The sequence below is a fragment of the Pseudoalteromonas peptidolytica genome, from assembly GCF_012641745.1.
In the GTDB taxonomy this organism is placed as follows: domain Bacteria; phylum Pseudomonadota; class Gammaproteobacteria; order Enterobacterales; family Alteromonadaceae; genus Pseudoalteromonas; species Pseudoalteromonas peptidolytica.
This window is the reverse complement of sequence record NZ_WEHZ01000036.1, coordinates 1-48,719: the sequence shown is the minus strand read 5'-3', so window position 1 is coordinate 48,719 and position 48,719 is coordinate 1. Positions and strand designations below refer to the sequence as shown.

Below are 48,719 nucleotides of genomic sequence, written 5' to 3'. Positions count from 1 at the left end.
GCGTCATTATCGGTGGTAGTGAGCCATGGAGAGACGGCAGAAGCATTAGCGAGTTTTACTAAAACGCAAGTTAGGTTAGATGGATTTGCCTTAGGGGAGCCGCATCTGTGTGATGCGTATCCACGTATTCGGCCACAAGAGGTTGGTGTGAGCGCATCACATCTGGCGTATGTGATTTATACCTCAGGCTCGACAGGACAGCCAAAAGGCGTGATGATTGAGCATAAAGCTATTGTGAACTATCAAAATCATATCACACATAGTTATAATATTTCGTACACAGATTGTGTGTTACAGTTTTCAAACACCTCGTTCGATATCTTTATTGAAGAATTTTTCGGGGCGCTTTGTCATGGTGCAAGGTTAGAGATTAGAAATGAAGACTGCATGTTGGGGCTGGCGCAATTTACTCAATTTTGCGATGAAAAAGGCGTAACAATAGCTAGTTTGCCAACGGCATTTTGGGCGCAACAACTTACTGAAGAAGTAGTAATTGAAGAAACAACGCTACGAATGGTTATTGTTGGTGGCGAGGAGCTTACCCATTCGACGGTTAAGCGGCATTACATGCAAATGCCACAAAGTACGATCTTGGTAAATACTTATGGCCCTACGGAAGCGACAATTACTGCTACGACTTATGTTACTTCAGCAGCTGATCTGGTGAATGAGGTTATACCGATAGGTAAGCCTAATAAAAACAATCAATTATACATACTGAATGCGCAGCTGGAGTTGTGCTCTGAGCACCATATTGGCGAGTTGTATATCGGCGGGGATGGTTTAGCACGCGGGTATCTAAATAAACCCGAGTTGACACAAAAAGTATTTATTAATAATCCATACTATGACCCGCATAAACAAATCGGCTCCCGTGTGATCTATCGTACTGGTGATCTAGTGAAGTACTCCGAATCTGGGTGTATTGAGTTCTTAGGGAGAAAGGACTCGCAAGTTAAGATTAGGGGATATAGATTAGAGCTAGCTGAAGTTGAAAGCCATCTAATTGGACTTGAAGAGGTTGAGTCAGCTTTGGTATTAACTGAAAATCAACCTCATGGGCCACAACTCATCGCCTTTATCAAACTAGCTGATGCTAAGATTAGCGTGGATGGGATCAGAGAGAAGCTGAAAGCTGTGATGCCAAACTATATGCTGCCTCAATACCTTGAGGTTGTTACCGAATGGCCGCTAAATGCTAATGGGAAAATAGATAAAGCTGAGTTGTTAGCTGGCTATCACACACCTAGCGTGAGCGATTTTCAGCTTCCCAGTTCTAAAGCGGAGCAAGATCTAATCAACGTGTTTGCAAAAGTGCTAGACAAAGCGCCAAACCAATTAGATATGACGGCTAACTTCTTCCACCTTGGAGGGCACTCATTATTGGTGCCCATGTTGACAAGAGAAATCAACAATAAGTTTGGTAGTAATCTGAAACTAAAAGATATATTTGAAAACCCAACAGCAAAAGAGTTGGTGGATGTGTTGGCATCAGAAAATATAAAAGGACATGATGAGAGTAACGTACACTTAATTACTTTGTCTGAGGGGTCTAAAGAGGCACCAGCGCTGGTGTTAATCCACCCTGTTGGTGGGTCAGTGGCATGTTATGCACCGTTATTATCTAAGTTAAACGTAAAAGGTTCAGTGTATGGGATTAGCACCTCGGAAATAGATGAAGCAAGTTTATCTTTGGTAGCTGAAAAATATAATAAACTTCTTTATAATCATGGCATTAATTGCTTCTCCTTGGCTGGTTGGTCAATTGGTGGCATGATAGCACTTGAAATGGCTTCCCAATTAGAACAGAATGTGTCAGTGGTGTTAATCGACAGTTATACACCAGAGACAATAAAAAGCCATACAGACTTTGAGCTATCACCCCAGCATAGAGCCTTACATTCTTTAGTATTGGAGCTAAATGTTGACTTGGGGATACTGCCTACAAATGTATTAGAAACAGAGGTTGAAGTCTTATGTGAAATGGTTGTGGCTCGAGGAATAGAACAAAATATATTCTCATCGGCAGTATCTGCCACAGATTTGCATGAGCGTATAAAGGTAATATCGGCACTTGAGTCACTTACTATGGCATATCAGCTGTCTAATTATCGAGGCCACACTCTATGGGTGAAGGCTTTATCTAGCGACGTGGATCAAGTGAGTGAAGAAGCTAAGTGGTTAGCGCATTGTGAGAGTTTACAAGTTGTCCCTGTTATAGCCGATCACTTTAGTATATTGCGAGATCCGTCTGTTGACTCGTTAATCCAAGCTATAGAGTCTTTTTTACTGGAATCAAAGGAAGGTAGTTAATTCAATATCATAGCCACCGTATGAAGGATGGCTTTTTAATAACAGAGCCATGTATTACAGGTCAGCTGATAATACTGTTTTTAATGCATACACAAAATAAATCGCCAGTAGCATTTAGGGCCTACTAACTAGGGCTTTAAATTGGTCAAGTTTGACATGTATGCACCTTATTGGGAGTCAATATTTTGAGTAATGCAAAGATAACACTAAAAAAAGTTACTAAAGTCTTTGAAATGGAAGATGTAGATACACATGCGCTAAGAGGTGTAGATCTCGTTATTGAACCAGGCGAATTTGTTTCAATATCAGGGCCTTCAGGGTGTGGTAAATCAACATTATTATCAATTTTAGGACTGCTTGACACCGCAACAGATGGTGAATACCTAATTGAAGGCGAAAATATAATAGGGTTATCTGATGATGCGTTAGCGGAAATTAGAAACGAAAAAATTGGGTTTATTTTTCAATCTTTTAATCTTATTGATGAATTGACAGTCTTTGATAATGTTGCACTTCCTTTGCGCTATGGCAACGCCCAGCTAGATAGTAAAGCTGTGGAACAGCGAGTAAACGAAGTGCTTGCGCTGGTAGATATGAGCCACAGGGTAAATCATAAGCCGAATTATTTGTCAGGTGGTCAACAGCAGCGTGTGGCAATCGCTCGCGCGTTGGTAAAAAAACCTGCCATATTATTGGTGGATGAGCCTACTGGTAACCTAGATTCGAAAAGTGGTGATCTTGTGATGGGACTGTTGGCTGACCTAAATAACAAAGGGACTACAATCTGTATGGTAACTCACGATCCTCGCTATGCTGATATGGCGAAAAGAAGATTGTATCTACTTGATGGTGTGATCCAACCAGCCCCTGCAGTAGCGGAGAAAGTCGCGTGAAAAATGGTTTACTCTTGATCAAAGATGCCGTGATGAGTCTAAGACATCGACTTGGCTTTGTGTTTACGGTTATCACGACAATGGGGATCACGCTCGGTGCGTTCCTCTGTATCGCTACGCTAAATTATCTACTTCTGGTTAAGCCTCTCAGTTACCCTGAGCAACAAAATATGTTTGTTGCCGAGCACAAGCTGCTAGATCCAGATAAACGCCCAAGAGCAAACGCGTTTACGTACCCAGGCCTAGTCTACTTATACGAAAACCAAAGTTACTTTGATAATGCGACTATCATTGCTTACAAACAAAATGTTATTTCATCAATTCCATCTCAACCTACGGTAAATACGGGGGCCGTTACCCCAGAATTTACAGGTATGTTTGATATGAATATGTATATGGGGCGGAGTTTTAGCGAAACAGAGGCACTGAATAATTATAATCCAGTAACGGTGATAAGCTATCAAACTTGGCAAGGGCTATTTGGTAGTGATCCAGAGATTCTGTCTAAAACCTTAATGTTAGCAGGCATTAAATATCGAATCATTGGTGTGGCTGCAAAGGACTTTAAAGAGCCACAATTGCTAAAAACAGGCCACGAAACGCAAGTATGGCTACCTTGGGATTTCAACTCTTTTGAGGACGCGCAAAGACAGTACTGGGGCAATGTAAGTGATGCGCTATTCTTTGTGGGTGCAATAAAGCCAAATACTGATATGAAGTTGGCAGAACAACAACTTTCAGCGCTTGTTGACTCGCGTTGGCAGCAGGAGGGGATAGCCACCGGGTGGAGTATCGAAATTGCTTTAGTTGCGCTTAAAGATGTCATTATGGGTGATAGTAGTGTTATGGCGATACTGTTGCTAGGCGGTGTAACTGGTTTGGTATTAATCTCATGTGTAAACCTACTTAATTTATTTATGTCTCGTACAGTTGAACGTCAAACTGTGTTGTCTATTCATGCAGCCATCGGAGCTAAAAAGTCTGATCTATTCAAGCTAATGTTCGCAGAGTCTGGTGTTCTCTTAGGGATATCTACGGTGATAGCCTTAGTTATAGCAAGTTTCGGCTTTATGTTGTTGGGACACTATTTGAATGAAGTATTGCCAAGAGCAAATGAACTTAGCTTATCGCTATTTACTTTCGTTATTGCAGTTGTCTCTGCGTTGAGCCTTGCATTATTTTTTGCCAAAGTTGGGATTAGTATCGTTAACTATAAAAAGTTAAAAGAAGGGTTACAGTCAAGTGGTAAAGGAACTGGGGTTCAGGTATCTAAAAGAAAAAGAAAGTTGTTGATCATTAGCCAAGTTGGGTTGGTGACTAGTTTAGTTCTGGCCAATATCACTTTATTTCAGCTTGCTATCGAAACAATCTATAAAGATAAGGGATTTAATGTAGAGAACAAAGCTCAGCTATCAGTAAAGACCATGACGTCAGAGCCGCTCAGTAAAGATGCCTCAGTCGCAGTCATGAGAGCATTAAGGGATAGACTTGAAGCACAACCGCAGATTGCATCTGTGAGCCAAGCAAAGTCACCTGTTAACCCGTTTAGTACTTGGGCAATGAAAGATGTTGAAAATAATGCAAGACTAACTCCGCTAGGTAAAAAAGTTGACCAAAACTATTTTGCAATGATAGAACAAACACTTGTTGCGGGTCGCCTATTTGATAGTTCAGATATTCAGTCGGGTGCTCAGGTGATGATAGTGAATGAAGCAGTTGCTGAAATGTATGGCGGCAGCCAAGATGTGATCGGCAAGCGTTTCACTCGTGGAAGTACACCAATAGAGGTCGTTGGCGTTGTAGAGCCTATCTTTCTTCCTTCTGGTGATACGAATACCGCCAGAGTATATATGCCTGAATCTCAGTCTAGCTATTACCTGATGCTTCAGTTTAAAGCGGAACAACTGATGAGTCGTGCGCAAATTGCAAGTATTGTAAGTGCTGTAGATTCTCGGTTCACTGTATTCAACTTTGATATGTTATCAGAGTTGCATACAAAAATGCTCTTCGGAGATATTACAGCAGCGTTGACTTCAGGGCTCTTAACTATATTGATATTATTTCTAGCCGCAATAGGCTTGTATGGAACACTGAGTTATAACCTCCAACTTCGAAAGTTAGAGATTGGCACTCGCCGTGCGATTGGTGCAAAAAAGAAAGATTTGTACACCTTAATGATCGGTGACACTAGTCAACCTGTGTTTGTAGGTTTAGCTTTGGGTAGCCTGGGTCTTTTCATTCTCTGGCTTACCACTGAGGTTAACAGTATGATTTCGTTTGACTCAATGACGATAGGGATGCTTCTGATATCAGTCTTAATGATAATACTAATTTCATTATTTGCATGCTGTTACCCACTGAAACGACTCTTAGACAGCCCAATTATATATAAGCTGAAGGGAGAATAATCACAGATATAAGCTGAAATAAGAATGTCTCACACATGAGATGTTCTTTCAATTTCCTCGATAGAGCAAAGTGTGAGAGAAGAAGAGTATGATGAACATACCAAGCACAGAAGTGGTACAAAAAGCTTATGAAATGTGGTTGGGGGTAGGTGATAGTGTTTGTATCAGTCAGTCTGAGAACTTCATTTACTCCTTTACTCAGCATGATAAGGATTATGTACTTCGTCTGACGCCAAGCGAAAAGAAGCAGACATCGCTATACGATGCAGAAATGAAAGTGCTAAATTATTTAGCTTCACATAATGTCAAAACTTGTCAGCCTGCAGAGTCAAAGTTTAACCGTTTACTTGAGCAAGTTTGCGTCAAAGCGGATGAGTCATGCTATATCGCAAGTGCATTTGTAAAGTTAGTTGGAGAACAGGTTGAGATAGCAGACGTTGATAGTGAGCTTCTGTTTCAGTGGGGGGAACTGTTAGGCAGCATTCATAAGGTTGGTTGTTCAATGAGTCCTGAGCAATTCAAAAGGCCAACGGAAGCGAGCGTAGTAACCGATGTGAAAAACTTGCTCAATGATTGTGCAGTGGATATTGATGATGAACTAAGGTTATTTATTCAAAGTGAAATAGAGTGGCTGAGTAATTTGCCAATGAATAGTCAGAATTATGGACTTAATCATGGTGATTTAGCTGTAAATAACTTAATAAAAACAAATAACCAACTATATGCAATCGACTTTGATAGCTGTCATTTCTGTCACTTTATCATTGATGTCGCGTTGGCTATACGGGCGAGTGTGGGAAGCATGAGTGACTTAAATAAAGCGCAAAGGGAGCGGTGCCATCAAGCAAATGCTAAGCATTTTCTGAGCGGGTACCATACTCAGCACCCCCTAGACAATATTGAAGTTGAGTCCATTGCAAGAGTAATAAATCTGATTGACTGTTTTGAGTATCTTATTTTGAGGTATAGATACTTTAAGCGGCAATCACAACAAGAAGCTCACTTTACTATGGGATCTATCAGCAGCGAAAAGTTTGAACAGATAGCCAGTGACATTATTTCAAGTGAGCAATTACTTTGGCTTTAATACCACTACGGTGGCTAAGCGATATAGGCAGTAATTTATCAGTATCAGGATCAGAGAAACTTAAGTATGCACCCTTTTAAAAGAAATATATATTTTCTAATAGTTTTACCTACAGCATTGGTGCTGTTTTTAACCGGTAGTTACATCTTTAAGAATATTGATGTTAAAGAAGCCTACTGGTTATCTGAAGGAATAACAGAACCTGTAAAAATAATAAAAGATAAGCAAGGTTACATTACAATAAATGCTAAATCTGACTATGACGCATTTTTTGCACTCGGCTTTAGTCATGCAAGAGACCGCCTCTGGCAATTAGAGTTGCAAAGACGTCTGGCACAAGGACGGTTAAGTGAAGTTTTGGGAGCCGAAGCATTACAGCGAGATGTATGGATGCGGACCGTTGGGCTTAATAAAGCAGCAGAATTAGCTTTGCATAATTTAAGTAGTGAGGCACGCGCTGTGCTAGAGGCTTATGCCAATGGTATCAATGCCTACATTAAGACAGATATAGCATTCCCGCCAGAATTTCAATTGCTTGATATCACAATGTCCGAATGGCAGCCTCAAGATTCGTTGGTGATCATGAAGCTGTTGTCCCTTAATTTATCGGGCACGATGTGGAGTGAGGTTGTGAATATGACTGCCACTGAAACTTTGGAGCCAAAATTAGCACAAGCAATTATTGAAAATTATCCAAACGATGCACCTGTGGTTGTGTCTAATCAGGAAATACTGAATCAAGCTGATGGGCTAATACAGACCAAAGCGGCACTTGAAGAAATAGGTGTTGGGGGAAAATATTTAGGTAGCAATGCATGGGTTGTCGCCGATCGTTTTACCGAAGGAACTGGGCCGATTTTAGCAAATGATCCTCACTTAAACTTACAAATCCCAGCCCCCTTCTACTTCACACATTTGAAAGGAAGTAAGCTGGATGTGCAGGGAATGACTTTAGTTGGTTTACCTGTCGTTGTATTTGGCCACAATGATGATATCACCTGGGGGGTGACAAATATGATGGCAGATACTCAGGATCTATTTTTGGAGCAGGTTAATGGCGCAGATGCCAAAATGTACAAAGAGAATGGTGAGTGGAAAGCATTTGACGTAAGACGGGAAAAAATTTATGTGAAGCAGGCTTTTCCAGCGAGTCTAAATCCAGAATTTAAGCCAGTTGAGATTGATGTGCGCTCAACAGTAAGAGGGCCAATCATTTCAGATGCGACTAACTTCGTAGACAACGTAATTTCACTTCGGTGGACGGCGCTTGATGCAAATGATACTAGCTTCGACGGTTTTCTTAAGTTGAATTATGCCAAAAATTGGGAGCAGTTTAGAAGCTCATTAGCTATGGTTGGTAGTCCGAGTCTAAACTTTTTGTATGCCGATAAAAATAATAATATTGGTTATCAAGCGGTTGGGAAAATTCCACAACGTCAAAATGGAGAGGGACAATTTCCTTTACCAGGATGGAACTCAACCAATCAATGGCAAGGCTATATTCCTTTCCGTGAGTTACCCATGAGTTTTAACCCTGAAAAAGGGTATATTGTCTCTGCGAATAATAAAATAGTGGGTTCCGAATACCCGTACTTTATCTCCCATGATTGGGCTCCACCTTACAGGGCACAGCGGATCGAAGCACTTATTGCATCAAAGTCATCACCACTCACAATAGAAGATATGATTGATTTTCAAGGAGACACTCTAGATTTAAGTGCACAGAAGTTAGTGCAATTGCTCACTCAATATGAAGGCGATAGCGTTGTTCACAAGCAAGCTGTAAGTATACTTCGTTCTTGGGACTTAGACATGGGAGCTGATAGTGTCGGGGCAGCTATTTACTTTAGTTGGTTTCGTCATTTGAAACAAAAAGTGTTGGCTCCTCAATTAGAAGCTTCATGGCATCGCACGTCACAAGCCAATGTATTTGACCACTTTATTAACAACACCTCCGCAGATCAGCTAGCAAGCATGATAAGTTCAAAAACAGATAATTGGTGTGCTGCATCGCAGTCCTCTCGATGCCAGCAAGAGCTATCTAGTTCCTTATCTGATGCAATCGATGAATTGTCTCTGCTATTAGGTAGCGATATGGAACAGTGGCAATGGGGGAAAGTACACAAAGTAGTTTATCAACACGTCCCATTTAGTAACATGAATATGCTGGATTCTATTTTTGAGCGCCGCGTTGGTAATGGCGGATCTCCGAATACAGTAAACGTGGCAAGTGCTGATTTTGTTGAAACGGAAGGTTACATTCAGTCTTCAGGCGCATCATTTAGACAGATCACCCAAATAAATGAAAGTGAGATTAAGCACCTGCATATGAACTCTACAGGGCAGTCGGGCATTGTATTTAGTCCTGCGTATGATGATGTTGTTGAGCCTTTTTTGAATCTTGAATTCCATCGTTCTAGTCGAGACTCAACAGAAGTGTCTGAAACCATAATTAATCTAAAAAAGTGATTGAAGTATGAGTTTATTTAAAAAGTTTACCGATTTTGCACCTAACAAGTTGTTCATATCCATTGTTTTTGGAGCGCTGGCAGGCGTGGTGTATGCCATGTTGCTACCCATTTTTACTTACAGTCTTCCAGTAGAGGGTATTGGGCTTTCAATAGTTTCTGACGATGTAAAGAGAGTATGGTTTTTTGATGTTAGTAGGTATAGTTTTGCATTTCTTTTCTTCATGTCTTGCTTGTCAATTTTGGTGCTAAAGACCGTATCACAAATAATTCTGGTGCAGGTTGGTATGGACATGACAACACAGCAAAGAGTTGATATTTACAACCGAATTATCAAAGCACCAATTTCTTCACTGGATAATGTTGGCTCGGCAAAATTAATGGCCACTATTACCACCGATGTTAGCCGTGTAGTGCAAGGTGCGAAGACCTTTCCCGACCTAGTCATCTCTAGTGTGAGTCTGATTTTCATATTGGGCTATCTATTTTATTTAAACACGACGGTTTTTGTTTATGCCACATTGGCTATCATCTTTGGCTCTATTTCGTATGTACTTCCTATGTATATTGGTAGTCTTTACTTTAAGAAAGGTCGAAACAACATTGATAGGTTGCACGTGGCAATTCGCAGCCTGTTATATGGAACGAAAGAGCTTAAGATGAATCATGATAAGCAGAAGTACTTTTTTGATAAGTTTCTACTAAAACATGAATATGAGGTGCTCAATAACGATAAAAAAGGAAGTGTTATTATTACGAGTGCAATTAATTACGGTGATTTAATCAGTTTTCTTGTTATCGGCTTCGTTGCTTTCGTTTTTATTAGTTATAACCCTATCACAAATGAAAGGCTAAGTGCTGTTATTATGGCGCTGTTGTTCATTGCATCTCCAGTTAGTAAGCTCCTTAATGCATTACCGCAAATATCAATGGCAAATATATCTTTAAAAGCAATCAACGATATATTTGACAACTTACCAGAGGAGCAAGCGAGTCAAGAAATCATCTCACTGAAAAGTTGGGACACCTTGAAGTTACGAAACCTAGAATACAGTTATGGCTCAAGTGTTGATAGGTTTGCGTTAGGCCCGATTGATCTTGATATACATAAAAATGAAATTACCTTCATTGTGGGTGGTAATGGCTCAGGTAAGTCCACACTGAGCAAAGTTATTTCCCTTCATTATCCTTATGAAAAAGGGTCAATATCTTTTGGAAGCAATCAAGTCAATGATGAAAATTTAAATAGTTGCCGTCAATTCATTAGTGCCATTTTTACTGACTTTTATCTTTTTGATACCTTGTTGGGGAATTATTCTGATGATCAACTTAAAAAGTTTGAGGGCTACTTAAACCAGTTGGGATTGGGCGATAAAGTATCAATTAAGGATAAAGTCTTCTCAACAATATCGTTATCTGATGGTCAAAAAAAGCGTTTGGCATTAGCGGTGACGTTTCTTGAAAATAGAGAGTTGTATATTTTTGATGAATGGGCTGCAGACCAAGACCCTCACTTTAAAGAGCTGTTTTATACTCAAATCTTACCAGCTATCAAAAATGAAGGAAAAGCGATTATTGTGATCAGCCATGATGATCGATATTTCGATATTGCGGATCGAGTAGTGACGATGGAAGAGGGGAAGATAAAATCAATCAGTACAAAGACAAAGTCGGCGATGCAAACAGATGAAAGCTTATGTACATTAACTGTGGAGGCTTAACGTGGATATAAAAAAAGAGAAAAAGAAGTCATTCAATATCAATAATAAGCTGGTCTTTGCTGCGATTTTATTGATAGCAGTGGTGTGCTTTTTATACTCTACCGTGAATTCCGAAAGGGCTATAGAGAATCCAATTTTAAGTCAGGTTAAGCGTGGTGAGTTAATACAGGAGGTGAAAGGTTATGGAGTGTTACAATCTCGAACCTTTCAGCAAGTTAGTGCTCCTGTAGACTCAACCATTGAGCGAGTCATACTCAAGCCGGGCGCAAAAGTTGACGCTGACAGTATCATTATGGAGTTGTCGAGTCCGGAACTCTCGCGGCAAGTGGAGAAAGCCAAGTTAGATGTTTTTAAGCTAGTCTCTGAAAAGCAGAAGATGGCTAATAACCATAGAAGAGAAATGCTTGATGAAAAAGAGCGCAATCTTGAACTTGAAATGCAGTATCAACAAATAAAGCTCAAGAAGGTAGCAGAGTCCAACCTCTATAAAGACGGAATTATTTCCTCTGTGGATTATAAGCAAACAGAACTCCAAGCTGAGCAACTCAAACAGCGGCTGGTGTTTTCTGCTGAGAAAATAGAACAGTTGGCCTTGGTGCAAAAGGAAGAATTGAGCTTCATGGAAAAGAATATCTCCTTCATGGAAGCTGAATTGAAAGCACTAGAACAGAAGCAGAGACAATTGTTAGTTCGAGCAGGTCAAGATGGTGTGCTACAAGCTTTAAATGCTGAAGTTGGGCAGCGCCTTTCCATTGGAGAAAATATTGCGTTAGTGGGGAGTACTTCAGATCTAGTTGCGATGATCAAGGTGCCGCAAGGGCAAGCTGATAAAGTTGCTATTGGTCAAGGCGTCAATGTAGGAATACGAAGTAATACTGTAATAGGGAAAGTGATCAGAATTGACCCAGTTGTTACTGATAATACGGTTTTGATCGAGGTCGCGCTGGAGCTTGATGAAAAGAGTGGTGCAAGGCCACAGCTCAGCGTTGATGCTGCGATTATTATCAATAAGAAAGAGCAGGCTTACTTTATCGATAAGCCAAACTATTTAAAACATGCAAAAGCTTCACGTATGCTATATAAGCTAGATGAAGGCGGAAAGAGGGTGAGCAAAGAGCATGTTAATTTTGGCATTGAGAGCGATAATTATATTGAGCTTCTACCTCCAGTTAGTTTGGACGATCGATTCTTAATATCTGAAATTAGCTCTTTTGACTTTGAATCATTTGGGGTTAAATAACCTAAGGTTTATCTATGGCTTGTATTTTTTTAAATGGCGTTTCTAGCTCGGGTAAAAGTTCAATTGCAAGAGAGTTTCAAGCGCTTGCAAGTGAGCCTTACTTTCATTTTAGCATGGATGACTTCTTATTTAATTTTCCAGCAAAATACAGACAGGATGCGCTTTTGCTCGCGAAGATAGATGAAAATAGCTCAAATGATATATTACAGGGCTTTCATCGCAGTATTTTTGCTCTGACCGAAAGTAACATTGATATTATCGTTGATGCAGTGTTTAGTGAGGAAATTTTTTATCATGCTGCATGCCAAGACAACTTGTCTAAGTTCGATGCTTATATTGTTGGTGTGCATTGTGACCCAGCCGTATTAGCTAGCAGAGAGCAACAAAGAGCAGATAGGCCGATAGGATTATCAATTCAGCAAATCCCAACTACACATAACTTTTTGGATTATGATTTAGAAGTTGATACGACTCGTAATAGCGCCTCGTTGTGTGCTCAGGAAATATTTGAATATGTACAACAGCACAAACCTAAGAGAAGGTGTAATACGATAGAAATCTAATGAATAGCGATTAAAAGTTAATATCAGTAAGCCCCGGCAGGCTCATTTATTATAATTTTTGTAGCTTGCCAGGCTTGTTGTGGTGATATGCTTTGGCTGAGTTTTATGTACCATTATAAGGATTAATCAAGGTCTGATACAAAATCTTGAGTATCAAACTTTTCCTGCAAATCTACACCTAGTAAGTCTTGGATTGCGCTGGAACTAATAAAAATACCATCTAAGCCATTTGTATGTCCCGAAGCATAACCGTGGCTATACGCCCACTTGATTAGCGCATACTCTTTGTTTGAAAGTGTATGGTTAAGTATCTCTTCTATTTTTATCATTGTATTTTGTTTCATGAATAACCTACTTTTCTGTTGAGCTTTAACATGTTGTACAGGTCAATATTGAAGTGATGTGTCTGCACATTACCTTGTTTTTAAGGTTACAGAGGAAAAGCGCAGCTTGGTACTTATGAATTCTTATTTACCCTCGCAAACGTTCGAATTCAAATTGTTGAATTTATTGCTTTTATTTTGTTTTTTGGGATTTTGGGAAAAATGAACCTTGCTCCAAAAGTGATGGCTAATGCTAATTTTCAACCTAGTAATTATTTTATTAAAAGGTACTAAACCATTTTTAGTTGCAATATAATAATGCCTCTTAATCTTATCTTTAGATAACATGAGAGCATTAACTTTATAGGATGTATGCTTCGTCAGCATATGACCTTTTTGTTGTAGCTAAATATCTTTACGGAGTCCTCAGAAACCATGGCCGAAAACCTAGAACAGCTTTTACTTGCGACAGTGAATAACAAAGAGTTTCTGCATAGCGAACCATTTGAGTATAAATCTCTTTTTCTCAGTTCGGTTACTCCGGATATTTCCAACGCTAGATTTATGCCATGTATTTTTATTGAAGATGAGCATGCGAAACAATTTATATCTAGAGCGATATCCAAGCGTAAATTATGTGATCTATACAACGGGGAGAACTATGTTCTTGTTGGTAAGTCTTGCATTGTAAATTGTCTTAAATATGGTTCAAGCGAATGGAAAAAGGCGAATACGACAATAGAGTCAATCGTTGAACTTGGAGAAAATATTGCTGTATCTGAAATGATACAAGTGCCTACGGTATACCCTACTGATGACGGTAAGTATCAGATACTCACTGGACACAGGCGCTTTTTTGCACTGGTTTTCGCTTATGGGTTTGGCCATGTTGCTCAGTTTAAAGTCTATGCACGCAAGCCAATACTCTCAAAAGTCAAACAGTTCCAAGAAAATGCCAGTAGAGAGGATCTCCCTCAGTACGGTAAGCTACAAGCATTTTTAGCAGCGATGATGGAAGTTGACTACTTAGATCAAGCTCGCCTTAAAATTGGTGAAAAGCGAATTACTGTTAGAGAAAAGGCAAAGTATCTTGGTATTTCTTTAGGGGCTTTTGACAACTACAATGTTTTAACAAGGTACCCTGAGGTCATTCGAGCATACGAAAATGGATTAAGCTTTTCTTTTGTAAAAGTAAAAAAAGTTGTTTTGAAAATTGAAAATGATTACAAAATCCAACACGATAAAAAAGTATTGAATATTGGTGATCGAAAAGCAATTGGAGCAAAAATATCAGATGCACTAGAGGGAAAAAGTGCAACTAGTATTAAAAAGCAGAACTATAGTATTAAGAACATTGCTTCGAGTTCATTGTTGAAAAAGCTCTTGTTTACTGATGTTTCAGAATTAGACCTTGGTATTGATTGGGAAGCTGTGGATTGGGAAGACCGAGCGCAAGTGACCAGCTTAATTGCGGAAGTAATTGAGCGTTTAGATAAAGACTAAGTGCTAGTATATATTTGGTGCGCCTTTATCGAGCAGCTTTGGACGCTATCAAGGTGCTACCAAATATAGTCGTGAGGTTGCATAATTGCTCTAAGCCAGCCGTTTCTTGGTTAGGTTATCCATAAACATTCACACATCAAGCGCTAGCCAATAGCGAGAATTTGGCTAGCTAATTATCCGAAGCTCAGGTTAATTAACTAAAGCTTAGAGCTACAATTTGCTTTGCAGTGTATTGGCAGTAGTTGCCGCTATCTAGCGTGCTTTTGTTGGCCTTAATGTGAGAGACTCCAAGGGTGAATACGATTGCTGCAACGGCATTGCGCGACCGACTCTTCCTGTTATTGGCTCTCTTGCCCTCAGTACCCGCACAGTGCGCAATGAAGGAGAAAAGGGGAGCCACTGTCCATCGGCTTTTTGCGCTTCAATAACAAAGCCTGGAATGGCGGTAAACGCATCCAGCTTGCCTAAATGCAACGTGGTTGCGGCCACTGTTGGGATCCGAAAAGCGATATTAGCCTGCGCTAATTTGGGTATTTCTTGAAAGCCTAATATTGCTACAAACCGTTGCCAGTCAGCCTCTCGCTGTGCTTTTAACTTCGCAGTAAAATAACCGCTAGATTGGTTGTATATACGACCAGCTTGATAAGGTAATTCCCACTCTGCGTGGTGCCATGCCCGCTCTGCAAGCGCCAAGAGCCGTGGATAAAGCATGTATTGTGCTTGTGTATCACTGCGCAGCATTTCACTCCACAGATGCCCTTGAACTCCGAAAAATTTCACCCCTTGGTTTAGCGATGAGTCGCCGTCGTTGGCTACGTAGGTGTGGTTATTGGTATTTGTCCAGATCTCTGCATGGGCAGGAAGATTGTCTGGCATAAACTCAAATATCTTTTTGCTTTCGATAGCGCGACTCGCCCAGTGGTTGCCGCGCTCCTGTGGGTGTGACTGGTATGGAAAGTCAAAGTAGGTTACATCAGGGCTAGACAAGACAACCTGCCAGCCCTGATTGGCGAAGCGATGGGCGACCGCGTGCCCGTTTTCGCTTAATGTCGCCCAAGCATTACTCTGTACTTTAGCTGGCATATTCGCAGCCCGTACATCGCTTAAGCCATCGCTCCAACCCGCAACCTGTATTCCTTTTTTATCTAGTAACTTTGCGATCCGTTCAATGAAGTAACCGTTAAAGCTGGTAAAATCTTTCACGCTTGAGCGCAATTTTTTACATGCGGGAGACTGTAGCCAAGCCCCTGCGGTTTCATCGGCACCGATATGATAAGTTTGAAGTGGTACACCAGCGCGGTCATGTAGTGCTTTTACTTCACTCAATACTTTGTCAATAAAGGTGTAAGTATTTTTAATACAGACATTTAGCGTGTTGTCGTTGTAATGTTGGATAGAGCGGTAACGCGTCTGATCTGCAGGCTCTATTAAGCGGTATTGCTCAGCGTCGGCTTGCTTGCCTTGTGCCATTAGCTTTTTGTAGCGCGCTTCCATGGCGATGATTGCAGCGCGAGAGTGTCCCGGCATATCTAACGAGGGTAGTACCTCAATGTGGTGGGCATTGGCATAGCGTAGGATCTCGATATAGTCCGCTGCGGAGTAAAAGCCATTGATGTGTGAATTTTTATCATTGCCTGCGCCTAATTGCGGCAATAAGCAACGCGTTTCGGTTAAATCAAAACAGCGGTAAGCGCCTACAGAGGTGAGTTCATCAAGACCGTCAATGGCTAAGCGCCAGCCTTCATCATCGGCTAAATGCAGGTGCAGTTTATTTAACTTATATGCTGCCATCTGTTCAATGGTTTGCAAAATAAAGGCTTTGGAGCGAAAGTTGCGGGCAACGTCGACATGTAAACCACGAAAGTCATATCTTGGTGCATCAACAATCTCCACCATAGGAATACTCAAGTCGCTAATATCTAGTAGTCCTGCAAGGCTTTGTAGCCCATAAAATGCGGCGGCGCTGTTATTGGCTTGGATTGAGATATTATTTTCGGCGACCGTCAGGTGATAATGTGGACTTGATTGCTTATTTGGCTTTACAGCGACATTCACTTTAAGCCCGTCTTTGGTGCTTTTTACCCCGAGAGTATTGAGTCGCTGTTGTGCCATGGCAATCGCATCAGCCGAAACGCCTGAAAGTTGCAAATTAATACCAGCTGCAAGGTTCAGTCGTTTGTCAGACAGTACCGTTAGTTGCTTGGGCTTTGGGATCAGCCCTGTTGCGGCATCAAGCGTTGGCCTAACTTGATGTTGATGTAAGTATTCACTCCCCATCCATGGCGTCTTGTCTTTGCTGCTGGTTTGCAGTTGATTGAGCGTATCAAATGGCATTAGATAAGGTTGTAATTCAAGGCCGGTGTCGTTATCAAGTTGAGGTTGTGTGCTGAGGATGATTTGTGGGGTGAGCTGAAGCTGTGCGTCCGTTACAACATAGTTTGGCATAAACTCAGAGCGTGTAATTTGAGAGTCCTTAGTGTAGAAACGCACTGTAGTAGGGGTGCTGGAAAATCCAGTAAATTTTGAGGTCGGTGTGATTTTATGAATGTCACCATTGATATGGGTGATGGTAAAGGTATCGCCCTCAACATGGTAAATCGGCATCAGTTGGCTAAAAAAGATAGCAAAGTCTTGGTTTGCTTTGGTATTTTCTGTGGCTACGCTAAAGCTCAACTCTGAGTAATAACACTTTTGTTGTGCTTTTGGGCAGGTACTGGGCTTACTATCTAATAAGGTATAGTTAACATCCAGATTCTGGCTCAGCCAGTTTAATGTGGTTTGGTCGAGCGCATAAAGGGGTGACGACACCCCAAAAAGTAGCGCAATAAGCCGGTTAAACTTCATTGGCTAGTTCCTTGTTATTATGGTGAGTTTTATAGTGATGAAATAGTCCATATGCCCCTAGAAGTGGGGCATGGCTGAGGCTGCTTGGAATGACGCGAACGGATTGCGCCAGCGTATCGCCAAGTAACTTCTGCATGTTGGCGTCGAGAGCCGCTTTAAAATAGTGGTATGAGTGCGTGACAGAGCCGCCAAGCACAATCACATCAGGGTTGAGCATCATGACGACTTGCGCGAGTGCATGACCAACATGACTGCCAAAAGTCTCAAATTGCTGTAGTGCAAATGGGTCGCCACGGTGTGCTTGTTCGGCCAACCATTTTCCTTCAATGCCTTGTCGCTGAAAAAACTGTCCTGAAGCATAGTCTTCAATAATTCCATCGAGATAGCTTAAGTTGCCCAGCTCTCCAGCGGCACTATGGTTACCCGTATATAAATTACCGTTAAACACAAAACCGGCACCAATGCCTGTACCAAGGCAGAGGCCAATTAGGTTGCTGGCATGGTGGCGACCATATAAGTATTCACCAAATGCAAAACAGTTAGCATCATTATGCACAACCACAGGTAACGAAAATCGGCGTTCTAACAACGACTTTAGCGGCACACGTTGCCAATTAGGGATATTTTGCGTTGTCAGCACGGTGCCGCTGTGTATATCTAGGGTACTTGGTACCCCAATGGCAATACCGGTTGTGTTGACCGTGAGGTTATCGGCGATTAAGCGCATAATAAAGGCGTTAACTTGGTCGACACCGGCTTGATTGGGTACCGTATATTGGCGTAGCTGCTGGGCTTCATTGCGGACAACCGAAGCCACAAGGGCTTTGGTGCCGCCTAAGTCGATACATAATAAAGAGTGATCCATCGTCATTTAACTATTTTCGTTTAGAGGGTGAGACAGCATCTTTTGACTATTGCCAAAAGTCTTATTTTTAATCAAAGGATTAGCCCATACACCAACACTTAAAATATAGCTAAGCGGCAGTAATAGCAGTAGGGCTGCGAGCTGTAAGTTGTTACTCAGCTCTGCGGCTAAACCAATAATGGGAGACATAAAGGCGCCGCCAATGATCCCAGTGCATAAAATTCCCGTGATTGCACCGTGGCCAGTTTTGAATGAGTTTAATGCCAAGGCAAAGATAACCGACCACATGATAGAGAGAAAAAAGCCAACCAGTGGAAAGGCAACAAGGGTAACAGCGGTGCTACCGAATAATGCACATAGTAGTGCGGTAGCAGCGCCAAGGCTGAATAAAACTAGTAGCTTTTGAGCATCAATAAATTTAAGCAGTGCAAGTCCAAATAGGCAGCCTAAGGTTAAACATAGCCAAAACTCACTAACCACTTTTGCGCCCTGAGTGGTTGGCTCTAGGCCATGATATTGCTGCAAAAAGACCGAAATAAGATTGGCCACGCCTTGCTCAAGGGCGACGTAAGCAGAGATGGCAGCAAAGAATTTTAATGCGGTTTTATTGTTAAAAAAAGCGACACTTTGTGACCAGCTTAGCTTTTGCTTCTTTTGCTCAGGCACCGCGCTAAATGGAGTAAGCTGTGAGAGTACTAACATGGCCACACTCAGTAGTGCAAATACCACATAGATGCTCAACCAGCTTTTATCGGCAGGAATAAAGTGAGTTAAAGCTGCACCAAACTGCTCTACATTAGTGACTTGAGATTGTAGTTTGCTATACACCAGTGGGGCGAGAGTTGCCGCAGCGCCAAACATCAACTGTGCAAGCACCGAGAGCACGGCAAAATGCTCTGCGCCGCCGCTGGCTCTCAGCAAGGGGTTGATAGCGACTTGTAGTAATGCCATGGCACACCCGAGCATAAACAGCGCAACCATAGCGATAGCAAAAGAGGGAAGCAGCACAAAGGTTGTTGCGCCCATTGCCGCTAGCGTGAATGCCAGCTGCATCACGCTTTTTTCTCCCACGCGCAGCACCAGCAAACCTGCAGGAATAGACATCACACCATAAGCAATAAAAAAAGCGAATGGAAAAAAGCCTGCAAGCGTGAGGCCTATGTCATAGCTTTCTATTAATGCAGGAAAAATCGCGCCTAAAATATTGGTAATAAAAGACACCGTAAAAAAGGTTGCCAATACTAAGGCAATTACGAGGTAGCTTTTTTTCATATTGTATTTCCACCTTAAATAAACAGGGGTGATGGCGTGAAAATTTCGCTTGTGGGCAGACAAACAAAAAGATCAAGGGGAACCTCACCACCACCCACAATTGGGTTATGCACTGCGTTGATCGCTTAGCAGCAATTGCTGCAATGCCTTGGTATGAGCAATAAAATGCTTGTCGCTCAACTGTGTTAGGTATGCTTTTGCGGCAAGCTCAATATGTGTTGGTGCTTGCTCAAAGGGCATTTGGCAGCAGCTGTCGCGATGATCCATTCCGCCAAGTAAGCAGTACCAGCTTGGACGAATATAAGGTGACTGAGATCTGTGTTGGTGCAGCCAAGCGTCAAAATCGCCGCCGTCACGCCAGTGCGTGAGCAGCGCATCAAGCTCGCGTACATTCAACGCTGCGACTTTAGCGTCTTGCCAATACTGAGTATCTGTACGCTTGCTGGTAGCGTAATGTGCCAGTACATATTCTTTAATACCGAGCACCAGATCAGATAGTTGTTGATTGATGGCTTGTGCCTCAAGCTGTTGCGAAAGCAGACGATGTAATAATTCAATGCTATAGCCTGTGACCATCAGCGCGGTGGCTTCGAGTGGCTCGATAAAACTCTGTGCAAGGCCAATGGCAAACACATTGCCTTCAACACAACGTGCCATCATGCCCACCTTCATGGTGAGGTGCTTGGCGGGTCCGGTATCAAGTTGCGCGGCTTGACGCAGCTGAGCCTCAGCCTGTTGAGCGCTGATATGTGCGCTGCTATACACGTAACCATGTCCTGTTCTGCTTTGCAGTGGGATTTGCCAGCGCCAGCCACACGGCATAGCGATAGCCGCTGTGCTTGAGGGCAGTGGGGTTATTTTATCCCCAGCAATAGCGATGGCTGAATCATTGAGTAGTTGGTCAGAAAAGGAAATAAAAGGCACTTCGAGCGTTTTTTCTATCAATAGTCCGTTAAATCCTGAGGCATCGACGTAAAAATCACTCTTTATTTGCTCACCTGACTCCAGCGTCAGTGCGATAACTGTTTGGGAGTCATGCTGTACGCTAGTTACTGTGCTTTGTCTGTGCTTGACGCCTCGCGCTAGGCTAAATGCACTTAACCATTGTGCAAGCTTTTGTGCATCAAAGTGATAACCGAACTCAAGCGCTCTTGGTAGTGGTTGTTGTGGTATCGGTGCTTGCTGCTTGTCGGCAAGTACCGCCGCCAGAAAATAATGCTCAGGCTTATCAATATACTCACTACCACGGCGTCTTGCATTGGCGTTGACAAAGTAGACTTCTGCGGTTTTTGCATCCATTTCTGAAAAAAAGGGATGGAAATAGCCGCTATTGTCGCCATTCCAGTTATCAAAGTAGATCCCCGTTTTATAGCTTGCCTGACATGCAGGCATCCAATCGCATTCTTTTACTCCAAGGCTCTGCATAAAATGCTGTAAATGCGGCGTTGAGCCTTCACCTATACCGATGCTGGCAATGTGTGGCGACTCAATCACTGTGACCGATAAAGTAGGTTGATGCTTAGCGAGATAGGCTGCACACATCCAACCCGCAGTACCGCCACCAAGAATTGTTAGTGACTGTATTGTTTTTGTAGGCAAATGAGTTTTCATAGACAAATGACCCCAGCCGTCAACGACTGAGGCTCCAAGGTTAGAACTTATAGCTAACGCCAAGATAATAACGAGTACCAAATTCAATGGTATTTTGGGTTAAGTTATACTTAGTATCGTAAGACTGGATAACTTCATTGGTCAGGTTTACCCCCTCCAAGCTCACATCTAAGTTATCCAGTGCGTGCCATACCAAAGACGCATCCCATTGCTGGTAGCTGTCGTTGCGCACAGCTTGCGCCGCACCTAAACCAATCCATTCACTGCGCCAGTTATAAGCGATACGTGCACTAAACTGCTCGTTTTCGAAAAAGAGTGAGCCATTGAATGAGTTTTCAGAGACACCCGGCACCATTTCTTTTGTATTATCTGGTGTAGTGGTTTCACTATCCACGTAGGTGTAGTTAGTAATAAAGCCAAAGCCATTATCAAAGCTATGTTGAAGTTGCAGTTCTATTCCAGTTACATCACCGTCTCCGTTACTACGCGGGCGCGTGACTCGGCATTGATCATATTTAGAAGGGTCGGTTCCGCATCCGTCTACATATTCAACGGCTTCTGTAGAAAAGACAACGTTGTCAATCTTTTTCACAAAAACGGCTGCTGAAAATAGCGAAGCTGAGGTAAAGTAATATTCAACACCAATATCCGCTTGATCGGCTTCGTATGGTTTAAGATTGGGGTTACCACCTTTGGCTGAACTAAAGTTCGCATCAATCGCCAGACCCGGTTTTAAGTCGTTATAATTGACCCGAGACATCACACTAGAGGCCGCCGCACGGATAATAATGTCGTCGCTGAAGTCATAGGCGAAGTTGATGCTGGGTAGCCAGTTATCATAGTCTACCGTTTCATCAAAGGTTGTATTATCGACATAACCGGTGGACTGCTGTTCGGTGTTTATGTAACGCAAGCCGATATTACCGCGGAAGTTTTCACCGCTGAAGTCACTTTGCACATAGATGGCGAGCACATCTTCTTCAACATGGTAAGTCTTACCAAGATCTTGCTGCTCGATCAGTTCACCCGCCTCATATTTACCAGTGATAAAATCCCACCATTTGTCTTCGTCAAGCTTGGCATATGAGTTCAGAATGTGGCCACCTGTTTGTGAATGAAGATTAGTAAAAATACCATCACTCCAATTGGCTAAACTATGACCATCAGGCACAAAGCCGATAACATCAGCAGGGTTTCGTTGCAGCGCGATACGTGAAAATTCGTTTTTGTTTACTTTCGCACCCGTTTTGATGTTCTTGAAATAATCATGTTCTAGCATCCATTTAATATCTGCTTGTGCATAACTTACTTCATGCTCTTGAACCGTCGTTTGGAAGTTTGATTCATGAGCAAACTTGAGTTGGGAGGCATCGGTCGGATCTAGCGAATCAAACCAAATTTGATAAGGGCCTGTGGCATCATAAGTAAAGCCACCATCGGTACTATTTTGACCATTAGGGAAAGCAGGATCGCCAATTTTGTCTCCTTCATCGGTTGCAGGGATCCACCAACTTGAGGAGCCAAACCGCGTTCCACCATCCGAAGTAGAGCGACCAATCACGCCACTAACCTCAAAGGTATCACCGACATATTTACCACTGAAGTTTAAGACATCAACTTCCATGTTGACGGCGTTACGTATCGTAGGGTTATAGATGATTGATGCGTAAGCAGGTAATACCCTTGCGCGTTGAGCGCCGCCTGCATCATTGGTAGTGACATCCGTCGTTCCTGCCCCACGACCGGTAACAGTAAGGAAATTATGGTTAACATGTGGGTTGTCGAATTCAAAGTTAAAGTAGTCTACTGTGAACTCGGTGTTCTCACTTGGTGCAAATTGTGCGGTGAGCTGTGCGCTGGTACGCTCCCGTTCGGCTCTAAATGCTTGGGAGCCAATTGCCCATGCCGAGATATGTGATACTTGATTGGTATCTGGATTGGCTTTAAATTGTTCGCCATAAGAGCCGATGGATTCTATGACATGGCGGCCAGAGGTTAACCGCTCTAATGAGTATGCGGCTAAGACACCAAATTTTTCATCGTCGCTTTTCCAGCTACCCAAAAACGAGCCACTTAAATCATTTTCATCATACAAAGTGGAGCGACCAGCCTCGGCTGATACCATATAGGTGTGGGCCGCTAAGTCTAGCGGTTTGCGCGTGACAAGGTTTACTGTACCGCCTAAAGCACCTTCTTCAATGTTTGCTTCCGGTGTTTTGTAGACATTCACTGCGGCTACTTGCTCTGCTGATAACAGTTCCATGTTAAATGTTCGGGTAGATGGCCCCAAGTCATACCAATCGGTACTGGCAACGGACTGACCATTTAATAAAATACGTGATTGTTCAGGGGCAGTACCACGGATAGTAACGCCACTGACTTCGCCATATTGACGCTCAACTGTGACCCCTGAAATACGCTGAAGTGCATCACCAATGTTTTTGTCCGGGAACTTACCAATATCCTCCGAAGTGATGGCATCGACAATGCCATCGGCAAAGCGTTTGGTATTCATAGAGGCTTCAAGTGAGCGGCGTATACCTCGAACTTCAATTACTTCAACATTGTCTGTGGCGCTTTTTTCCGCAGCGAGTGTGAGTGGTGATAAAGTGAGTAAAAAAGGCGATAGGGTACTTGCTGTCACTATGGTGGCAAGCTTGTTCAATTTAAATTGCTTCAACTTAGTTGTTTTCATTGTTCTGCCCATTGTTCCTATTTGTTGTTGGCAGAAACTAGGGTATCGTCTTGGATGTTTTTTGAGCGGTATCTTTCTATCTACTAATGATACTTTTCACGCTTAAATAGGGGGTATTTGACAAAAATACTTCACTGCACTTTGGGTTATCGCTATATTTCGATAGATTAATATTGTTTAGTGATTGAATTTGCATGATATGCAACTAGGTGTAATGAACGGTGGTTATAAAAACTTATAACATGCAGATTTTTAATAGGTTTATTAAAGCTAGCAGGTGTTGAGTTTTATTAGCCCACAGTAAAAGGAAGTTGCTATGCGAGCGATGTACGAGAAAGTGCTGCCATCTCCCGGGTGTTCATGGCGTTATTGCCTGTATCAATTGCCGGAAATTCCTTTTAATTGGCACTATCATCCAGAATATGAGATCTGTTTGACGCTCAACAGTGTCGGTGTATGTCATGTGGGCGATCACATTGCGCCTTACGAAGATTTAGATTTGGTTATCTTAGGCCCTGATTTACCGCACACGTGGCAGTCAAAACCTAATCTTGATCACTCCGCTCATGTTGTTCACGTCGCGCAAATTCCCGCGCCTTGGTTAGAATCTCTAGTGGCGCAGCATCCAGAACTACATGGCTTATCTGAGTTATTAAATGCTGCACGACGTGGCGTTAAATTTCCTGTGGAGGTCGCAAAACAAGCCAAAATCTGGTTTGAGCAAATAGCAAATGCTGAGCCGCTAATGCGCTTCGTATTACTACTTGAAATGCTCACCTTGATGACAACATCAAACTATCAACATTTGGCTAGTAGTGGTTTTCGTTTTGACCCTCGCCATGATCCTGCCAAGGATAAGTTCGATAGAGTAATTGCCTATATTTATGAGCATTATACAGACAAATTGAGTGCGAATGACCTTGCTCAGCAAGTGCACATGAGCACCAACCATTTCCATCGTTTTTTTAAAAAGCGTACGGAGCGCACTGTCACAGAATTTATTAATCAGCTTCGGATCGCCAAAGCATGTAAGCTTTTGATTAGTTCAGCTTCTCCCATCAGCGTTATTTCGGATCAGTGTGGCTTTAATAACATCTCTAACTTTAATCGCCGTTTTCAAGCACTAAAGGCGTGCACACCTAGCGAGTTTCGCGCGCGGCTGCATCAAAAAGCATTATATTAACCGCAACCTTGTAGATAAACGCACAAGCAATCGTGAAATTTACGTAATGTTATGATATTCATACTTATTCCTGAATATTCAACTTGGTATTTATCAAGGAATTGCCAAGAATGTGCCGGGTCGCAACAATAATAAACGAGGATGACCGTGATGACACTAGGACACTTTATTAAACAGATCCGTACACAAAGAGGCTTGAGCCAACCACAGCTAGCAGAGCAAATGTGCGTTGAGCAAAGCTATTTATCGAAACTAGAAAACGACAAGTCTGTACCTTCTAATGAGGTATTTAGAAAGTTACTGACAGCGCTTAATTTATCTTTAGATGAATGTATGCAAACCTTATCAGCACAAGGAGAGCGGGAAGAACTAAGCCAAATACCAGATATAGAGTATTGGTATAAGCAACATCAACAATCAAAACAAAAGCAATATAAGCAACTTGCAATGCTAGCAGTGTTGTTAGTGTCTCTCGGTGTAGGGCTATTTTGGAGTGGCTACAAACAGACTTTTTTTAGTGAAAAACTGTTTGAATATCAATCTCAGGGAGTATTGCAAGCTGGCGAGCCCGTTGAGTTATACAACAAATGGCACGCATATCTCGTTCCTCAAAGTAAGAATGGTGACCGTGAGTTTTTTGAGCAAGTTCAGCTTGCCATGGCAAAGCGCTTAGACAAAAAAACAGTATTTTTATCAGATTACAGAGGAAGTGCTTATACCGAATCGGTAACCGATGGTAGAAGGCATTATCGTTTTCAAGGGCCTACATTTAGTGAGCGAGCAGAAAATGCCTGGCTGCAATTTATTGGCTTATTGTGTTTCTCTGCTGGGATTATGCTAACTTTAGTAGGGAAACGGTTAGTTAAACCTTAAGGTAAAGGTGTGAGATGCAAAAGCGATTATTTTTTGGTATTGGCATGGATGACGACGCTCGCGCACATATCGGCCAGTGGCTAGTCGATAGCGTGAGTGCCAGCAAAGCCAATACACAACCGAATAATTGGCATCTTACACTGGCATTTCTGGCTATGGTGGAAGAGTCAAAAGTGGCCGAACTGTGTGATTTTGCCAGCACCCTAACGGTGCCTAAATTTATGCTGTCATTTAGCGAACATGGTTACTGGCAGCACAATGGTATTTTTTATTTAAAGCCGGAGCAAAAGCCACAAGCATTGCTAGATTTAGCCAACCCGCTACGCGCTTTTGGAGAAAAGTGCGACCTATATCATAACCCGCATCCGTTCTCACCCCATATCACGCTATTTAGAAATTGTAAGCCAGAGCCGACTGTGGCAAAGCCAATAGCGCCCTTTTCGCTGACGGTAAAAAAATTTCACCTCTACCACTCTCACCGTAATACGCAGGGTTTGATTTACGACCCTATCGCGTCCTTTTTTCTCAGCTAAAGGTTAATATAACCAGCGTTTAAACTTTTCAAGCAAGGTGCTAAACCATCCCAGCTGATAACGGTTGTATTTACGACAGTTAAGGAACAAGCGTTTAGTTGCTTCATTTCGAGCAGGGCTAATATGGAGGCGGCTACACTCTTGGCTTGCCTGTTTCCAGTCTTGTGTACTGATGGCATTAATCAACTTAGGAAACGCTAAAAACAGTTTGTTTGTTCCTAGGTTATAAGCCATATCAAGAAGTGCATGCTTCGCGGGTGTTGGGAGCTTGTGATAAGGAATACAGCCAACAGCTTGTTGCTCAAGAAAATGTGCCAGAGCGTCCTCAAAGCCTTGAATGTGTTTGAGCAGTAGCTGTTTTGAGGCGCTCGGAGGCAGTGTCAGTTCAGTATATTGTGCATACCAAGAAGCTTTGTAGCCTGTGGGTTTGCTTTTAATCCGGCGGTACTCATCGTGCTTTTGTTGCAAGGTTGCAGCACGCTTAGCGCGTCTGTCCTGCATCGGCAGCTGACAAAATTGCTCAATAGTTTGCATATGAAAACCAACGCCTATGGTTGGATTACCATTTACGTCTAAATAAAGGTGAAATACCTCACCTTCAAATTGCAGTAGGTGACGTATTACTTGTTGATAGAACTTGTCGGTATGGTCGAACAACTGGGTACCTCAGTGATCACCGCTTTCTCGTTGGTGATATAGCATTCTTTAAGTATAGAGCAGTAACAGGCCTGTGCTTTGAAAACAGATTTATGATCATCAATTTTATCCCATAATCCACGATTAAAATTACTCTTTGGCATGGTGAAGATATTAAAACTATCACCATCGGCAAGTAGAATTTTTTGTGGCTCGCTAGAGACATACCAGCCAAACTTTTTTAGATAGTTGATGTTAGACTCTTCATCTTGTGCGTCTCTTAATGCCGCTTGATAAGCATGTAGATTGCAACAGGCATCCATTAACTCGGTGACATCATAATAGGTTTCACCATCCAATTCGTATTTGATGTGATGGATCACTGCGGGGCCGGTGCCTGAGTTACGAATGTCGACTCGAATAGTGGCTTGTGTCGAGTCTAAATCAAAATTACTGTAGCTAAATTGCAACCAAGGCCAAGTTTCCGTTTTTAGTTGTTTTTCAGCAGCTGAAACCTGCTCTTGTGCCGCTTTGGCTTGCAAGTACGTGGCATAAAAAGAGGCCGCAGAAATAAACATCGCGCAAAGCGCTAAAATGGTGTTCATCTTTGAGCGAGATAGCTTGAACCGCCCATGCGTTTGCCTGTTCTTGTGAGGCTGTGGTGTTAATAGCGCACTCGTGGTCGTGTCGCTGTTGTGCTCAGAAGGTACATTATTATTATGTTCTGACATGTTCATCCTATGCGTATCTGGGATTATGGTGATAGGAATACTTGTAAAGTATCGCCAATATTCAGCGTGTCGGATGACAGCTGGTTCCAATGCTTGAGCTTGGCAACGCTCACATTAAATTGTTTTGCAATGCGCCATAAACTATCACCGCGTTTAACACGATAGTCCAGCTGTTTGTCAGCTAAGATAGGTAAAATCAGCGTTTTGCCAGCACGGATCCGGTCGCTTTTTAATTGATTGAAAACCTTTAACTCAGCCACCGTGACTGAGTAGCGTTTTGCGATGCTACTGAGGGAGTCACCACGACGAATGGTGTACTGCTGCCAAGTATCAGCTGGCACTTTTGGTAAACTGGCGAGCATGTTTTGCCACTCCGACACCCGTGCTGTTGGGATGACTATATGCTCAGGGCCTGCAAGCAATGCAGGAAAACGCGCATATCCTGGGTTTAGTATCTCTACTTCTTTCCAGCCTTTGAGGTCTGATAAAACCGCCTGCTGCTCAAGTTTGATAACGCTGATTAACGAACGGTTGGGGATCTTAGGAAACTTCATCAAGTCATGCTTTAGCAACTGTGAGGCTGCAAGTAATTTGGGTACGTAGTGTCTGGTTTGGCGCGGGAGCTTCAAATGAAAAAAGTCAGTTGGTTTACCTGCTTTTTTATTACGTTCAATGGCTGCGAGCACTCGGCCTTCACCGGTATTATAAGCGGCAATAGCATGATACCAATCACCATCAAAACGCTTGTGTAGGTACTGCAAAAAGTCCAATGCAACCCGGGTCGAATCGACAATATCTTGGCGACCATCATACCAAGCATTGATCTTGGCACCATAATGCTTGGCAATCAGGGGGGTGAGTTGCCACAACCCCGAGGCATGTTTATGGGAGTAGGCTTGGGTGTTAAAATCGCTCTCGATTAATGGCATCAAGGCAAGCTCTATGGGCAGACCGCGTTTTTCCACCTCTTCAACTAAATAATACAATAAAGGCGCTGCACGTTCGCTGATGGTATCCATATAGTTTGGGTGCTTGAGATACCAGTCAATTCGCTGCGTTACGCGTTTGTCGTTGGAATCAGCAAAGCTGAGCTGGTGTTTAATTCGAAGCCATAAATCATCCGTTTTGAGCGGATCATATGGTGTGTTATCTGTGGCCTTTACTTCCTTTTTCACAACATTTTTTGGCTTTTCAACGCTTGCTTTTGCAGCGTTATCTGGCCTTGATTCATGCTGCTGAGGGTGTTGTATTTGACTACAGCCATTTAGCAGTAAAATCCCAACGAGTAGTGGAGTGATAAGGTTTTTCATAGCGCCTTTTTATTATCCTTTTATTATGCAGTCCATGTAGAGAGCCTGAACCACATAAGATTGTATATAAGTTCGGTGCAAATGCAAAAATAGACACCTTACTTGCTGCGGCTGTGTAGTGTAGAGCGGTGAAATGGATACAAAATGAACTTTAGCGTTACAGTATTTAGCATTGAGCAATAATATTGACGCAATCAACTTTAGTAGCGTGATGATTGCGTATTGTTCACTTATTCAAGACGTAGCTGTTGCTTAAATTGGGCTTTATAGGTTCGCGAAAGCGTTAAGACTTTCCCACTTTGCAATGTGATTTCGCTGTCACCGCTGGCGAGTGGCGTAATACTCACTACTTGAGAGACATTAATGGTATTTCATCTTCATCGCTTCGTTGTGTTATTGGGTGTGCTTCGCCAGATATATGAGAAATACTAAATTGATAACCAGTTATAACAGCAATAAAGAACACCAGAATCCAAGCATCCTTTTGATATTCATAGATAAGTTCAAACCAAAAAAGGTGAAAGTGGTGATCTAGTTGTAAACTAAAATAAATCGTTTCATGTAATAACACCATGATGCCAACACGGCCAAAACAAAATAACAGTGAGGCAATAAAAGTGGGGCCAATAGGCACGATTAGTATCGGCCTACCAACTTCCGCTTAGCGTGAGCGCAAACTCTGGTGGTACACGTTCACGAATCGTTTCCATGGCACTTACGCTGCCCGTCCGTGAGGCGTTGTAATATAAGCGTCGATATTCGTATCTAGACGTGAGTGGCGAAGCTTCTAGATTGAGCTTAACGCGTTGGCTTACTTGAAGCTGCGCTTGTATAGTCAATTGCAATGAGCCTGATTCAATAAACTGCTCATCGGGGTAATATTCCCGATAACTATCCCCGCTGGAAATCTCAGCGCTCCAAGAAAAGCGATTAAAGCGTTGTCGAAGCTGCACGCTAGCCCAATGTGGAACAGTCCCGTTAATCGTACGTTTTCCTGTGAGCGCGTCACGGTATGATGCGTCTCGATAACTATAATCAAGATTGAGCTGACAGTTGTTGATCCAGCTTGATAAGTCTAGATTAACCGCACCATCTAGCCCCCAAAGTGCGGCATCCCCAGCATTTGCAACTATGCTTTCACCTCGATTATCTTGCTGATATTCATGCACATCTTTTTGCCACTGATAAAAAGGTTTAACGTTAAAATGCCATCTTTCACCTTCTTCAATATCAATTTGCAGCGCAAGTTCAGTGTACTGCATTGGCTTTATTTCAAGGTTGCCAAACTGTAAGCGGCCAAATCCCGCGTTGAGCTCTGGTAAAAAAAGTGAAAAATCGAGCTGTTCCACTTCATGTTTTAAGGTGGTCGTAAGCTGAATGTGTTTTGTTGCGTCATAATTTAATCGCACCAACGGCTTGGCGATGAGATGCTGAATATCTTCACTCTTACTACTATTGGTCGAAAGTGTAGCCTGCTCGGCTGCTAGTTTGCTGTATAACCGCCATTTCGGTGAAAGCGACCAAGTAAAAGCAGCAAAGGGCTCAAAACTTAGCTCTTTTATCGTGCTGTGTAACTGCTCCTCGGGCAATAGTGTGTTGGCATTTACGCGATTGATACTGGCCTCAAGGCCGTACTCCGAGACAGCGTCGTTTACCATCAGGCGAATTACTCGCTCGTCAGTACGCTTATACTGTGTGAAGCTCGGTATTGAAAGTTGCGCAGAGAGACCATCAAGCATGTGCAACTCATTCTTTTGTTTTGAGTAGTAGCCTGTAAGCTGTGTGCTCCAGCGCTGACCTTGCCACTGCCTATCGATAGACATTTCGCTAGTGTCTGTTTTATCGCGCTCTTGCGAAAACGCAGATTCAACATTACTGGATGAAGTTGGTGTGCGGTACAGCCATTCGTATTGCGATTGCAAGTTGTCTTTTACAGCCTGAACATTGAGCGTTAGGGCACCATCCTGAATGGTTTTGTGGCTGGTAAGTGAGAGCGTTATTCGCTCACTTTGCTCTTTAAATGTTTCTTCGCTCTTTTCTTCGAGTGTGTTATCAGGCGCGAACAGCTGACCTTGGCTAGTGCTTTTATACGGCTCATCTTGAACTTGAATATGACCGCTGTGTGTCCATTGCCCTTTAGGTAATACAAACCCCGCCATTGCTATTATACCAGTGGAGGCGCTGGCATTTATTGCACTACCTAGTTGCCAATTATAGGCATTGGTTTTTTCATCACGAATGATGTTAACAACTTGATTGTATTGCTTAAGTGAAGGAAATGGGTGGTGACTTAGGTATACTTCTAGCGCAACGATTTGGTCAACGGGAAGTTGTTTTAAATACTCCGATACCGATCCAGACTTTACGCGGATCTCCATGCCATTTAATAAAATATTGGCAGAGCTGCCTCCGAGGCCGCGCTCACCACTTTGTTCAATGAGTGTGAATGATGGTAAGCGCTCAATGGCTGCAAGTGCATCTTGTGCTGCAAACTGTTGTAGTGAACTTCCAGCATAAACACTCGGTTTAGCGTTATCCATATTGGCATAAACACTCGGTTTAGCGTTATCCATATTGGCGTAAACGCTGCTACTTATGACGCTCATTACAGCGAAATAGGCCGCCGTGGAGGGATGAAATCGTGTCATTGTTCCTCTTTGAATAAAAAACTCTCCATTGCGCTATTAAAAATAAAAAAGCAGATAAAACAAATTATTAGGTACGTAAGGTGGTTTTATGGGACGGATCGACGGGAAACCGTAAGCGGGTTCACATCGCTCGCTGGTGTTATGCGGCCTGAGAAAGTGTATCGAAGCGTGACTTTAGTGCTTTCTTGTAACCTTTACTCAAGCTAATTTGCGCGCCCGTTGATAACTTGATGATGGCATTGCCAGATGCTTTGGTGATGATACGTTCAACATAGGCCAGATTAACTAAATAAGAGCGGTGGGTGCGCATAAACATATCGGTTGGCAGCATGGCTTCAAACTGAGATAAGGTTGCTCGCTTGAGGTATTGGTGCGACTCGGTATGAATTTCAACATAGTTTTTAGCAGCCACTATGTGCACTATATCTTTGATCTGTACAAATGACTTATCGCCGCCTAAATCCACAAGTAAACGTTGATTTATCGCGGTGCTATTGTTTTCTTCGTTGCTTTCAATACGGATAAACTTGTTCCAAACCATAAAGCAGACGTAGATCACCAACGGGTATAATGGTGCAAAATAATACAAGGTGTAGGGAATATCATCGCGATAAACGAGATAGTCGAATCCAGCTTGTATAGACATGCTCAGCACGAATAAAGCCGAGCAGCAAACAAGGTAATCACGCCAACATACTTTATTCTGTTGGCTGAGTTTATTTAGCCATAAGAAGAGTATAGGCGTGTAAATATACCAAAGTCCCCACTCCTGCAGGGCCCACCAGATAGGGTTATTCAGCCGCTCACTTTCTACCTCAACCCAATCGTGCAGCAAGTCGATTGCGGTTAAAAATATGATGACGGCAGTCCAGCCAACTCCAGTAATAGTAAGAATAGGTTTATATACGGTGTGCACGAACTTTTCCCTAAATTAGATACTTCTAGTTTACCGACTTTTTATAAGTTCACAAATCTTCAAGGCTAGACCTAGCCTGTGGTCTTATTTGCCTTGAACTAAAGATAAGTCCTTAAGCAAAGCTCAAGTCAGTTAACCAAATACGCATCTGAAGCATGCGCCTTGTTCGCGCTGAAGGTAAATTAAGTCGCCGCCATGATTAATCATAATTTGTCTCGAGAGGCTTAAGCCAATCCCCGAGCCTTGTTGTTTAGTGGTAAAAAACGGCACGAAAATCATGTCGACTACATGTTCGGCAATGCCAGGGCCATTGTCGCTTATTTCTATATAGTGCTGGCCTGCGTTATTGGCTCCAGTTTTCAACACCACTTGGCGGGTGTTTCGCTGATCTTCGTCATTGCGTTGCTGCACCGCTTCAATGGCATTTTTGGTTAAGTTAATAAGTACTTGCTCAATCTGGGCCGTGTCTAACATCACCAGTTGGGAGTGGCTAACATCAAGCTGTAAGTCTATGTTCGCTTGATGACAGCTTTGTTGATGTAACTGATAGATACCCTCTACCAGCGGCGCAAGCTGGGCAGGTTGCAGCGCTGGACTTGGTAAATTACTCACCGTTTTAAAACGAGCGATAAAAGCACCTAAATATTCAGTGCGCTTTGCCAGTGTTTGTAACGCTAACGCTAAATCTTGTTTATCTTCTTCATCGTCAAAACTCAGTGTGTCGGGCAAGAGTCCCTCACAGGTTTGTGCAATGGATGACAGAGGTGTAATAGAGTTAGCCACCTCATGCGTAAGCACTTTGGTGAGGCGCTTATAGGCTTGCTGCTCTTTGTTTTGTAAAGCATCGCGAATGGATTGTAAGGTGACAATTTTACGAATTTGCCCTTGGATCTGTGCTGACGTTATTTGTATAGACAAGTTATCTTGTTGCTCGCCATATTGCCAATTTGCTATCGTTTTCAAACTGTTATCGCACTCATTAACCAGTGGGGCGATATCTTCTAAATCTTCGCTGTGATTAATGGGTTTACCGAGTAGCCGAGTTACCGCTGGGTTTGATTCAATCATCTTCCCCTCGCTGTCGAACACCAAAACCGCTAAGTCGATATGCACTAGCAAGGTTTGTAAAAAGTGAGCTTGTTGCTCGGCGCTCAACCGCGCGCTTTGGAGCCTATCTTTTATTTCTTCCAAGAGTGTTCGCATTGGATGATGTTGACTCAAACCTAGGGAACTATCACCGTTAGCAAGAGCCTTAAGCACAAAGCGCATCTGCTTGTTTTGCTTATTAAATTGATAATACAAAGACAGCACAAAGGCACCAGCAATTAGGGTAATGAGGAGCCATGTTGCTGAGAATCCTGCTTGTATATACAAATAAAAAGAAGCACCGCTGCTCAGCAATAGTGCAAAAATAGTGAGCATGAAAATGACAGTTGGGTGCTGGGTTAAGCGAACCATATCGTGCAACCTACAAGTTATACTTATCTAATCGTCGATACATGGCACCACGCGTTAACCCAAGCGCTTTTGCTGCACTTGATACGTTACCTTGATAGTGCTTTAACGCTGCCCGTACCGTGCGCTGTTCGATTTCCTCTAGATTGAAGGTGTCAGTTATCTGGGTATTGTCTCTCCCTTTGGAGTCGGTTGAAGGCGACGGGCGCGCTGCGGTATTGATAACTGTGCTGATGTCCAAGTATTCACTTTCACTTAAGATCACCGCACGCTCTATCGCATGTGCCAACTCTCTTACGTTACCCGGCCATGGATATGCTTGTAGGCTTTGCATATCCATCGGGTTTACCTCAAGTTGTCTTTTATATTTTTGGCAAAAGTGGGCTAAGTAATAATCCACCAACAGCGGAATATCCTCAGCGCGCTCACGCAGGGGTGGGAGGCGGATCTCTATGGTGTTGATCCGATATAATAAATCTTGTCTAAATCGACCTTCGTCAACGGCTTGTTGAAGATTGTCATTGGTGGCACAGATAAGCCGTATATCTACAGAAATGGCTTTACTTCCTCCCACAGGTGTCACTTGTCGATTTTGTAACGCTGCCAACAATGTCGCTTGTTGGGCTAGGGGAAGATTACCCAGCTCATCTAAAAATAAACTGCCTTGATGTGCCAACTCGAAACGGCCAACCTTATCACTTTTGGCATCGGTAAATGCGCCTTTTTTATGTCCAAATAGCTCACTTTCGAACAAACTCTCGGAGACTGCGCCCATATCAAGACTGATAAAGGCATTGTGATGACGCATACTCGCCTGATGAATTGCATGTGCGGCGAGCTCTTTGCCAGTACCACTTTCACCGGTTATCAAAATATTAGCGTCAGTTTGCGCAGCGCGCTCAATAGTGCGAAACACCGTTTGCATCGCCGGACTTTGACCTAAAAAGGAAAATTGATGACCTCCAGATTGATTGAGCGCTTGGTTCAGCCCTTGGGTCTGGCGAGTTAATTTACCTACTTGTTGTTTATCTTTGGCGTGCGCGAAGGCAGCCGCAACAGCACCAAGAAGCTGATCGTTTTGCCATGGTTTAGCGATAAAATCAGCGGCACCGGCTTTAATGGCATCAACGGCAAGTTGTATATCGCCGTAGGCAGTCATTAGCAGCACTACAATGCTTGGGTCTTGTGCAACGATTTTCTGTAACCAGTAAAACCCTTCTTTGCCACTGATTGCGTCTTGACTAAAGTTCATATCAAGTAAGATCACGTCTATTTGTTGCGTGTTGATTTGCGCTTCAATATCAAACGGATTATCTGTTGTGAGGACTTGCTGATAGTGCTTTTTCAGCAACAGTTTTGCTGCAATGAGAATATCGGTGTTGTCATCAACGATTAATACGGTGCCTTCCTGCTTCATATCCTGAGTGCTTTGTTTTTCTTTTAGCGTACCGCATTCGCTCAAGTGGCGTCCACGAAAAGTGTTCATTTATGGACAGGCTAAGCAACTTAAAGTGTTCTATTTTCGGACACTCTTGGTATGGGAATATTATTTTTTATCAATTAAGTTGTTGTTATTTAAATCAATTATCACTTTGGCACAGAGCTTGATAACAGTTACAGATATAACCAGAAATAAGCTAACCGACATAGAACAAGAGGTGTGATTATGGATAAGAAAATTGAACGTTCAGGATTACAAAAACATCTAAAAAAAGTGATTGCAGGGGGCGTGCTATTAGGCGTTGCTGCGGCTGCATTTGCCTTTACCAACACCGCTTCTTCCGGTCGTAGTCAAAACTTATCGCTCAGTAGCGTCACGGTCGCTACCGTCAGCAAAGGTGCATTTATTGATGCCCTCAGTTTGCGTGGTCAAGTTGTACCAAAGACAACGATTTATCTCGATACCATTGCAGGTGGTCAAGTTGAAGAACGTTTAGTCGAGCAGGGCGAATATGTGGAGGTCGGTCAGCCGTTGGTAAGACTGAGCAATACCAGTTTACAGCTAGACGTGATGAGTCGCGAAGCGCAAGTAACAGAGCAGCTTAACTTCCTAAGAAACACCCAAATGACGATGGAAACCAGTCGCCTTAATTTACGCCGTGACTTGCTGGAAATTGACTTACAAATTAGCCACTTAGAACGTCGTTATAAACAGTCAAAGCCGCTTGTTGAAAAGGGTGTGTTGGCAACCGATAGGCTCTCTGAAATTGAAGATGATCTCACCTACTACAAAGCGCGCAAAGAGTTAACATTAGAGCGCCAAGCACAAGAAAACTCAATTCGTCAGGTACAAGTGGAGCAATTAGAAGACAGTGCTGACATGCTGCAAAAAAACCTACAGTTTGCGCGTAAGAATCTTGAGAATCTGCTGATTAAAGCCCCTGTTTCTGGATACCTGAGCGAGCTAGACGTTGAAATTGGTGAGTCCAAAGGCAAAGGGGCGCGTTTAGGTCAAATTGATATTCCAAATGAATACAAGCTGGTTGTCCGCCTCGATGAGTTTTACTTAAATCAAGTACAGCCTGAGATGGCAGTCAATGTGATGTTGGATAGTGGCTTGGTTCACGCCAAGGTCAGCAAAATTGATAGCCGAGTGTCGCAGTCACAGTTTCAAATCGAGGTGGCTTTACCGAGTGGCCAAAGTGATATTAAACGCGGGCAAAGTATAGACATTGAACTTATGCTCGGCGGCAATAAAGAAAATGCGGTACTGCTGAAGCGCGGTGCATTTTTTACCAGCTCGGGCGGTAATTGGGTGTATGTCTTGTCTCATGATGGCAAAACTGCACAGCGTCGTGACATTCGCCTAGGCAAAAAGAATCAAGATTATTACGAAGTGTTAGACGGTCTCACACCTGGTGAGCAAGTGATCACCTCAAGTTATAGCAACTTCGACAAAGCGCAACAACTACATTTCTAAGGATATAACAATGATAAAACTAACTAATCTAAACCGTGTATTTCGTACTCAAGACATTGAAACAACTGCGCTGAACAATATCAATTTAGTGGTTAATGAAGGTGAGTTTGTCGCTATCATGGGGCCCTCTGGCTGCGGTAAATCAACACTGCTGTCTATTCTTGGTATGTTGGATTCTCCGACGTCGGGTCGGTTTGAATTTGCTGGTACTGATATTTCCGGTTACAGCGAAAAGCAGCTTTCACAACTGCGCAAAGCATCCATAGGGTTTGTTTTTCAAAGCTTTAACTTAATTGATGAGTTAACGGTATTTGAAAATGTAGAGCTGCCGCTGCAATACCAAAATATCTCGAAAAAGGAACGTAAGCAGCGTGTAGAACAAATCTTGAAACGCGTTGCGATTGATCATCGTGCCGACCATTTACCACAGCAACTGTCTGGCGGTCAGCAGCAGCGTGTGGCCGTTGCAAGAGCGCTGGTGATCAATCCAAAGCTTATCTTAGCGGATGAACCGACAGGTAACTTAGACTCAAAAAATGGTGAAGAAGTCATGGCGATGTTGCGCGAGTTAAATCGCGAAGGCACCACGGTGATCATGGTGACACACTCTGAAAAAGAAGGCGGTTATGCCGACCGGCTTGTGCGCTTACTTGATGGCCAAGTCATGCTAGACAAAGCGAATGCACACGGGCAGCCCCCGAAAAGTGAGGTTGCATAATGATAGCGAACTATCTTATTACAGCGCTGCGTGCTTTTAAGCAGCAAAAACAGCACTTTGTGTTGAATGTTTTAGGTTTGAGCGTAGGGTTAGCGGCGGCTATTTTAGTGGCTTTGTTTGCAAAAAATGAGCTCGCTTATGATAGCCAGCAGCCAAATGCGGATCGTGTCTATCGAATCAGCCAAGACTTTTCTGAGTTGGGGTTGGCCGTTGTACCTATTTTTAATTATTCCAATGCAAGACTAGCGCTTGAGTATAGCCAAGTTGAGGACGTGTTTGGTTTGACCATGGTAGAGTTTACCCGTGAGGCGATGGTGGATGTTCGAGTGCGAGAGCAGGGATATAAGCTAAATGCGCTTTACGGCGCGACGCCAAATATCGAAAGCTTTATTGACATAAACACATTATCAGGTGACTTGAAGAATGCTTTGAGTACGCCAAACAGCATTGCGTTGAGCGAATCTGAAGCACTAAGAATATTTGGTAGTGTTGGTATCATTGGAAACACTTTACAACATCAAAGTGGTCAATATACGGTACGAGCTGTATTTGCAGATCTCCCTGATAACACCCACTTTGCATTTAAAAACCTTGTCCACGTAAAGCATGACCCCACTAAGCTTGGCATGAATAGTAGCTATGTGTATGTGCGTCTTGCACCCAATACCGATGTTGCTGCATTGGAAAAGACACTCTCAGAGCGCTACTACTATGAAGAGATGGCGGGCAAAATCTCGATTAACCTACATCCGCTACTTGCACTGCACTTAACGGCTAAGTCACCGTTTGAAATGAAAGCCGGTGGCGCGAAGCAGGTGGTCATGATCTGTGTGGGATTAAGTGTGCTGTTGATTTTGATTGCAAGCTTTAACTTTATCAACATGACCGTAGCCCAATCCGCAAAACGAGCTAAAGAAGTAGGGGTACGCAAGGCGCTGGGTGCCAGTAAAACGCAGTTAGTGATCCAGTTTTTATCTGAGTCGGTACTTGTTGCACTCTTCTCAACCATACTGGCCTGTGTGTTGGTAGAGCTATTATTACCGAGTTTTAATGGCTTGGTCGACCGTGTTTTGTTTATTGATTATGTTTCCCCTTTTGGTGGGGCGATTTTTGTGGTAGCGATGAGTGTTGGGGTTTTAGCTGGTCTGTACCCTGCATTTTTTATGTCGTCATTTAGTGCCAAGCGAGTACTGAGTGGCGATCTTCAGCGTGGTAATACTGCTATTTTTGTACGTAAGAGCTTACTTACTCTTCAAGCCTCTCTATCTATAGGTTTGATCATTGCGTCAGCAACGTTATTGCAGCAGCTTGCGCATTTACAAAGCTTACCTTTGGGCTATCAAACAAAGCAGCGTTTAGTTATCTCGGAACTGCCTGTCGAGGACGTATTCACCAAGCAACCAAGCTCATTGGTAAATCGCATTACTGCCATCGAAGGAGTCGAATTAGCAACGATACTGGATACCCGTCTGACCGTATCAATTAATAATACGCTACAGCCAACGTGGCCTAATGGAGAAGCGTCCCAAAGTTTAACCCCTGTGATTGGCTCAGGGTTCAATATTGTTAAAGGGTTGGGGTTAACATTATTGGCAGGACGCGACTTTAGCCCTGAATATAGCAGTGATTGGGCGTATCGAGAAAATGGCGTCACGAAAGTCAGCACAATTATCAGTGAACAAGTGGCCAAGCAGGCGGGCTATCACAATGTCGCCGATATCATAGGCAAAACCATCAAAGATACGGGTCGCAGTGTGGATATGTTGGTTGTTGGTGTGGTTGAGGATGTCAAAGTTGGTAATACCAAAGATGCCAGCAGTAATATCATGTTTTTATGTGGATTTAGCTATTTATCATCAGTTTCAGAGCTGATTTTAACGATAAACCCGCACCGTTTGCCTGAAATTACCACCCAAGTCACGGCGGCGTTAGCAGACGTTGCTGATCTTTACGAACCAAAAATCAATCTGTTGGAAGATAACTACAAAGCAGTACTAAAAGCAGATGAACGAGTCTCACAAGTGGTGCTGATTTTTACCACTTTGGCTGTGTTTTTAACGTGTTTGGGCACATTTGGTTTGGCTTCTTTTGCAACGGTACGTCGGCAAAAAGAAGTTGCGGTTCGTAAAGTGCTGGGAGCATCAAGAGTCAGTATCGTTAATATTCTAGCAAAAGAGTTTTTAATGCTAGTTGCGGTGAGTGTCGCTATTGCCTATCCGGTTACATATTGGTTAGTAGGAGATTGGCTTGCAAACTTTAACGATCGTATTACTCAAGACTTTTGGGTATATGGTATTGCGGCATTCGCGGTCGCGGGGATCACCTGGCTAACGGTTGCGACGCTTGCATTTAAAGCCGCAAGTATGCGTCCGTCATTAATTTTACGTTATGAGTAAAAGGTGCTTAAGGGCTAAGGAAGAAAAATGATTATTGCCAATTTACACACTGCGTTGCGGGTTGCAAAAAAGCAAAAGTTACACTTTATACTCAATGTATTAGGGTTTTCTGTAGGGGTGTCTGCTGCACTCCTCATTTTACTTTACACTTTGCATGAGCTTTCTTTTGATACATTTCAGCCTAATGCCGAGCGGGTGGTTCGTGCTGAGGCCGACTTTTCGTCATTAGGGCTCGGTACTGTGCCGACAATTAACTATCCGCGCTTGCTAAAAGCCAAAGAGCTCGCACAGGTTGAAGATATATTTGCGTTATTTAAAGCAAAAAATCATGATCCTGCATTGGGGTATGTAAGCGCTGGCGCAAATCAGTTTCAGCTTAATAATCTCTATGTTGCTTCAAGTAATATCTTAGATTTTATCGATCTCAAGGTGCTCGATGGTAATATCGAACTTGCCTTGAGTACGCCAGAGCAGCTGGTATTAAGTCGCTCAGAAGCAATGCGTTTATTTGGCCGTGTTGACGTTGTTGGGCAGCGCTTACATTATCAATATGGTGTATATACGGTGGCAGCGGTTTTTGAAGATCTTCCTCTAAACACCCATTTTGCTTTTGATAGCCTGATCCATTCCAAGAAAACGAGTGAAAACTTGTATGTACACATGCACTATGTGTATTTGCGCCTTAATACCGTGGCAGATATTGCCTCTTTAGCAGAAGAGATCACCACATTGTTTGTGATGGATGGGGAAAAGGGTATACTTTCGATTAATTTATCCCCACTTGCTGATCTACATTTATATCATGATGCTCTATCGGAGATGCGATCCGGCGGCAATCCACAAGCGATTATTGCCAGTATCATACTGAGTATCGCGCTTTTATGTGTAGCAGCTATCAATTTTATCAATCTCAGTATTGCACAAAGCGGTAGCCGCATTAAAGAAGTGGGGATCAGAAAGTCTCTGGGCGCTTCTAGCGGCCAACTCTTTTGGCAGTTTCTTTGTGAGTATCTGCTGATTGCGATTGTTACTTGTATTATAGGTGCTGCGGTTATTGAGTTGAGCTTACCTTGGTTCAACTATCTTGTGGATAGAACGCTGCAATTTGCTTTTTTTAGCTGGCAAGGTGGTTTATTAATGCTGCTCTCTCTGAGCGTGAGCTTATTGGCTGGGATTTATCCTGCTTTGTATCTTTCTCGCTTGAGCCCTAAAGTAATGTTGCAAGGTGACACGTCTGCATCGGGAGGAGCTGTGTGGCTGCGTAAGGTTTTACTGGTGTCACAGTTTGTCATTGCAACAGCCCTGATTGTTGGTGCCATCACGTTGCCACAACAATTAAGCTTTTTGCAGACCTTGTCACCAGGATATGATGCTGAAAACCGCCTATATATCAGGGCGCTACCTAAAAACGAAGTGTTGTCAGGCCCTCATTCACCTTTGCTAGATGCAATTGAAAAGATTGCAGGAGTTAAACAAGTTGGCCCCCTAGATACGGACTTAACCCATGACATTCAATATAGTTTTAAACCCACCCTACCAAACGGCGAAGTATCTCCTGAGTCAATCGCGGGTATTGGAGTAGGATTTAATGCAGTATCGCAACTGGGTTTGACCTTGGTAGCAGGCAGAGATTTTACCCCTCAATTTGCCTCAGACTGGTATGTGCGCAAAGACGGAGAGGCGTCTGTTAGTGTTATTGTCACCGAGTCTGTGACAAAACTAGCGGGGTTTGACACGCCCGATCAGATGATTGGGCAGTCTATGCAGCGTGGCACGATGACCATGACAGTTGTCGGGGTGGTGAAAGAGCTACAAATAGGAAATGCAAAGCGAAACAAAACCATGGCTATGTTTTTGCCTGGCTACAGTTTAGTACCCACTGCTGCCATTGTGGTCGAAGTAGAAAAGTCGCAGCAACAGTATGTTACTCAGCAACTTACACAGTTGTTAGCATCAAGGCTGGGCATATATGAGCCTGAAATTGAAGATATTGGCGCTAACTTTAGTGCAAATTTTAATGAAGATAGCCGTTTCATTCATATTATTCAGGCATTTAGTTTATTGGTTCTGGGGTTGGCAATGCTCGGTGTTGTTGGGCTAACTTCATTTACTATGCTAAAGCGACAAAAAGAAGTCGCAGTACGCAAAGTGCTAGGCGCATCACGAATTAGTATTGCGAACTTGTTGGCGAAGGAGTTTTTGTTCTTGGTTGTGATTGGCATCTTGATTGCTTTTCCCTTGGCATACTGGCTGGTGGGAGACTGGTTAGCAAACTTTAACGATCGGATTGAGCAAGCGCTGTGGGTATACGGTGTTGCTGCAATCTCGGTGGCCTTGGTGACTTGGCTGACGGTTGCGATACTTATCGTAAAAACGACTAGGACGCGACCTGCCTCAATCCTACGATATGAATAACAAGTAGGCAAAAATGGATTGGCGCATCAAAGCGCCAATTCACGCTGTTCCAAACCTATTACGCCATCCCATGTCATGAAGGAAAAACGCAAAGGTGAACCAAATTTGTCAGTGAGCCGTTTAATTAATAGCCAGTTAAACGAGGAGACCACTATGCTTGCTGCGACACTGAAAGAAAAAATTGCCAACAACGAATTACATGCCATTGTATTAAGCTATGCCGATTCAAATCACTACTTAGCTGGTGGTCAGGATGCCGATGGTAACTTGCACATTTTAATGTACGCTGAGGGCAAACTAACGCCATTTAATTCGCTTCGAGAAGCAGAAACAAAGCTGGCGGAGTTAGGTGCAACACAGGCATATCTTAGGGTGGAATCAGCGTATGATGAAATTGGCCCTGAAGACTCTGCTGGAACGCATATTAGCAATATGGAGCTGCGCCACTTGACTCCAAGTGCGGCTCCGATGTAATCGACCTTGCTTAAATATCACAAGTTATCTTGCTGTTTACCTGAGCGTTTAGGGTAATGAAAAGGCTTAAGTGCTCATGGTTGAACACGTAAGCCTAAAAATGGTCGTTTGGCAGCTTTACTCAACCGACAGCGTGACGACTTTAGTTGCAACTGCGGCAGATTTTTCATCTATAACGCTGAGTTTTACTTGGTGGTCGCCAGATACCGCTGGAGTGAAACGCAATGTTGCATCGTTTACAGCAGCGCCTTCAATCACTTTCCCTGACGGCTCGGTGACCGTCCAAAAATAAGTCAAGTGTTGTGTGTGACTGTCGGCGTCGACGACTGTCGAAGCGAGCTGCACCTCAGTGCCGACTTTCAGCATCCCTTGAGCGTCCAGTGCGGCAATGGTTGGTGCACCATTTTGAACTGCACGAACTTGGATAAACGCAGAAATATCAACCTCAACTTTACCATCAGAAACAGTGCAGTTCGGTACATAATTACCCACTTCATTAAAGGTAATTGACGCGCGATTGTCACTGCCGTTAATTACTGCAGTGCTGATTTCTGGCTTGGCTGAAAATGACCATTGGTAAGTGAGTGGATCACCGTCTTTATCTTCAGCTGAGATCTCAAATACTTTTGTTTGCCCTTCTAGTGCGACCGAAATTCTTGGGCTAATCGATACCGTGGGTTCATTATTTTCCGGAGTTGCTTTCACCATACCTGTGGCGGTGTCACTTAGCTCGCCGTTACTTACCTTCACAGAATAACGGTAATAACCTTCTCCATGAGGTGTAAAGGTTACCGTGTCGGTATTCTCATTGCTAACAGAATACGTTAACCCCGGCTCTCTTGGTTCAAATGTCCAAGCGTAAGTAAGCGGTCTACCACTTGCGTCTGTGCTACGTTTTGCGCTGAGCTCAATAGCCTCGTTGATTTTGGTTGACTCTGGCGCATCAACGAATACCAGCGGTGTGCGTGCTTCGCCATATTTTGCTGTTATTGTGTGGGTAGCTTCGCTCACACGGCCATACTCGTCTTTAAGACTAAAACGGATCTGATATTGCCCCGGTTTATCTAGTTGAGCAGAGGTAATAAAGCCACTTGGTGTTGCCATTTTTGCTTGGCTACCGCTTGGTTTGCTGTCAAAACTCCAAAGCGGTGTTACCGCGCGCGGATACTGACTACCCTCGCTTTTAAGCTCAACAAAGTTTACCGACCCTAATATGACCTCTGTTGGGGCGGAAATAACAGCTTTAAGCTCTGGCCTGTCGTCATACACTTCTATCTGTTTGGTGACGGTTTCTGAGTAGGTTTTGCCGTCATGCACTGTTAAGCTAATCGTGAATACGCCATAGTCTCTTCCTGCAAAAACGGCATATTCCCCTTCTGGGTTGATAAGGTGAAAGTCTAACGCATTGTTAGCGCTGCTCACTTGCCATTTATAAGAAAGGCGGTCGCCATCGGGATCTGAGCTGTCTTTCGCGCTTAGTGTGACTTGCTCACTTTTTACCGCGCGTTCTTTAAAAGGAGTAATTACCGCTTTTGGGGCGCGATTAGTGGGTTCAACAGGTTTATCAGTCACCTTGACTGACGCTTTAGCCGTTGACTCTTGTGAGGCAGACTTTATGGTCAGTTGAACCTCATAATCACCTGCTACATCGGCAACAAACTCGTTCAATAGACTGCTTTTATCAGCTATTTGTGCCGTACTATTTTGCGGCTTTGCTGTGATTGACCATGCCACCGTGGCGTTAGCAGAAACCACGCTGCTGGTTCCTATTAGCTTAACCGTAGCGCCAGTATAAACCGACTGAATTGGGCTTATCTTTGCCTCAAGCTGGGTGTTATCTGTATTGGAGTTATTGTTGTCGGTTGAGCTATCCGTACCAGTATTATTATTGCTATTACTGCTGTTATTGTTGTTAGCGGTAGCGCTTGAACCCCCTGAACCGCCACATGCTGTTAATGTCGCGCCAAGGAATAAAGCCAATAATATTAATCGTTTGTTCATTTAAATGTCCCTTTATACAATCCAAGAGCAGAAAAATACACGGTTTTTTTGTTTTATCTAGTTAAAATTTGTGCAGTGCAAAAATTAACTTGTTTACCCTAGAAAGTTTCGACTATAATTCGAATAAATTTCGAAACGAAACTTAATTGATGACAAAACGAAACACTCAACAGCGCAGACATACCATCCTTGCATGGGTAAATGAGTATGGTGAAGTCAGCGTAGAATCACTCGCGGCTGAGTTTGAAACATCAGAAGTTACGATTCGTAAGGATTTAACGGCACTAGAAAAAAGTGGCTTATTATTGCGCCGTTACGGCGGTGCTATTGCTCTCCCTAAAGAGATCACGGCGTCGGGTAAAGACGCGCAAGATTCAGCTCGTAAAACAGCCATCGCTAAAGCCGCCGCAGCGCTTATTAAAGATCACAATCGCATTATTATTGATAGTGGCAGAACCACTGAAACCTTGATCCCAGAGCTTGCGCAAAAGCGTGGCTTAGTTGTCATGACGAATGCGATGAATATTGCCAACCGCTTGTTATCACTTGAAAATGAGCCAACTTTATTGATGACCGGCGGGACATGGGATCCACATTCTGAATCATTTCAGGGGCAAGTTGCTGAACAAGTACTACAATCCTATGACTTTGATCAGCTTTTTATTGGTGCCGATGGCATTGATGTAGCGCGTGGCACTACGACCTTTAACGAGTTAATCGGGCTTAGCCGGGTAATGGCCAAATCTGCCCGTGAAGTCATTGTGATGGTCGAGTCTGACAAGATAGGCCGTAAAATTCCGAATTTAGAAATACCTTGGGCACAGATCACCACTTTGATCACCGACAACAACTTGGCAGATGACCTTCGCCAAGCGATCAAAGCACGTGGCATACAGCTTATCTGTGCTGAATTACACACAACGTGCAAATAAAATGGAGAGATTATGTGTGGAATCGTAGGCGCCGTTGCTGAGCGTCCAGTAAACAAAATTCTTATCGAAGGCCTAAAGCGTCTTGAGTATCGTGGTTATGACTCTGCGGGTGTTGCACTTTGCGAAGGCGGCGCGCTAAATAGTGTAAAAGCGGTAGGTAAAGTAGTAAACCTAGAGTCAGCCCTTGAAAACGCTGAAGTAAAAGGTACTACCGGTATCGCGCACACGCGCTGGGCAACTCACGGTGGTGTAACTGAGGCTAACGCGCATCCGCATATCTCTAACAGCGAAATCGCGCTGGTACACAACGGCATTATTGAAAATCACGAAGGCTTACGTAGTGCACTCAAAGAAGACGGCTATGAGTTTTTGTCTGACACTGACACCGAAGTAATGGTGCACCTGATCCATCAGCTTAGACAACAGCACACTACATTACTTGCTGCTGTGCAAGCCGCGGTAAAACAGCTTGAAGGTGCATACGGTACGGTATTATTTGATAAAGCCAACCAAGATGAAATCATCGTGGCACGCTCAGGCAGTCCACTGGTGATCGGCCTTGGCCTTGGTGAAAACTTTATCGCTTCTGATCAGCTCGCGCTATTACCAGTAACCCGCAGCTTTATCTTCCTAGAAGAAGGCGATGTAGCACGCATTACTCGCGAAACGGTAGAAATCTTCGACATAAACGGCAATCCTGTAGAGCGCGAAGTGGTTGAGTCTAACATCACGCAAGATGCGTCGGGCAAAGGTGAATATCGCCACTACATGCTAAAAGAAATTTACGAGCAGCCAATGGCTGTACGTAATACACTTGAAGGCCGTTTAGACAACGATCGCGTTAGTATCGACGCATTTGGCGACAAAGCCAATGAAATTTTTAAAGATGTAAAACACGTACAGATCATCGCATGTGGTACGTCTTACCACTCAGGCATGGTGGCGCGCTACTGGTTAGAGCAATTTGCAGGCGTAAGCTGTAACGTTGAAATTGCCTCAGAGTTTCGCTACCGCGACTCATTCGTGCATGAAAATAGCCTATTGGTAACTATTTCACAATCGGGTGAAACCGCAGACACGCTTGCGGCACTGCGTCTTGCCAAAGAGCAAGGCTATATGGCGTCAATGACCATCTGTAACGTACCAGGCTCATCACTTGTACGTGAGTCAGATCTTGCCTTTATGACCAAAGCAGGCGCTGAAATTGGGGTGGCATCAACCAAAGCCTTTACGACTCAATTAGTTGGCTTATTGATGCTAACGGCATCGATCGCGCAGGAAAAAGGCCGTGATCAAAGTGCAATCGTCAACGCTATCAAAACCCTGCCAACCAAGCTTGAAGAAACCCTAACGATGGCCGATGGTATTGAGCTACTTGCAGAGGAATTTGCCGACAAACATCACTCATTGTTCCTTGGCCGTGGTTCACAATACCCAATCGCAATGGAAGGTGCACTTAAGCTTAAAGAGATCTCCTATATCCACGCCGAAGCCTATGCAGCAGGCGAGCTAAAACACGGCCCGCTCGCGCTTATCGACGCAGATATGCCAATCATCGTCGTTGCACCAAACAACGAGCTGCTTGAAAAGCTCAAATCAAACGTTGAAGAAGTACGCGCACGCGGCGGCATCATCTATGTATTTGCAGACAAAGACTCAAACTTTGCCTCGGACGATACCATGCGAGTAATGAACGTCAATCACGTAGAAAACATCATCGCTCCGGTTGTCTATACAATCCCACTACAGCTACTTTCATACTATGTAGCCGTGATCAAAGGCACCGATGTTGACCAACCGAGAAACCTCGCAAAGAGTGTAACGGTAGAATAAGAAAAGGCGCGCAAGCGCCTTTTTTGTGGATGAACAATAAAGACTCACCCCGCACAATAAAGTATCATCCTAAGCAATATAGTTTCATACTGCTAGGTGGCAACTTGTAGCAGTAAAACTTTACCAGTTCTTGCTGCTTGTTCTACGAAACTGGTAAATTGTTTCGGTTTTTCACTGTTTTGTTTCGTAAAAGTGGCAGTTTGTTTGGTTTTTTACCACTTTTGTTTCGATAAGGTGGTAAATATTTCAGGTTCAGTATGAAACTTTATTATTTGAATTGAGTACGAATATAAGCTGCTACCTAAATCCAGTATGAATCTTTATTTCCCAGCTTCAAATTTACAAACCAAAACACAGACCATACAGCCCAATTCAGTATGAAACTTTATTGTAGGGCTACATTTCTTGTGGGTGAACAATAAAGTTTCACCCCATACAATAAAGTATCATCCTAAAATGGCAGCGATCATAGTCGATACGCTGCCATTCCTAAATCGAAAATGCCCCAAAACAAGCTAGAAAACTTTGCTCAACGGGGTATCATCGGCTCTGACCGAATATTGCTTAGTCAGCATAAATTTGACGATATGGTTTAAAAATGGCGAACGAGCTCTCATTAAGTTAGCTCTGAAAGTTGACTGTATTTATATACAGTTTCGCCGTACTTCTCCTATAGTCAAGAAAACGACCCTCTGGGTCGTTTTTATCCTTTTCATAATGATGAAAAATATCTGTATAGCAACAAGTTAGTTATTATGATAAAACTGGTACAATGAGATTAATGACCTATGACTCGGTAGAGAAACGACCCATTGGGTCGATATTAAATTGTTGAACTAAGCCGCTACGCGGAGATCCTACTCTCACCAACTGAGCCACACTTACCTTGAGGTTATCCCATAACTTGGAGGTAAGTCATGAACCCACTCATAGAACAAG

General features: G+C 43.2%; 35 protein-coding genes. 19 read left to right on the top strand and 16 right to left on the bottom strand.

Annotation, left to right across the window (positions count from 1 at the left end; all coding sequences use genetic code 11):
• The 8 genes from F9Y84_RS18860 to F9Y84_RS18825 form a co-directional block, all read left to right on the top strand.
• On the top strand, nt 1-2,313 hold a 2,313-nt coding region (locus tag F9Y84_RS18860), incomplete at its 5' end, for an amino acid adenylation domain-containing protein (protein WP_168756779.1).
• A gap of 185 nt (nt 2,314-2,498) precedes the next feature.
• Complete coding sequence (locus F9Y84_RS18855) at nt 2,499-3,206, top strand: ABC transporter ATP-binding protein (protein ID WP_373865579.1); 708 nt, start codon at nt 2,499-2,501, stop codon at nt 3,204-3,206.
• Nucleotides 3,203-5,614, top strand: coding sequence for an ABC transporter permease (locus tag F9Y84_RS18850; RefSeq protein ID WP_147389286.1), 2,412 nt, complete (start codon nt 3,203-3,205; stop codon nt 5,612-5,614). Before F9Y84_RS18855 ends, F9Y84_RS18850 begins: the two co-directional genes overlap by 4 nt.
• An 88-nt stretch (nt 5,615-5,702) precedes the next feature.
• Complete coding sequence (locus F9Y84_RS18845) at nt 5,703-6,701, top strand: phosphotransferase enzyme family protein (protein WP_147389287.1); 999 nt, start codon at nt 5,703-5,705, stop codon at nt 6,699-6,701.
• Between the two features lie 66 nt (nt 6,702-6,767).
• Nucleotides 6,768-9,170, top strand: a complete 2,403-nt coding sequence (locus F9Y84_RS18840; RefSeq protein WP_147389288.1) for a penicillin acylase family protein — start codon at nt 6,768-6,770, stop codon at nt 9,168-9,170.
• A 7-nt stretch (nt 9,171-9,177) separates the two neighbouring features.
• Nucleotides 9,178-10,890: a cyclic peptide export ABC transporter gene (locus tag F9Y84_RS18835; protein WP_128730453.1), complete on the top strand. Its 1,713-nt coding sequence runs from the start codon at nt 9,178-9,180 to the stop codon at nt 10,888-10,890.
• Nucleotide 10,891: 1 nt separating this feature from the next.
• Nucleotides 10,892-12,130 (top strand): HlyD family secretion protein, encoded by a 1,239-nt coding sequence (locus F9Y84_RS18830; RefSeq protein ID WP_167508228.1) that lies wholly within the window; start codon nt 10,892-10,894, stop codon nt 12,128-12,130.
• A gap of 14 nt (nt 12,131-12,144) precedes the next feature.
• Entirely contained in the window at nt 12,145-12,693 is a 549-nt protein-coding gene (locus F9Y84_RS18825) for a chloramphenicol phosphotransferase CPT family protein (RefSeq protein ID WP_088532147.1), read from the top strand.
• Between the two features lie 122 nt (nt 12,694-12,815).
• Here the strand turns inward: F9Y84_RS18825 and F9Y84_RS18820 are convergent, their stop codons facing one another.
• Nucleotides 12,816-13,037 carry a hypothetical protein gene (locus tag F9Y84_RS18820; RefSeq protein WP_147389290.1) on the bottom strand — a complete coding sequence of 74 codons (222 nt, stop codon included), beginning with the start codon at nt 13,035-13,037 and terminating at the stop codon, nt 12,816-12,818.
• Nucleotides 13,038-13,451: 414 nt separating this feature from the next.
• Here F9Y84_RS18820 and F9Y84_RS18815 point away from each other — a divergent pair, with 414 nt between their 5' ends.
• Nucleotides 13,452-14,519 carry a hypothetical protein gene (locus tag F9Y84_RS18815; protein ID WP_147389291.1) on the top strand — a complete coding sequence of 356 codons (1,068 nt, stop codon included), beginning with the start codon at nt 13,452-13,454 and terminating at the stop codon, nt 14,517-14,519.
• A gap of 252 nt (nt 14,520-14,771) precedes the next feature.
• Here the strand turns inward: F9Y84_RS18815 and F9Y84_RS18810 are convergent, their stop codons facing one another.
• The 5 genes from F9Y84_RS18810 to F9Y84_RS18790 form a co-directional block, all read right to left on the bottom strand.
• Nucleotides 14,772-17,363: a family 20 glycosylhydrolase gene (locus F9Y84_RS18810; RefSeq protein ID WP_147389292.1), complete on the bottom strand. Its 2,592-nt coding sequence runs from the start codon at nt 17,361-17,363 to the stop codon at nt 14,772-14,774.
• Nucleotides 17,353-18,228, bottom strand: a complete 876-nt coding sequence (locus F9Y84_RS18805) for an ROK family protein (RefSeq protein WP_147389293.1) — start codon at nt 18,226-18,228, stop codon at nt 17,353-17,355. The genes F9Y84_RS18810 and F9Y84_RS18805 overlap by 11 nt, the downstream gene beginning before the upstream one ends.
• A gap of 6 nt (nt 18,229-18,234) precedes the next feature.
• Complete coding sequence (locus F9Y84_RS18800) at nt 18,235-19,500, bottom strand: MFS transporter (protein ID WP_147389294.1); 1,266 nt, start codon at nt 19,498-19,500, stop codon at nt 18,235-18,237.
• A gap of 105 nt (nt 19,501-19,605) precedes the next feature.
• Complete coding sequence (locus F9Y84_RS18795; protein ID WP_147389295.1) at nt 19,606-21,111, bottom strand: tryptophan halogenase family protein; 1,506 nt, start codon at nt 21,109-21,111, stop codon at nt 19,606-19,608.
• Nucleotides 21,112-21,151: 40 nt separating this feature from the next.
• A complete protein-coding gene (locus tag F9Y84_RS18790; RefSeq protein ID WP_147389296.1) occupies nt 21,152-23,806 on the bottom strand; it encodes a TonB-dependent receptor in 2,655 nt (884 codons plus the stop codon).
• A gap of 316 nt (nt 23,807-24,122) precedes the next feature.
• On the opposite strand from F9Y84_RS18790, the gene F9Y84_RS18785 reads away from it, so the two are divergent.
• The 3 genes from F9Y84_RS18785 (at nt 24,123) to thpR (ending at nt 26,395) form a co-directional block, all read left to right on the top strand.
• Entirely contained in the window at nt 24,123-24,989 is an 867-nt protein-coding gene (locus tag F9Y84_RS18785) for a helix-turn-helix domain-containing protein (RefSeq protein ID WP_147389297.1), read from the top strand.
• Nucleotides 24,990-25,139: 150 nt separating this feature from the next.
• On the top strand, nt 25,140-25,862 hold the full coding sequence (locus F9Y84_RS18780; RefSeq protein WP_147389298.1) for a helix-turn-helix domain-containing protein: 723 nt from the start codon (nt 25,140-25,142) through the stop codon (nt 25,860-25,862).
• 14 nt (nt 25,863-25,876) lie between these two features.
• Nucleotides 25,877-26,395: an RNA 2',3'-cyclic phosphodiesterase gene (gene thpR / locus F9Y84_RS18775; RefSeq protein WP_128730463.1), complete on the top strand. Its 519-nt coding sequence runs from the start codon at nt 25,877-25,879 to the stop codon at nt 26,393-26,395.
• A 3-nt stretch (nt 26,396-26,398) separates the two neighbouring features.
• Here thpR and F9Y84_RS18770 read toward each other — a convergent pair whose 3' ends face one another.
• The 9 genes from F9Y84_RS18770 to F9Y84_RS18735 form a co-directional block, all read right to left on the bottom strand.
• On the bottom strand, nt 26,399-27,052 hold the full coding sequence (locus tag F9Y84_RS18770) for a lysozyme family protein (RefSeq protein WP_192503242.1): 654 nt from the start codon (nt 27,050-27,052) through the stop codon (nt 26,399-26,401).
• Nucleotides 27,016-27,762, bottom strand: a complete 747-nt coding sequence (locus F9Y84_RS18765) for a hypothetical protein (RefSeq protein WP_147389299.1) — start codon at nt 27,760-27,762, stop codon at nt 27,016-27,018. Before F9Y84_RS18765 ends, F9Y84_RS18770 begins: the two co-directional genes overlap by 37 nt.
• A 23-nt stretch (nt 27,763-27,785) precedes the next feature.
• A complete protein-coding gene (locus F9Y84_RS18760; RefSeq protein ID WP_147389300.1) occupies nt 27,786-29,072 on the bottom strand; it encodes a LysM peptidoglycan-binding domain-containing protein in 1,287 nt (428 codons plus the stop codon).
• 230 nt (nt 29,073-29,302) lie between these two features.
• Nucleotides 29,303-29,419 (bottom strand): LytTR family DNA-binding domain-containing protein, encoded by a 117-nt coding sequence (locus F9Y84_RS22590; protein ID WP_345719117.1) that lies wholly within the window; start codon nt 29,417-29,419, stop codon nt 29,303-29,305.
• The gene (locus F9Y84_RS18755) at nt 29,419-29,706 is read right to left on the bottom strand and encodes a hypothetical protein (protein WP_225740647.1); all 288 of its coding nucleotides are present in this window, start codon (nt 29,704-29,706) and stop codon (nt 29,419-29,421) included. The genes F9Y84_RS22590 and F9Y84_RS18755 overlap by 1 nt, the downstream gene beginning before the upstream one ends.
• A 13-nt stretch (nt 29,707-29,719) precedes the next feature.
• Nucleotides 29,720-31,720, bottom strand: a complete 2,001-nt coding sequence (locus F9Y84_RS18750; RefSeq protein ID WP_147389301.1) for a TonB-dependent receptor plug domain-containing protein — start codon at nt 31,718-31,720, stop codon at nt 29,720-29,722.
• 139 nt (nt 31,721-31,859) lie between these two features.
• Complete coding sequence (locus F9Y84_RS22585; RefSeq protein WP_147389302.1) at nt 31,860-32,636, bottom strand: LytR/AlgR family response regulator transcription factor; 777 nt, start codon at nt 32,634-32,636, stop codon at nt 31,860-31,862.
• Between the two features lie 132 nt (nt 32,637-32,768).
• Nucleotides 32,769-34,094 carry a sensor histidine kinase gene (locus F9Y84_RS18740; RefSeq protein ID WP_147389303.1) on the bottom strand — a complete coding sequence of 442 codons (1,326 nt, stop codon included), beginning with the start codon at nt 34,092-34,094 and terminating at the stop codon, nt 32,769-32,771.
• Nucleotides 34,095-34,104: 10 nt separating this feature from the next.
• A complete protein-coding gene (locus F9Y84_RS18735) occupies nt 34,105-35,508 on the bottom strand; it encodes a sigma-54-dependent transcriptional regulator (protein ID WP_147389312.1) in 1,404 nt (467 codons plus the stop codon).
• Nucleotides 35,509-35,757: 249 nt separating this feature from the next.
• Here F9Y84_RS18735 and F9Y84_RS18730 point away from each other — a divergent pair, with 249 nt between their 5' ends.
• From F9Y84_RS18730 to F9Y84_RS18710, 5 genes are all read left to right on the top strand, one after another.
• Nucleotides 35,758-37,011 (top strand): efflux RND transporter periplasmic adaptor subunit, encoded by a 1,254-nt coding sequence (locus tag F9Y84_RS18730; RefSeq protein WP_147389304.1) that lies wholly within the window; start codon nt 35,758-35,760, stop codon nt 37,009-37,011.
• A gap of 10 nt (nt 37,012-37,021) precedes the next feature.
• On the top strand, nt 37,022-37,729 hold the full coding sequence (locus F9Y84_RS18725; protein WP_147389305.1) for an ABC transporter ATP-binding protein: 708 nt from the start codon (nt 37,022-37,024) through the stop codon (nt 37,727-37,729).
• A complete protein-coding gene (locus tag F9Y84_RS18720; protein WP_147389306.1) occupies nt 37,729-40,125 on the top strand; it encodes an ABC transporter permease in 2,397 nt (798 codons plus the stop codon). Before F9Y84_RS18725 ends, F9Y84_RS18720 begins: the two co-directional genes overlap by 1 nt.
• A 27-nt stretch (nt 40,126-40,152) precedes the next feature.
• Nucleotides 40,153-42,540, top strand: a complete 2,388-nt coding sequence (locus F9Y84_RS18715; protein ID WP_147389307.1) for an ABC transporter permease — start codon at nt 40,153-40,155, stop codon at nt 42,538-42,540.
• Between the two features lie 153 nt (nt 42,541-42,693).
• Nucleotides 42,694-43,014 (top strand): DUF6482 family protein, encoded by a 321-nt coding sequence (locus F9Y84_RS18710; protein ID WP_125250786.1) that lies wholly within the window; start codon nt 42,694-42,696, stop codon nt 43,012-43,014.
• 117 nt (nt 43,015-43,131) lie between these two features.
• On the opposite strand, the gene F9Y84_RS18705 is transcribed toward F9Y84_RS18710, so the two are convergent.
• Nucleotides 43,132-45,015 carry a PKD domain-containing protein gene (locus tag F9Y84_RS18705; protein WP_147389308.1) on the bottom strand — a complete coding sequence of 628 codons (1,884 nt, stop codon included), beginning with the start codon at nt 45,013-45,015 and terminating at the stop codon, nt 43,132-43,134.
• Nucleotides 45,016-45,164: 149 nt separating this feature from the next.
• Here F9Y84_RS18705 and F9Y84_RS18700 point away from each other — a divergent pair, with 149 nt between their 5' ends.
• Together F9Y84_RS18700 and glmS are read left to right on the top strand one after the other, a co-directional pair.
• The gene (locus tag F9Y84_RS18700; RefSeq protein WP_147389309.1) at nt 45,165-45,947 is read left to right on the top strand and encodes a DeoR/GlpR family DNA-binding transcription regulator; all 783 of its coding nucleotides are present in this window, start codon (nt 45,165-45,167) and stop codon (nt 45,945-45,947) included.
• A 12-nt stretch (nt 45,948-45,959) separates the two neighbouring features.
• Complete coding sequence (gene glmS / locus F9Y84_RS18695) at nt 45,960-47,780, top strand: glutamine--fructose-6-phosphate transaminase (isomerizing) (protein WP_125250783.1); 1,821 nt, start codon at nt 45,960-45,962, stop codon at nt 47,778-47,780.
• The last annotated feature ends 939 nt before the right edge of the window (nt 47,781-48,719 follow it).

Bases quoted from the DNA above. Each gene is read 5' to 3' on its own strand.
- F9Y84_RS18845 (WP_147389287.1), top strand. From the start codon at position 5,703: ATGATGAACATACCAAGCACAGAAGTGGTACAAAAAGCTTATGAAATG.
- F9Y84_RS18840 (WP_147389288.1), top strand. From the start codon at position 6,768: ATGCACCCTTTTAAAAGAAATATATATTTTCTAATAGTTTTACCTACA.
- F9Y84_RS18835 (WP_128730453.1), top strand. From the start codon at position 9,178: ATGAGTTTATTTAAAAAGTTTACCGATTTTGCACCTAACAAGTTGTTC.
- F9Y84_RS18825 (WP_088532147.1), top strand. From the start codon at position 12,145: ATGGCTTGTATTTTTTTAAATGGCGTTTCTAGCTCGGGTAAAAGTTCA.
- F9Y84_RS18820 (WP_147389290.1), bottom strand. From the start codon at position 13,037: ATGAAACAAAATACAATGATAAAAATAGAAGAGATACTTAACCATACA.
- F9Y84_RS18815 (WP_147389291.1), top strand. From the start codon at position 13,452: ATGGCCGAAAACCTAGAACAGCTTTTACTTGCGACAGTGAATAACAAA.
- F9Y84_RS18810 (WP_147389292.1), bottom strand. From the start codon at position 17,363: ATGAAGTTTAACCGGCTTATTGCGCTACTTTTTGGGGTGTCGTCACCC.
- F9Y84_RS18805 (WP_147389293.1), bottom strand. From the start codon at position 18,228: ATGGATCACTCTTTATTATGTATCGACTTAGGCGGCACCAAAGCCCTT.
- F9Y84_RS18800 (WP_147389294.1), bottom strand. From the start codon at position 19,500: ATGAAAAAAAGCTACCTCGTAATTGCCTTAGTATTGGCAACCTTTTTT.
- F9Y84_RS18795 (WP_147389295.1), bottom strand. From the start codon at position 21,111: ATGAAAACTCATTTGCCTACAAAAACAATACAGTCACTAACAATTCTT.
- F9Y84_RS18790 (WP_147389296.1), bottom strand. From the start codon at position 23,806: ATGAAAACAACTAAGTTGAAGCAATTTAAATTGAACAAGCTTGCCACC.
- F9Y84_RS18785 (WP_147389297.1), top strand. From the start codon at position 24,123: ATGCGAGCGATGTACGAGAAAGTGCTGCCATCTCCCGGGTGTTCATGG.
- F9Y84_RS18780 (WP_147389298.1), top strand. From the start codon at position 25,140: ATGACACTAGGACACTTTATTAAACAGATCCGTACACAAAGAGGCTTG.
- thpR (WP_128730463.1), top strand. From the start codon at position 25,877: ATGCAAAAGCGATTATTTTTTGGTATTGGCATGGATGACGACGCTCGC.
- F9Y84_RS18765 (WP_147389299.1), bottom strand. From the start codon at position 27,762: ATGTCAGAACATAATAATAATGTACCTTCTGAGCACAACAGCGACACG.
- F9Y84_RS18760 (WP_147389300.1), bottom strand. From the start codon at position 29,072: ATGAAAAACCTTATCACTCCACTACTCGTTGGGATTTTACTGCTAAAT.
- F9Y84_RS18750 (WP_147389301.1), bottom strand. From the start codon at position 31,720: ATGACACGATTTCATCCCTCCACGGCGGCCTATTTCGCTGTAATGAGC.
- F9Y84_RS18740 (WP_147389303.1), bottom strand. From the start codon at position 34,094: ATGGTTCGCTTAACCCAGCACCCAACTGTCATTTTCATGCTCACTATT.
- F9Y84_RS18735 (WP_147389312.1), bottom strand. From the start codon at position 35,508: ATGAAGCAGGAAGGCACCGTATTAATCGTTGATGACAACACCGATATT.
- F9Y84_RS18730 (WP_147389304.1), top strand. From the start codon at position 35,758: ATGGATAAGAAAATTGAACGTTCAGGATTACAAAAACATCTAAAAAAA.
- F9Y84_RS18725 (WP_147389305.1), top strand. From the start codon at position 37,022: ATGATAAAACTAACTAATCTAAACCGTGTATTTCGTACTCAAGACATT.
- F9Y84_RS18720 (WP_147389306.1), top strand. From the start codon at position 37,729: ATGATAGCGAACTATCTTATTACAGCGCTGCGTGCTTTTAAGCAGCAA.
- F9Y84_RS18715 (WP_147389307.1), top strand. From the start codon at position 40,153: ATGATTATTGCCAATTTACACACTGCGTTGCGGGTTGCAAAAAAGCAA.
- F9Y84_RS18710 (WP_125250786.1), top strand. From the start codon at position 42,694: ATGCTTGCTGCGACACTGAAAGAAAAAATTGCCAACAACGAATTACAT.
- F9Y84_RS18705 (WP_147389308.1), bottom strand. From the start codon at position 45,015: ATGAACAAACGATTAATATTATTGGCTTTATTCCTTGGCGCGACATTA.
- F9Y84_RS18700 (WP_147389309.1), top strand. From the start codon at position 45,165: ATGACAAAACGAAACACTCAACAGCGCAGACATACCATCCTTGCATGG.
- glmS (WP_125250783.1), top strand. From the start codon at position 45,960: ATGTGTGGAATCGTAGGCGCCGTTGCTGAGCGTCCAGTAAACAAAATT.